Raw genomic sequence first — 57,671 nt, 5'->3', positions numbered from 1 at the left:
CAAGACACAAAAAAACTGATTTTCAAGAAAAGTCCGTTTGAAAACGTGACGATGCAAGAAATTGTAAATCAAATTATTTGTAAGAAAAAAGCAAAAACAAAAATCCCTATTTGGTTTGAAACTGAAAATATCATTTTTCCAAACAAATTGAATCTAGAACAAAGTTCTTCTGAAAAAACAGCAGAATACAAAGCAAACCTGGTTTCAGGTGATTCAATTATTGACTTAACTGGTGGTTTTGGAATTGATTGTTATTATTTTTCAAAAAAATGTAAAAATGTTTTTCATTGCGAATTGAATTCAGAACTTTCAGAAATTGTAACACATAATTTTAAAGTTTTAAAAGCAAGCAATATTCAAACAATAAATCAGGATAGTTTAGAATATTTAAAAACCGCTCTAAAATTCGATTGGATTTACATCGACCCATCTCGTAGAAATGATGCTAAAGGAAAAGTTTTCTTATTAGCCGATTGTCTTCCAAATGTTCCAGAAAATTTAGATTTACTTTTCGAACATTCGGATAAAATTTTAATCAAAACTTCTCCTATTTTAGATTTACAAAGTGCAATAAATGAACTTCAATATGTTACCGAAATTCATATTGTAGCTTTAGAAAATGAAGTAAAAGAATTACTTTTTATTTTGGAGAAAAAAGAAACTTCTTTAGAAATAAAAACAATAAACCTAACTAAAAAAGGAAATGAATATTTTGATTTTAATTGGGAAAAAGAAGCTTTTGCAATTTATGATTTACCTAAAAAATATTTATACGAACCAAATACGGCTATCCTAAAATCTGGTGGATTTAAACAAATCAGTGAGCAACTTTCTTTAGATAAATTACACCAAAACAGTCATCTTTACACATCTGATAAGCTGATTGATTTTCCTGGTAGAACTTTTGAGATTGAGCAAATTATTCCTTATCAAAAAAAGGTATTGAAAAAACTTTTACCAGAAAAAAAAGCAAACATCACGACAAGAAATTTCCCAGAAACGGTAGCACAAATACGTAAAAAAACAGGAATCAAAGATGGTGGAAATACCTATTTATTTTTCACTACAGACCTAAATGAAAAACCTTGTATTTTAGTATGTAAAAAAATAAGCTAGAGATAAATTCTCTAGCTTATCAAGTAAAACGTTATGGGGTCGTCTACTTATACCTCTCGGTATTTTTATGTATTGGACTACTAAATTATAACTTTAATAAGTAATGAACTTTCAGTTTTGGAAAAGATTAACCTAATAAACTGTTATATTTTCCGTTAACTTTTAATTATTAAAACTAGAAGTTAAAACTCCCTATAAAAACTGTTAATTATTAGCAATAGACGTAATAATTACGTATTTATTTCGTCCTTTTACAAATCATTTTTTAGTTAACATTTGATAATAAGATTTTTCTTAAATTTACGTGCTAAAATAAGTTTACATGCAAACTTCAACTTACGAAGGAATAAAGGTAACAGCAACTAGCAATAAACTTGTTCAAGACAACTTAGTCATCGAGGCTGCACTTCAAATTAATATTAACGGAGAACCTTATACTGTTGTAATGCGAACACCAGATCATGATGAAGATTTGATACGAGGATTGCTGTATGCTGAAGATATTTATAAAAAGAAAGAAAAATTGGAGATTCGTTTGGTTTCTGAAGAAGACAACGGATTTTCGGTTTATGACGTCATTGTCCCTAAAGAAAAACTTGGAAAAGGGTATTTAAATAAAAGAACTTTACTATCAGTTTCTTCTTGTGGAATTTGTGGAAAACAAAAACTTGACGATATAACTTTAAAAGGAAATTCTCTAAACATTAAACAAACTCTGAATGCGTCTAAAATCAAGGAGATGTTTGATGAAATGGGAGAAAAACAACTATTATTTAAAAACACTGGTGGAAGTCATGCTGCTTCGATTTTTAATAAAAATAAAGAACTAATCACGATTCGCGAGGATATTGGTAGACACAATGCTGTTGATAAAGCAGTTGGTTCTTTAATTGAAAATCAAAACTTGAAAGAAGCAAACTACCTTTTAGTTAGTGGTCGAGTTTCTTATGAAATTATTTCCAAAGCTTTTATAGCTAAAATTCCTGTAATTATAGCAGTTTCTGCTTGTTCTTCTCTTGCTGTTGATTATGCAAAAGAATTCGGAATTTGTCTGATTGGATTTACAAGAGACGAAAAACTAACTATTTATGCAACTCCAAACCATATAAAATTTTAACCCAAAGATGAGCGACAAAAATAAACCACATGCACAACCACCTGAGGAATATACAGGTATAGAATTCACAAAAGTTCCTAAAACTGCTGCTGGAGTAAAAGCAGTAAAATCAGCATTAACTCATATCAAAGATGAAGTTGGTGTTGTAAAAGGAATTGAACTTTTAGCAAAATTAAACCAAAAAGATGGTTTTGATTGCCCAGGATGTGCTTGGCCTGATCCAGATGAAAAGAGAGCTTTCTTAGCAGAATATTGTGAGAATGGAGCAAAAGCTGTTGCGGAAGAAGCTACAAAAGAACGTGTAACTCCAATGTTTTTCGCTACACATACTGTAGAATCTCTTTCTGAATTATCAGATTATGAATTAGGAAAAAAAGGAAGAATTACACATCCGATGTATTTAAAAGAAGGGGCTTCAAACTATGAAGAAATTTCTTGGAAGGATGCTTTCCAATTAATCGGAAAAGAATTAAACAGTTTAAATTCTCCAGATGAGGCAATTTTCTATACTTCTGGAAGAACTAGTAACGAAGCGGCTTTTCTTTATCAATTATTCGTTCGTCAATTTGGGACAAACAATCTTCCTGATTGTTCTAATATGTGTCATGAATCTAGTGGAGCTGGACTTTCTGAAACTTTAGGAATAGGGAAAGGTTCGGTTACTTTAGATGATTTTAACCATGCAGATTTAGTGATTGTTATGGGGCAAAATCCTGGAACAAATCACCCAAGAATGCTTAGTGCTTTAAAAGAAACTAAGAAAAATGGTGGAAAAATCATGTCTGTGAATCCTTTAGAGGAAGTTGGATTAATCAACTTTACAGATCCTCAAAATCCATTAAACTGGTTTGGAGATGGAACACATTTGACAGATTTATATTTACAAGTAAAAATTAATGGAGATGTTGCTTTATTGAAAGCAATCATGCTTTTACTTTTAGAGGAAGAAGAAAAAAACCCTGGAACTGTTTTCGATCATAAATTCATTGAAGAACACACAAAAGGGTATGAAGATTTCATTTCAGATTTAAAGAAATATTCTTTCGAAGAATTAGTTCCACAAACTGGAATTGAAGAAGCAAAAATCCGTGAGGCTGCACAAATGGTTTTAGAAAATAAAAACATCATCATTTGTTGGGCAATGGGATTAACACAACATAAAAACGGAGTAGATAATATTCGTGAGGTTGTGAATTTACTTTTATTAAAAGGAAGTATTGGAAAAAAAGGAGCTGGAACCTGCCCTGTTCGTGGTCACTCAAATGTTCAGGGAGACAGAACGATGGGAATTTGGGAAAAACCAAAAGAAGGTTTCTTAGCGAATTTAGATAAAGAATTTGGTTTCACTGCGCCAAGAAAGCATGGTTATGATGTTGTAGAGGCAATTGAAGCTATGCATGAAAATAAAGCAAAAGTTTTCTTCGGAATGGGTGGAAACTTTATTTCTGCAACTCCAGATACAGAGTTTACCGGAGATGCTTTAAGAAAATGTAATTTAACAGTACATGTTTCTACAAAATTAAATCGTTCGCACCTAATTCATGGAAAAGAAGCATTGATTTTACCTTGTATTGGAAGAACTGAAAAAGACATGCAAGAAAGTGGATCGCAATTTGTTTCTGTTGAAAATTCTATGGGAGTTGTACACCAATCGCATGGAGATTTAAAACCTCTTTCAGATCAATTATTAAGTGAACCTGCAATTGTTGCTGGATTGGCGGAAGCTACACTTAAAGATTCAAAAGTAGAATGGAGCAAATTAGTTTCTAATTATGATTTAATTCGTAATAAAATTGAAGCAACAATTCCTGGTTTTGAAAATTATAATGAAAGAGTTCGTATCAAAGGTGGATTCTATTTACCAAATAATGCGAGAGCAAAAGACTTCAAACCAACACATACTGGAAAAGCGAACTTCACAATCAATAAACCATCTGAAATTGTTTTAGAAAAAGATCAATTCTTGATGATGACTATCAGAACACATGATCAATACAATACGACAATTTATGGTTTAGATGATCGTTATCGTGGAGTTTTACATGAAAGACGTGTGGTTTTCATGAATATGGAAGACATGCAAGAAATGGGATTAAAGAAATTAGACGAAGTAGATTTAAAAAGTCACTTCCACGGAGAAGTTCGTGAAGCACATAAATTCTTAGTAATTCCTTGTTCGATTCCAAGAAGATGTACTGCAACATATTTCCCTGAAACGAATGTTTTAGTACCGATTAGAAGTAAAGCGGATATTAGTAATACTCCTACTTCGAAAACTATTATTATGACAATTCATAAAACTGGAAATAATAAATATGCTTAGTCTTTTAGGAATTGTAAATATCATTTTAGGTGGAATTATCCTTTTAGTTGCTTTCAAAGTAATTAATCCATTTAAAAAAAGAAACAATAAAAAGTTAGAGGAAGAATGGTATCAACAAAATGGAAAATTGATGAAAATCCTTGGATTCGTCATTATTCTTTTTGGTCTATTAAATACTTTCTAAGCTTTTAGAAACATATTTTACAAAAGGTTATTTCTTCATTGAGATAACCTTTTTTTATTATTTTTGGGTAAAATTTAATCTCGCTATGAAAAAACTTTTACTCATTATCCCTTTGTTTTTTATTTTTTCTTGTGAAAAAGAAATTCCTACTCTTCCGGATCCTTGTGAAAATAGTGTTGAAATAGTTGAAGAAAAAATCAAAGGTGGTTCTATTTTACAAACTTGGCAACTAGCAGATGCATTTTATAATTTACAACTGAAAGAAAAAACAAACGCAAATTGGATTGCACTTACTCCACTTATCAGCATAAATAAATCGGGAGAAAATACACCTTCAAAACCTTATAAATTTCCGACACATGATGAAGTTTATAAAATGCATGAAATTATCAAAAATGTTCGACTAAACGGAATTGAAAATATTATGATCAAACCATTGACAGCTTTTTGGTCTGTTGATGGAGGTCATTATTGGGTCGATTTTCATGTAAAATCAGAAGAAGAATGGGAAGAAATAGAAGCTGCATATGAAGAATTTTATTATGGTTTTGCTGAGCTTTCTGTTATTTATCCAGAATTTAAACTTTTATCTATTGGAAATGAATTAAAAGAATTTTCTAGAAGAAGACCTGCTTTTTTTTCTAGATTGGCAAAACGAATTAAAACGGATTTTCCGAATTTAAAACTTACTTATAGCTCTAACTGGGATGAGTTTTCTCACGTAGAATTTTGGGGAGATTTAGATTACATTGGAGTGAATTCTTATTTTCCGTTGATTAATAAAAAAACACCTTCTGTGGAAGATGTAGAAAAAGGTTATGCACCGGTAAAGGAAAAATTACAAGAATTTAGCTGTACGTACCAAAAACCTGTTTTGTTTACAGAATATGGTTTTCGTAGTATTGATTATGCTGCATGGAAACATTGGGAACTTCCAGAATTTTCTGACAATGTAAATTTTGAAGCACAAAATAATGGTTATATAGGCTTTTATAATACTTTTTGGGAAGAAGATTGGATGCATGGCGGTTTTTTCTGGGAATGGTATTTTGGTTCTATTCCAGATGAAAACAAAACTACTTGGATTGTTAATAATAAGCCTGTTGAAGAAATTATAAAAAACGTTTACAAAAATTAAACATATTGATAATTAAATATTTATAATTTTGATTTAAATTTAATATTTCTCTATATTTGTGTGAAAATTTAACAAAATACACAAAAAAATGGGATTATTTGACTCAATCAAAAAAGCAGCGAATTTCATCACAGGAAATAGTGCTGATGTAAGAATATATTTAAATCCGGATGTAGATACAAAAATCAACGGAAGCTTACCTTTAGTAATCAAAGTTCGTGTAAAAGATAGTGAAATCAATATGAATCACTTATATCTAAAAGTTCGTGCTAGTGAATATGTAGATGTTTCAAAAGTAGAGTACGAAATGGAAGATGGAGAATTAGAAAGAGATGTAGAAACTATCAGAAAATCTACGGAAACTTATAAAAATTCATACGAAGTAACAGGAATGCAAACTTTAGAAGCAAATACAGAATATACTTTCGAATATGATTGCCCGATTCCTCACAATGTTCCTTTAACATACCGTGGTGTACATGCAAGACACGAGTGGGAATTTTATGCTGGTGTAGACTGTGCAGGAAATGATCCAGATTCAGGATGGAATGCAATTGAAATTAGATAACATCTATTTACATTATATATTTTTAAAACAGCTTCCTATTCAGGGGGCTGTTTTTTTAAATACATATTTTTTCATTCATTTTCTCTTTATCAACAAATGTAAACGAAAATGAAGTTTTCTCATTCTAATTTTGTCTCAAATTAAAAACATATATAGAATGAAAAAAGAAACATTAATTAAACTACCATATTGGATCGGAATTGTATTAGATGCTATTATCGGATTTATAATTTTAATTCCTTCACTTTACAGTAGTACAATTGGTCAAGGAGTTGTTTTAGATTTACAAGGAAAACTAAATACTTCTGTTGGAGGTTTATTCATTTTCAGTTGGACATTTCTTTTAATTTGGGCTTTAAAAAATCCATATGAAAGAAGAATTATTGGATTATTAACTGCTGTTCCAGTTTTATTAGGTCTTGTAATTATTAATTTAATATCATTTATCAATGGAAATCCTTTAGGTATCATTTTCGTGGTAAAATTATCAATTACAATGATTTTATTTATTGTTAGCTATTATTTAGCAGGAAAAAAATTGGAAGCTGTTAATCAATTTTAAAGTATCTTAGAGATAAAGTAATTTAAAATTAGTTTCCTAAAAATTCCTTTCATTATGAAAAGCTATCCAATCAAAACATTAAATGATTCTTTACATAAAACTAATGTTTTAAAACAAAATGAATTTTTCTTAAAACAAGGAGAACCTTGTATTAAAATTGGAAAAGTGATGAAAGGAATTCTAAGAGGATTCGTTTATAACAATGATGGAGAAGAAATTACAACTCATTTTTATCAAGAAGGAGATATGATTGTAGGAAGTTATATTCCTAATGTAAATATTTCTATGTCTATCGAGGCTTTGAGTGATTGTGAAATTTCTGTTGCAAATTATTCAGAAGTCATGTCACAGGTAAATAAAAATAGAGAAATAACAAAAATAATCACTAATGAATTTCAAAAGTTAAACAATCAACTTCAGACAAGATTAGTATCTCTTTTAAATTTGAATGCACTAGACAAATACAAACATTTTTTAGATGATTATCCAGGTTTATTAAATCGAATTCCTCATTATTATATTGCACAATACTTAGGTATTACACCAACTCAGCTTAGTAGGATTCGAAAAGAATTTATCAACAAATGTAAATGAACTCTTTAATTTTCTAATTTAATTTTGTGTTTATTATTTGAAATTTAAAACATGAATTCACATTATCAATTATCAGATCAAGAGTTTGAAAATCAATTCTCAAACTGCACTATAGATCCAAAAATATTTAGTCATGAAGCTCATATTCGTTTAGCTTGGATTTATATTAAAAAATATGGTTTAGAAGAAGCTAAAAACAAATACACATTTCAACTTAAAAACTTAACTGTTTTTCTTGGAGCAACCTCAAAATATAATCATACTGTTACTATTATAGCTATGAGGATTATTCATAAACTAATTGAAAATAAAGAAAATCTTGATTTCAAAAACTTCATAAATCAAAACCCTGAATTAAATACTGATTTCAAAAACTTAATTAATAATCATTATAGTTTTGATGTTTTCAAAAATGATTTGGCGAAAACTTCTTTTATTGAACCTGATTTAATTTATTAAATATCAAAGTAACAAGAATAAGATTTAATACATTTTTTATAAAATCTTATTCTTGTTAAAGTTTGATTGTAATTAGCTACTAAATTTTAAACCTATCATCTATTCTTTATAATTTAAAAGCAACTCTCTTAATTTTATAAGATTAGGATGTTCTGGCTCTCTTTTCAAACTTTCATTAGTCTTTTTCAATAATTCTTTAATTTGAACAGCTGAAAGCTCTTTTATTCTATCTTGAAAATAATAATCACTTTCAAATTCAAACTCTCCACCAGAATAAACCATTGAATGACTCGCATCTACCTCAGCTAAATCTATAAATGAACTTATAGTTTTATAACAATGTACTTGCTCTCCTTTTCCTTCAATATCCCCAAAAACACTTATAATATGAAACTTATGTTCTTTAAAGGATTTTATCTCTGGATACTTTTTTATTAAAAAATTAAAAGCCTCAACAGCTTCTAAATAATCTTTTTTTTCGTCTGTATCCGTTTGTGGATAATCTATAATTGTCAATCCATTCGAACCTAACTCATTATATAAAGGGTTTTCATCCAAAAAAGATTTAAATATTTTCCAATCTTCTTTATCTTCTAAACTTGGCCCATATGAGAAAGGTTTTACTCCTAAAAATGTTTTAGAAATTGATAAATCATTTATTAATACATCATAATAAGAATTATAAATTAAATCAGAATATTTTTTATTTATTTTTTTTAAAGCTTTTTTATTTTTCTTAGAGATCTTCATAGAAAGAAGTCCATTCTTCAAATCTAATTTCAGTAATTTAAAATATAAAGTTTCTTCCCGATTCATTTTTTTAATTTTCAAAACCGAATCTACTTGTACTTTTACATTTTCTAAATCTTTTTTCATCGTATCGTAATTCTTAAAACCAAAAGGAACAATCTCTACGAGGTGTCTTTTTGCTCCTATTTTTATATTGAATAAAGATTCTGGATACTTGGCTAAATACTCTTTTTTATATTTACGAAAATAAAACTCATCTTTTGTTACAAGCGCAATCCAATATTTTATTTCTAAAGCTTCTTTTTGAGTAATTTTATTTTCATTTAATTTTTTAACTAAGAACTCATAAGACTTTTTCTTTCCGTTAACCATATGTTCAAACAAACTTATAGACATAACAGAAATATTATCATCTCTTTTAACTTCCTCATTTTTAAACTCTATAGCCTTATGATAATCTTTATATTTTCCACATGTTAAACCAATCATTTTATTTACTCTAAAAGAATCTTCTAAACAATTGATACTTCGTTTATAAACTAATTGTGCATAAATACTATTACTAATTAACACAAGTAAAACTAAAAAGTACTTTTTCATAATTTATTTTTTTAATGTTCTACAAAAATATAATTTATATCAAATTTTCTAACAATAATTTTCATCGTACTACACGAAAACCATTATTAGAGAAAGAAGCTTCACGATGGACTGTTCCCAAATCTATAGAATTAAAAAAACCACAAGCATAAATAGAACACCACCAAGAACCTCCTCTAGTATTTATAATTTCTTTTGAAAAAAAGAATTCATCTTTATCTAAACAAAACTCAAAAACATTTCCATAAACATCATATAATCCGATTGGATTTGGTTTATAACTTCCAACTGGTGAAGTTGTAATAGCATCTTCTTTTTCATCTACAAAAAGATGATTTTTACCACGCCAAATATTTCCATGTTCGAAAATTTCTTCTCCTTTTTCTCCAAAATATTGGAATTGAAATTTTGAACCTCCTCTCGATGCAACTTCCCATTGTTCTATCGTTGGAAGCTCTACTCCTCTCCACTGACAATACATTTTTGCATCTACATAACTTATACATGTTACAGGATGCGACATTTTATCTTCAATCCCTCCTTGAGATTTTCCATTTGGAAAACGCCAATATGCTGTAGAATCTTTCACCCATTCGAACTCGTTTAAACCAACTCTAAAAACCATCGCATCTTCTCTCTTTTCTGCTAAAGTCACATATCCTGTTTCTTCTACAAAAATTCCAAATTCGCGATTGGTAATTTCATATTTACTTATTTCAAAAGGTTCTAACTTTACTTTTCGAGCTGGATTTTGAGAATGATTTTTTTCTCCAATTTCATATTCCCCACCTTCTACTCTGACAAATTTTGATGGAGATTTTATTTTATATTGATAATAATCTTCTGCAAATTTCACAATCTGATTATAATTCTTCCAAGTAAAAGGAATTGTTCTATCTCTTAAAGTTCTATTATTGAATTCTACGGAATCATCTATAACATATAAATCTTTGTAAATCTGAGATTCTTTAAAAGGTTTATAATCATTTTTCATTAGCAAACATAAAACAGTCATTATATTAGGATCTTTCCTTTCTTTTTGATTTTCAGAAATTTTCAGTAAATCTGGTATTAACTCAAATGCATCCAAATCTACAATCAAATGTTTTAGATTTTCTGTAGATATATTTTTATTTAAAAAGCATTCTTATATCAATTCAATAGAAATCTCCTTATGTTTTTTTAACTTTTCTAATTGTCGTGTACTTGTAACAAAAGAAAAATTTATAGACTTTAAAAAAGGTACTATTTTTTGAAATCTATTCTCAGGATAAAAACTTATATAGCAGGATTGATTAAAAGATTCAGGTATAAAAAGAGCATAAACAAAATGTTCTTTTGGAGTTAAATTATGAAAAGCTTTTTCACTTAAATGTATTCCTTCTTCAATAAGGTACCATCCTATTGTATCTCGTTCAGAATTTTTGATTTTCTCTTCAATTTCAGGATAGCAACTTTTATAAGTTGATACTGATTCAGTAATAATTTTATTAGTCTCTTTATAATAATTATTTACATATTCATCTACACTTTGAGCAAACAAACCCAAAGAACAATAAAACAGTAAAAAAGCAATTTTTAATTTCATATCTTAATTTTTAATTTGAAGTTTTAAACTGATAATAATCTTCTGCAAATTTCACAATCTGATTATAATTTTTCCAAGTAAAAGGAATTGTTCTATCTCTTAAAGTTCTTTTATTGAATTCTACTGAATCGTCTATAACATACAAATCTTTGTAAATCTGAGATTCTTTAAAAGGTTTGTAGTCATCTTTCATCAAAAGACAAAAAAGCGTTAAAATATCTTGATCAACATTTGGCTTTTTTTGCTTTTTTAATATTTCTATCAGTTTTGGTATTATCTCAAAACATTCTATTTTAAGAATAAGTCTACGAAACTCATTACTAATATTTTTTTTATTTTCTAAACATTCTTTTAAATAAAAAACAGTATTATCTCTATACTTATTGAGCATTTCAGACTGTCTTTCACTTATTAAAAAAACATCATCAGAATGTTCTAAATATGGTAGAATTTTAGTTTTATTAACCTTAAATACTTTTTTATCATCACTTTTATTCACAAAACAAGACTGTCTAGAATAATGATTTTCTGGGAACTGAGTTGCAAATACAAAATATTCTTTTGGTGTTAACTTTATAAATACCGAATCTGGAAGATTTAAATTCATATTATACATCCATTCATTTATATCTTCTTTTTTAGCATAACTAATTAATCTCTGCTCAACATCTTCAAAACATCTATTTTGATCACTGAAAAAATACCAATCAAAAGCTTTTTCTGTAGTATCCTTTTTAAAATCATTTACATCAGGAATAACTGGATCAGCTAATGTAAAATATTTATCTTCTGATGAATTCACATATTCATCTTCACTTTGAGCAAACAAACTCAAAGAACAATAAAACAGTAAAAAAGCAATTTTTAATTTCATATTTTTTTATCATTAAACTTAAACACCTAATTAATACATTTCTAAACCATTATCTTCCTTTATATGAAATGAAAGCACCCTACCTATATCATCTAACATCATATGTTCTTTATGATTTTCTGGATTATATATTACATATTGATTCAAATCACTCAAATAATTTCCTGCAAAATATTTCATCATTTCTATAATATATTTTTCATCTTCAATTTTAAAACTAAAAGTCATTTCATAATATTCATATAATTTTTCATTCTCCTCTGAAGATAATATCTTTTCTTTTTTATATTTTACTAGTGTTGCCTTTGTAATATGCCATTTTTTATATTTATGATAATCTGCAATACCATCTTTTATCTGATAATAGAAAAGAAGAATAGACAAAAAAATCATGAAGATAAAACCAACAAAAACAACTTTTGAAGGAGAATTGGTCATCCCAACAATTCTAGAAATTTCAGGATAATCTGAATTATATTCAATCAAAATTTCATCTCCTTTTTTTTGTCGTCTAAACATTGTCGTAAACGAAGTCCAGACATAGTCTTTTCCATTTACATTATAATAATATTCATATTTTGTATAATCACTTTGTAGAAAAAAGATATTATCGGTTAGATAAGTTTCTAAAACTTCTGCCTTTGTTCTTTTTGAATTTTCATCTAAATAATATCCTGCTTTAAAATCTACATCTTGATAAGCTACAAACGTTTTATAAATAGAAAATAATAGTATAAAAATTGTTAGATAAATATATTTATTTCTAAAAACTATATGTCGTTTCGTGCTTTTACTAAGTTTAATCTGCATTTTTTTATTTTATTTCTTTAATAAGTCTATCTGTTCTTTGAAATAAACTTTATCATCTTCTGTGTTTGCTTTTGAAAATGCTTTTTCATAATATTTTATCGCATTTTTTTTGTCATTTATATTCTTATAGATATGTGCAATATTGTTCAAAATAACAATATCATCAGGATTGATTTTCTCTGCTTTAAACAAATAAGGCAATCCTTCATCAAATTTTCCAGCAAACATGTACGAAACTGCTATATTTGATAAACTCTCTATATGATTTGGATAATATTTTAAAATCTCTTCAGAAATTTCTCTCATATTCAGCAATAAATCATCTCTTTCTGTATTGAACAACATATTTTGATAAGACTGTATGGAAGATAAAAGCATATCTTTTCCATTTTCTACTTTTTCATTATTTGTCCAAGTCCATTCATTATTATTTTTAGATGAATATTTCACAATCTTGATAATTTCATCTGTAAAATCTCTCCAGTTTTCTACTTCACTCAAAGAGTGAATTTTACCAAAAGTCATATCCAATCTATTCGGATACAATTTAATTCCTTCATTAATTTTATGTATTGCTTTATCAAAATCTGAAGAATCATACAAAACTCTACTTCCTATAAAACCTACCTGATTTTTTAAAGAATCAACTATAGCAAGTCCTTCTTTTCCATTACCTCCTGATTCTAGCGAAAGAACTTCTTGTCTTTTTTTGAATAAATAATAATTAAAATAATGTGTGTAAAGCTCCGGATCTTTCGGATTTTCTTTTTCCCAATTTTGCAGAACTTTCAACTGATTAACAGTATCTTTTTCTTTAAAATATTTAGAAAATTCTTCTTGATAATTTTGAGCAAATAAAAATTGCGCTGACAAAATTGATACAGCAAATAATAGTAATTTTTTCATTTTGATTTTATTTTTAGTTAAATAGTTTTTTTCAAACTATATCATATTCGAAATCTAATAAGAAAATTTGTTTAATCTAAATCATATCTCTAGCTTCTCTAAAAAAAGGGATTTGATTATCAATAAATAATTATATAAAATAAATCGTGATACTATTTATTCAAACTTGTCTTGTTTAAAAAAAGACAACATAAATAAAATAAAACCAACAAAAGCAGTCACAATATATTTAATGGTAAATGATACTAAAGAAGCTTGATTTCTAAATTTATTTGTAATTTCTCTTACAACAAAATCACTTTGGTTCCTAGAAGCACTTCCAATTTCATCAATAATAAAAGCAAAAAGTGCCATAAGAATAAGGCAAATCCCTACTTTCTTAAACAAAAAAAGTATTTTCATAGGTAAAGATTTTATTTCTCCATTCAGTTTTCCAAAAAATGTTTTACTAAATAAAAATGCTTCAAAAAAGACTCCTAAACAAAAAGAAAAAAACAGTAGGATAACAAAATTCCCTAAACTCTCAAATCGATTAAAATTAACATAACTACTCAGAAAAAAGAAAATAATAAGACCTGGAATAAAATAGGTTAGAAATTTATCAAATAAAATTTCTTCTAAAAATTGTTTCATTTTCATAACGTATCTGTTTAATAATTTGGCCAAAAATATAGCTTTTTAACAAAAAAAAGACGCTTTCTGATCCAGAAAACGCCTTCAAAATTTAATTAAATTTAAAAACCTGAACTATTCAATAATCAATTCTTGAGAAAACAAACCTCTTTCAGAATTTATTTTTACGATATAAATTCCTTTAGCTAAAGAATTTAAATCGATTACTTGTCTTGTATTTTTTATTGAAAAATCTTGTGATAAAACTACTTCTCCTAACACAGAAAACAATTCAACTTTTTCAATAGTATTATTTCCTGAAATATGTAATTCCGAAGAAGCAGGATTTGGATACATTGTGATAGATTTATCCGTATTATAAGATTCTACACTTAAAGTTTTCACTTCTGTCTCGGCAGTATTTGTAACAACTGCATCGTTGAAATCAAAATAAATATCTGCCGTATTTTCAACGATATCTCCTTCTACTAATGAATCTAAAGTTTTTATCTGAAATAAAACATAACCGTTTCTTTCCTCTCCTTCAAAAGGTAGCATGATGTCTTCGAAAACAAATTCTAGCATATTCTCTTCATTTTTCATTATACATTCATGACTAGAATCAATCATTTTAACAGAAGAAATATCAAATTTTGTTATATCAATTTCATCTTCAATTCTGATATTCACTGCAGGAGAAGTTCCTTCATTTTCAAAACGAATTCTATAAGTCAAATAATCTCCAACGTTTTCCGTTTTCATAATATTTCCTTCCATACATGTTTTATCATTCGGGTCATAAGAATTTACAACTGTTTGTTCAATTTCATGTTCTTTTGTAACAACTTCGTCATTCTCATTTTCATAGATCATTTCTGTCTTAAAAGTTAATAAATCTCCTGAATTTAAAGGAGGTGAATCTTGTGGTGTGTTCATTTTTAATTCTATTTGTAATTCTTTAAACTCTAAAGGGTCTAAATCTTCAAAATTCCAAGTTAATACACCGTCTACATTTGAAGCTTGTAATGGGTTTGCAGAAATAAATTCCGCTGTTTCTGCATCAAAGTAAAATTTCAACTGACCAGACAAAGAAACATTTCCAGTATTCGCATAATAGACCTTATAAACACTATCAAAACCAGGTATAGGAGTTTCTCCCGTAATTATTAAATCTGTATCTGCAATGATGTTATTCGAATTTGCTGTAATACAAAAATCTTGAACTACTTGCATCTCATTTTCTGCTGTGGGGAAAGTAATCTGAAAATCACTTGGGCTAATTGTAAATAAATCTGGATTTTCTATTATAGGTGTAATCGTCCAATCACCATCTATAAGTGGGATTTCATAAAATTCTTCCAAATGAGAAATTATATAAAAGGAATTAGCTCCATCCGAAACTTCAAATTTTACAGAAGCTAAAATAGTATCATCAGCATCACAGCCATCATTTTCAGAATCAAATTGAAGACTTCCAGTAACAGCATACATCGAATCAAAAGCTTCATAAGAGCAAAACCAGTTTATCAAAATATTATTATCTGGATTTAAATCTATAATTCCTTGATAATAAGTCAGATTTTCAGCATCTACACACAAATAATCTATGGTAGCATTATTTACTAAAAAAGTATCTACTTGATTTCCATTATTTAAATAGATATTACTGTAGTTAGCTCCTTCTAAATTAAGTTTTTCTAAATTTATATTTGCTGAAAGGTCTAACTCTAATGTATTTTCATAGGAACCAATACTAAGCTCTTCTAGTAAAATATTATTAGATAAATCTATTTCTGACATACTTGTTTCAACAAGGTCTATTTTTTTTAATACTACTAAATTTGAGAGATCTATAAAATCTATAGAATCGATAATCAATGTCAAACTTTCTAAGTTTACATTTGCTGAAAGATCTAAATCAGACATACCTGTAAGATCAAGTTCTTCTAATAAAATATTATTTGATAAATCTATTTCTGAAATCGGACCACCTGTTATAGTCATTTTTTTTAATTGCAATAAATTAGAAACATCTATAGATTCTAAAGAATATGATATAATATTTAAAGTTTCTATATTTTCAAAATAACTAATTTCATCAAATTCAGAAAAATATCCTTGAATTTCTAAATGAATTACAGCCAAAGCTTCTGCTTCTGAAATTTCACCATCATTATCTGTATCTGCATCGGAATCAAAAACTCCATCTCCGTTTGTGTCTATACAATTTTGAGTTGTTAAAGCATCTTTTACTGCACTTTCAGCAAAAGTAATATTTTGAGAAAATAATATAGTTGTAAATAATATAAGTACAACACTAAAAAAGTATTTATTTTTCATATAAAAGCATGTTTAAAGTTAATATCTATAAGTTCTTAAGAATAAGATAAAGATATATATTAACAGTAGATTCTTTTTATTTAAATAGAAGATTATTAAATAAAGGTGTCTTATTTTATAAAAACCATGCCTTTCAAATTTTTATAAAAAGTTGACAAACACTATAAATTATACTATACTTTTTTATTATAAGTGGAAATACTAAATTTATAATTCTATAAGAGTTGTTTTATAAAACAACTATCTAGTTATTATAAAACAATTCGTATTTAAGAAGATTATAAGCAATTTTAATTAATGTAATTTATTTTTTAATAATGGGTAAATTTATAAAATCTTCTTAATCACACGAAGTTTATGTGTATGTTTTCTAAGGTCTACATTATAAATCCCACTATGATCCAATCTATCAATTCGCACTTTTCCATGTGCGTGAATGATATAATTATCTTTCATAATAATTCCCACATGCGTTATTTTTCCATCTTTATTATCAAAAAATGCTAAATCTCCTGGATCACTTTCTTCAATAAAACTCAACGCTTCTCCTTGTGTAGCTTGTTGCGAAGCATCTCTTAGTAATTTAGAGCCACAAAGCTTGTAAACCATTTGCGTAAAACCTGAACAATCAATTCCGAAAGGTGTTTTTCCTCCCCATAAATATGGACTATTCAAATATAAAAATGCAGTTTTAATGATATTTTCTCTCAAAACTTCTGAACCACTTCTCACCTTTCCTTCAAAAATATAAGTAGTATCATTAATAGATAACTGATTATTTTCAAAGTTTGGAAGAGTTGCTCCCAATGGAATTGTAGTTAAGTTTTGATCTTTATCAAAAATAAAATCGACCAATTCACCCGAAGTGTGAATTGGCGATTTTTCTAATGTATTATAAGTTTCTTTCGAAATTATTTCATATTGTTTATTATCAATCCAACCTTCATAATTATCATACGCAGTACGAACTTTACTCCATTTTTTACGTTGTTCTATAACCTTAAAATGTTCACCAAAAAGTATTTGAGACACCATTTCACTCTTATCATCAGGCTTGTCTCTCATTGGGATAATACTCAAATTACTAATAGCGTATTGCATATATATTCTTTGGATTGATTTTTTTTAATATAAATTAAATTCTTTCTAATACGATAGCACTAGCACCACCACCACCGTTACAAATTCCGGCAGCACCAATTTTCGCATCATTTTGCTCAAGTACACTTAATAAAGTAACAACGATTCTTGCTCCTGAACATCCTAGTGGGTGTCCTAAAGAAACAGCTCCTCCGTTTACATTTACTTTAGCAGCGTCTAATCCTAAAATTTTCATATTTGCTAATCCAACAACACTAAATGCTTCGTTGAACTCGAAATAATCTACATCATCTTGAGAAATTCCAGCTTTCTCTAATGCTTTTGGCATTGCCTTAGCAGGTGCAGTTGTAAACCACTCTGGCTCTTGTGCAGCATCAGCATATCCAGTTACTTTTGCAATTGGAGTTAATCCTAATTCAGCAGCTTTATCAGCACTCATTAAGATTACAGCAGCAGCACCATCATTTAATGTAGAAGCATTTGCAGCAGTTACTGTTCCTTCTTTTGAGAATGCAGGACGTAATGCAGGAATTTTTTCCATTTTCACGTTTGTATACTCCTCATCTTTAGAAACAACTACAGGCTCTCCTCTTCTTTGAGGAACCTCAACTGGCACAACTTCATTATCAAATTTCCCAGCTTCCCACGCAGCAGCAGATCTGTTATAAGACTCTACAGCGAAAGCATCTTGCTCTTCTCTTGAAATTTCATATTTAGTTGCACAAGAATCTGCACAAACTCCCATTAAGCTTTGAGAATAAACATCTGTTAATCCATCTTTGATTAATCCATCAACAGCATTGAAGTTTCCAAATTTATGTCCGTTTCTTCCATCAATATAATGAGGAACCATAGACATATTTTCCATTCCTCCAGCTACTACAACCTCAGCATCTCCAGCTTTAATAGCTTGAGCAGCTTGCATGATTGATTTCATCCCTGAAGAACATACTTTATTTACTGTTGTACAAGGTACATCTTGAGAAATTCCAGCAAAAATAGCAGCTTGACGAGCTGGTGCTTGTCCTACATTTGCTTGTAATACGTTTCCGAAAATTACTTCATCAACATGTTTTGCATCTAAATTGATTTTATCTAAAGCACCTTTAATAGCTGTTGCTCCTAACTTTGGCGCTGATACTGAAGATAATCCTCCTAAAAACTTTCCAAGTGGAGTTCTCGCAGCTGATACTATAACTACATCCTTCATTTTTTATATTATTTTGTGGTTTTATTTTTTGATACTGCGAAAATAAGACTTTTTTTGAAGATTTAATAGAAGTATAAACCTTTATAAGGTATTTTACCTTGAATCTTCAATCTCTTTTTTGGTTTAAAACTTAATATTTTGAAAAGAATCAAAATGAATTTTACAGTTTCGTGTCATTTTTCATATCGTCTTCATCTATGATTTTCTCAAATTAAAAGTCGAATTTTTAAAATCTAAATTTTAACACTTTCTAGACCTGTTATTTTTTTCTATTTTTTTAAGAATTAAACATTTAAACAAATCATTATTTCTAATTTTTTAAGATATATTTTGACATAAAAATATTAATTTCCTATTAAGATTTTTTTAACTTTTTCTCATTAATTTTTGGAACAGTTCTTTCCTTTTATGTCCTCGAAACTAAAAACTAATTTCAAAAACATTATGGTAAAAATTTCAAGTAAACTTTTAGTAACGTTAGGAATCGTTGGTTTAACCTTAGGATTCCAAGCATGTTCAGACGACGACACAACAGGAGAACCAGTAGTAGAAAATCCAGATAACCCAGATAATGGTGAAGATCCAAATAATGGAGAGGATCCAGACAACGGTGAAGATCCTGGAAATGGTGAAGACCCAGATAACGGAGAAGATCCTGATAACGGAAATCCAGATGATCCAGATACAGATCCAATTCCTGGAGATAATGGAAATTTAGTAGAGAATGGTCCAAATTCTTTCAATCAAACAGCATGGAGTGAAAATTATATCGCAGGAGGATTAAGTTCACCAGCTCAAGATTTCACTTTAAACACTCCAAATCCTATTTTATCAGAAACACCTGCAGGTGTTTATATGTCAAACGTACCTTTAACATTAGAAGTAGAAGATAGAAAACAATCAGATTGGTTTGCACATCGTGTTTTAAAATTCACAAATAGATCTAACGAAAACTTACATATTGATTCTGGGTTTTTAATTGTAAAAGCTCCTTCAGGATCTCCACTTTCTCACTCATTCTGGAATAGTAGATCTCCTTTCGGACATCCACAACAAGATTATGTTGAAGTAAAAATTGAAAACACTAATAACTCTTATTATATCGCAAGATTAGTTTTTCATGATGTAGGAGAAGATCAAAGAACTGCATATCCAAATCAACCTTTTGAGTATCGTTTAGGAATTCCTATTGATCCAAATGGAGGTTATCTTTCAGAAGAAGAAACTAAAAATTCAATCATTTTCATAGCTGATTTAAATGGTGAGAAAAACCAAGAATTGGTTGAAAAATATGGTTTAAAAAGATTCACAGATTAAAAATTTTAATTAGGTTCATATTCATTTCATTTTAGAAAAAAAGAGACTATTTCATTTCGATTTAGTCTCTTTTGATTTACTACTTATCCTAATTACAATATTTTACCTTTGATACTTTCTTACATTTGAAAAAGAAGGAACAGACTTAATTTTAGAAACACCTTTTACTTTATAGTAGATTTTTGCTGTTCCCTCTTTTAAAACACACGAAACAATATCTTTATCGATTACATTATTTTCTAATTTTCCACTTATAATCTGAAATTTACCAGAGATTAATGAATCTTGTTGTACTGTATTTCCATTTTGGACTATTTCAAAATGCATTTTCCCACACAATCCTTTTATATTAATTAACACACTATCAAGCATTATTTCACTCTTAGAATCTATATCTATCTCAATTCTCTCATAAGGTTCTACAGATTCCACTCCCGGAAAAACATTCTGATATTCAGCTAGTTCTATTTTAAAACTGCTACAACTGTAAAAAAATACAATAAAAATTAATAACCAACAATTCTTCATTTTTGTTTTTTTATTGAATCACTATTTTTTGAATTTTCTGAGCATTTTCAGATTTAATCTTCACGATATAAACTCCAGTTACAATATTTTTCAAATCAATATTTAAACTGTTTCTATCTACTTTTTGATGGTACACAACTCCACCAATTTGATTGTAAATAATCACCTCTTTATTCCCATTATACTTTTCTGGGAAATCTATTTGAAAAACCCCTTTATTTGGATTTGGATAAAGAGAAAATAAATCCTCTTGATATTCTGGAGAGCTTAAAGGTTCTTCTACTTCAATATCCCAAATTCCTCTTCCAAAAGTTGCAACACGCAATCTGTTTTGTTCTCCATAATACATTTCCATATCATTTACAATTACATTTGGCAGTCCAACTCCGAAAACTTGCCATGTTGGAGAATCATCATTTTGATTTAAATAAAAAACCTTTAAATCACTTCCAACAAAAATTTCACCCTGACTTCCAGTTTTATAAATAACTTTATTCATTGGAATATTTGGTAAATCTCCTGAAATATTCTGCCAAGTATCTCCACAGTTTAAAGATTTATACACTTTAGCTCCATCCGAATATCTACCATAAGTAATGTAAATCTCATCTGGATTTGTGTCGCTAACAGCAATACTTGTGACTGGGTTTATAGAAGGGTGACTTATCGAAGTCCATGTACTTCCTCCGTTTTTAGATTTGTATAAATTAAATCCACTACCTATATAAATTGTATTTGGATCAGAAGGAGAAATTGTTATAACCTTAATGCCAAAAGAAGGAGATGATAAATTAGACCAAGTTGTTCCACTATTTGAAGATTTATAAATATTTGAAAAACCTCCAAAAAGAATCGTAGGCATTGTAGGATGAATTTCTAATGGCCAAACAAAACTATTTCCTGGTGGTGTACTTAAAACTTGTGGAGCTGTTGCCCAAAAATTTGTTGTTCTTTCCACATATCCAAATTGGCTACAAGTCCAAGCAATATTTGAGTTGGAATAATTCCAAACTGCTTCTACTCCATCTGTACCAAAATTTCTATTAATCCAATCTGTACCATTATATTGTGTTACATCATTATCTTGCGCTCCTCCAATTATATAATTTTCATTTTGTGGCGTTACCGCGAGTTTATAATATTGTGTAATCGCCAATCCGCTTGATAAATCTACCCAAGGATCTGAAAGTGTTACATTTCCTTTATTTAACCCTCCATCATTTGCAGAAAAAACAATTGTGTTACTTCCTGGTAAAAATTTTAAATCATGATGGTCTGAATGAACATAAAAAAACGGATCCCCATTTCGCCAATAACCATCTAGATATTTTTCCCAAGTCACACCACAATTTAAAGTCCTGTGACCATTTATTCCTCCAACTAAAATTAAATCTTTATTATCTGGAGCTATCGTTAGTGTTTGATTATAATTCCCTTGAGTATTATAACTTGGAGGTGTACTTACTACAGTCCAAGTTTGTCCTCCATTTTCAGATTTGAAGAAATCATTAGAAGTAATTCCAAAGATAAAGTTTGGATCATCAGCAGTTAAAGCAATATCTAATCTTCCTGCGCCAAAGTCTTGCGTTGATTTATCCCAAGTTTCTCCTGAATCTACTGAAGTATAAAAATCTCCGATATTACTCGTTGCATACATCACAGAATTATCTCCTTCTTTATATAAAATATCATTAAACCCTCCACTCGAAGTTTGTTTTGAAGTCCATGTAACTCCAGCGTCTGTTGATTTGTAAATTGCAGTATTTGTTGTTGCAAAAAGAACATTCGAATCTGTTGGATCAATGATAACATGAGCAATAAAGAAACTTTGTGTTACATCAAAATTTAATCCTGTAAGACTCCAAGTTTCTCCTCCATCTGTAGATTTTATTACCCCAATAGATCTATTTTGTAAACCATCAAAATCTCCTGTTGCAACATAAATAATATTTGAATTATTTGGATCTACACAAATATCTGAAACACCAAGATTTGGTACCTCATCTCCTTTTGGCGCCCAAGTTGTTCCTTGGTCTTCTGACTTCCAGATTCCTCCTCCTGGAGAACCAACCCAAAGTACATTTACATCATTTGGATCAAAAGTAACTACATTCAATCTTCCTAAACCAGCATAAAAACTTGCTTGCGAATTAGGAATTTCACTTGGCCCTAGAGAATTCCAAGTTTTATCTGTATTTCTATCTGTTGTTTGATTTGAATTCTGAACGTAATTTTGCCACTCTTTGTAGTTTTTTAGTGGATTTTCAAAAGTATTTTCATCTCCTAAACGATTTTCCCAAAAATACTTCCATCTTTCATATTGTTTTAATTTTTTAAGTTCTCCTCTTTCTAGATTCTGAACATCATTCATATAATCTGAAAGCTCCGCTTCTGCTTCTTCTTTTATCTCTTGATAATTATATTCTTGAGATATCATTTTTTTTCTCCACTCTTCTTGAGCATAAAAAACTGTTGTAAACAAAAACGCCAATAAAGTAATTTTCTTCATCTCATTATATCCTTTAACATTACATTAAATATAATTATTAAAAAAATCATAACAAACTGAATATTAGTTAATTAACATTTATAAAAAGAAAACTTAATATTCTAAAAACAAAAACATTAGCACAAAAAAAAGCCTTCCATAAAGAAAGCTTTCATTTTATATTTTTAATTCTATTTGACTAAGAATACGATTTCGACTTTATAAAATCTGTGACTAAAAAGCTAATCAATTTCCCTACTTGCATTTCTTGTCCTTTTTCTCCTAAAGCAGGAGCTCCTTCACAAATATGTAAATAAGAAGCATTCGATTGTAGCCCTAAATAAGAAACAAATCTTCTTGCTTTATTCACTGAAAATCCACTTGGACTCATCGCTGAAGATGGGAAACTCTGAATTGCATCTAAATCTATTTCAATTCCAAAAGGTTTTTTCTCAATAAAAATAGTTGCTCTTCTCAACTGCTCATCAAAGAAATTATCTCGTTCTACCTCAATCGATTCAAAAGTAACGTATTTCAGCTTCTTCTTGTTCTTCTTAAAAGTTTTCAACATGGAAGCTGACGTATAGTTTTCATGAATTCCAAACATAAAATAAGTATTCAAAAATCCTTCTTCGAAAGCATAACTAAATCCATTTCCGCTATGTCTTCCTTCCAAACTTCTAAAATCTGTATGTGCATCAAAATTGATAGAATTCACCGCTCTTCCAAAAGCTAAAGCAGTTCCTTTAATACAACCATAGGCATTATTGTGCCCTCCACCAATTACAATTGGAGTTTTTCCAGCATCCGCAATGGCTTTTACAGTTTTTGTCACTTCTTCATCAATAAAAGAAACCAACTCATTTGCTCTTTCAAAATGTTCTTTTTCTGAAAAATCAACTGCATCCATTTCTTCAATTTCTTTAGAAAAATCTAAATGACCAAGAATCAATAATTTTTCAGCTTTATTAAATTTATTATCCTGCGTATTCAATAAAGCTTTCAAAGCTACTTCCCATGCTCCTGTTGCTCCTGGTCTACCATGATTGGCACGAACTCCAATATCTTCTGGAACACCTAAAAGAACAAATTCAGCTGTAGCATTCAACAACGAAGTTTCGATTTCTTCTTTATTTTCTAAAAAGTGAACTTCTTCTCCATATTTTGTTTCTCCTTTTCTTTTTGAAATATAAGAGGCAATTGATTTTTTATTATAAACAACTAATCTTTCCATATTAGATTTTTTTACCATTTATAAATACAGACTCAATACAATTACTACCAAAAGAATAAGGGATAAATCCGTAAGATGGAATTTCTTTTGTAATCATGAAATTCGCTTTCTTTCCAATACAAATACTTCCGTGTGTATCTGAAATTCCCATCGCATAAGCTCCGTTAATTGTTGCTGCATTAATCGCTTCTTCTGGAGTCATTTTCATTTTAATACAAGCGGTTGCAACCACAAAATTCATATTTCCTGAAGGTGTGGAACCTGGATTATAATCTGTTGCTAAAGCTAAAGGCAATCCTGCATCTATCATTTTTCTTGCAGGCGTATAAGGAATACTCAAGAAATAAGAACAAGACGGAAGTCCTACTGGCATTGTTTTACTTCCTTTTAAAATTTTAATATCTTCTTCTCTCATTTCTTCTAAATGATCTACAGAAAGTGCTTCATGCTTCACTCCTGATTGCACTCCACCAATTGCAGTAAATTGATTTACATGAATTTTAGGAATCATACCATATTTTTTTCCAGCTTCTAAAAGTCTATCTGTATCTTCAACTGAAAAATATCCTGTTTCACAGAAAATATCTACAAATTCTGCTAAATTTTCTTCTGCAACTTTTGGTAACATTTCATCGATTACATAATTCATGTAACCTTCTTTGTTTTCCTTATAATTTGCAGGAACCGCATGCGCTCCCAAGAAAGTTGCTTTTATTGGTAAATCGTAAGTTTCTTTTAATCTTTTTATAACTCGAAGCATTTTTAATTCTGCCTCTAAAGTCAATCCGTAACCAGATTTGATTTCTACAGCTCCAGTTCCTAAAGCCATCACTTCTTCTAATCTTTTTCTAGATTGCTCAAATAATTCTTCTTCCGAAATTTCTTGTAATTTCTTTGCAGAATTTAAAATTCCTCCTCCTCTATTTGCTATTTCTTCGTAGCTAAGCCCATTTATTCTATCTACAAATTCTTGTTCTCTATTTCCAGCATAAACAATATGTGTATGACTATCTACCCAAGTTGGTAACACAATTTTTCCTGAAACATCAATTGTTTCATCTGCATTAATTTTTGGTAAATTTTCCATAGAACCAAAATCACGAATTTCCGAATCTTCAATTAAAAGATATGCGTTCTTGATTGTTGGTAATTTTTTCATTTCGGCACCAGAAACCATCATCTTTGGTGCATCTTCCGTTTGTAATAATTCTTTTATGTTTAAAAGTAATGTTGTCATAAACCTAGAATTCTATTTTCAAAAAGTAAAAATACTCTAAAATCAATGAATTCTTCAAAAAAAGAGAAAAAGAAGCCTTTTTTTTCAAAAAAAAATCTACTGCGCAAAAAGACTGCGTTTTAGTGTTTCATATTTGTCTAAAATAAAATGGATAAAATATAAAAAAATGAAACAAAATGGATGAAAACTCTCCAGCAAAAAATAATTATTCGAAAGTTTTAGGAATTCTTATTTCTTGATTTCCGAAAGATGTCAATTATAAAATATCTCTTAGAGCCTGTTTAAATTCAGAAATAAATTTAAATAGGCTCTTATATTAAAATATTTTCTTATCGTAATTATTGAATAAATAGAAGTATTATTGTTAAAGCAATTCCTCCAAAAGCAAAATATAATCCTTTTCGAAAAATTTTAGCTTTAGGTAAATACATCCAAAAAGCAGAAAGAGAAAAGAATAAAAGTGAAAATCCGAAAAATATGTTCAACCAATACAATGGTGTATTCGTTGTTGATTTATGCAATTGATTCAACTTTTTTAATGCAGGAGCTAAATCTTTTTTTGTATAGTTTGCAACTCCTGTTTGCATATTATAAACTCCTTGTTTAAAGTAAATCAGATTCCCTTCAGTTTTCGTAACTTCAAAATCTCTTATACGTAAAGCCTTACCAATTTTTTCATTCTCCAAATCTGGTTTAATTTTTCGTTCAACAGATTGGTCATATTTTAAAAAATCTGTACTTCTGAAAATAAGCACAACTCCACTCAATGCATAGACAGACATAATCCCTGCTAGAAAAAAACCAAGATATCTATGTATTATTCGTACGTAATACGGAACTTTTTTATTCTTACTCATTTTGTTTTACCTCATTATCATATAGATCTAAAATCTATCTGAATCTTTTAAATTTATTACAAAGATTAAACTATTCTATTTAATGCAAAAAAAGAATCCTTTAAACAACCAAAATAAGGCTTCAAACGGCAAAATCAGCTCAATTTAAATTTTATAAAAGCGAGTAAAATTGATATTTTTTTCAAAAAAAATTCTACTGCGCAAAAAGACTGCATACTTAGTATGCATCTTTGTAGTGTAATTATACAAAAGCTATGAAATATAATTACAATCGCTAAAGTGGGAAAGTTGCTAGTCCCAAAAAGGAAAAGTCATGTGTACTATTGTTGAGGCTGAGAATAATAGTACACTAATTTAAAAAATTGAAATCTTATGGCACTACCAAAAAAGAAAGGAATTAGAAAAATTACAATCGATCAAATTACTTATTATTTTAAAATTGATACAGATTATTATTCTTCAAAGTTAAGAGCGAATATCGGTTTGGAAGAAAAACCTAATCGTCGTTTTAGTTTATTTACGGATAATCATCCGATAACTCCGAAAATTATTGCAGAAAGTATATTGCTTATGAATAAGAAAATAAATTGGCAGAAGGAGAATTCAAATTTTTCTTTAGTTCATGAAAATGATCAATTTGTTTTGAATTAAAAATGTGTAAAAAGAAAAAAACATTTTCAGAGTACTTAAACTGAAAATGTTTTTCATTCTAGAAGAGTATAATTATTCAAAATATTTCAAATTAATTTTTCCTTAAATATATTTGAATCATATCTTCAAAATTGTCTACAAAAGTTTCTGGATTTTTCTTTTCTAAAAATAATTTGTCTCCAGAACTGTATTTAGAATAAATTCCTTTATCTCGATCGTATTGAAGTTTTCCTTGTACGAAGATTCTTTCTTCAAACTCTCTTAAAGAATTTCTAGACAAAAAATCTAGTCTTCTTAAAGTGTTTGTGTCTTTGTCTAATTTCAGCCAAAAATCTTCAGAACCTTCATTTCTTTTTTTAACCGCCACAGATAAGTCTTTGATTTCTAGAAAAGAATGTTTTTCAGAGTCTAAAAATGATAGTACATTGTAATTGTTTTTCATAATTTTCGTTTGTTAATTCTCTCAAATTTATACAAAACTAAACACGAAAAAGGCTTTAATTTAACTTTAACATTATAAAAATAATATTAGCATTTTTTTAACATATTTGATTCATTTTCAACACGAAAAACTCTCTCAAAAGTATCTTTTTAAACTCTAAACATCGATAGATTTATCATATGGAATTGATTTCAAAATATGTTGGATTGCTTCTGCTCTAGCAGATGTTTTTTTATTTGCTTTGATGATTTTCCAAGGTAAATTCGTGTTTTTAGTATTCTCAAACATCTTCCTTTTATAATCTGTATATTCATCCCAAAGCTCTTGTGCTTTTTCATCTACAGCAGTCATTTTCCATTGTTTTAAAGGATTATTTCTAATTTCTTCAAAACGTTTTTCTTGCTCTCTTTTCGAAATAGACATATAGATTTTAACCAAACGAATTCCGGATTGTACAATCATTCGTTCAAAATCATTCACCTGAGACATGAAAATTTTATATTCTTCTTGCGTACAAAACCCATTTACAGGCTCTACAACTGCACGATTATACCAACTTCTATCAAAAAATACAATCTCTCCAGCTTTTGGAAATTTATTTACATATCGTTGAAAATACCACTGAGATCTTTCGTCTTCGGTAGGTTTTGGTAAAGCTACAATACGTAAATGTCTTGGATTCATTCGTTCTGTAGCTCTTCGAATTGCTCCTCCTTTTCCAGCTGCATCTCTTCCTTCAAAAATGATGATAATTCGCTCTTCGTTTTGAATTGCCCAAGTTTGAAGTTTAATCAACTCGACTTGCAATTTTTTCAATTGCTTTTCATAATCGTAATAACGAATCGCCTTCTGAAGATTATACGATTTTCCATTATACAAAGCCAACAAACCTCTTTTTGAGTTTAGCTTTTTTAAATCAGAATCAGATAAATGAAATTTTTCCATGATAAATTAGTCAAGTTGTTTAGATGAACGGAAATAACGCATTACAACATTCGGGTCTGGAGCAAGGTTGATGTCTGCATCTCTTTTTCCATCATAATCAAACTGCGAAAGTACATAACGAATACTTTCCAATCTGGCCGTTTGTTTGTCATTTGTTTTTACAATAATCCAAGGACTATAAGTTGTATGTGTCTTACTAAACATTTGATTTTTATAGAAAGTATAATCATTCCACAACTCCTGACCTCTTTGATCTACCGGACTAAATTTCCAACGTTTCAAAGGATTTTTAAGTCTTGATAAAAATCTTGCTTGTTGTTCTTCTTTCGAAATAGAAAACCAGAATTTAATAATCGTCACACCATCTTCGTATAACATATGCTCAAATTCAGGAACTTGAACCATAAATTTTTTATACTGATTTGATGTACAAAATCCCATTACAGGCTCTACAACTGCACGGTTATACCAACTTCTATCGAAAAAGACAATCTCTCCAGGGTTTGGAAGTTCTTTAATATATCTTCTAAAATACCATTGTCCTTGTTCCTCTTCTGTAGGTTTTGTTAAGGCTACAAGACGCATCGAACGTGGATTTAAATGCTCAGAAAATCTACGGATAGAACCTCCTTTTCCAGCAGCATCACGTCCTTCAAAAATTACGACAACTCTTTTTTTATTTTTAGAAATCCATTGTTGAAGTTTTACCAATTCTATTTGAAGTGATTGTAATTCTTGTTGGTAATCATATTTTGTTTTCACATAAGAAATATCAATACCTTTTTCACGGATAATACCATCCAATTCTTCTATAGAATTAGCTTTTTGGAAATCTTCTTCAGATAATTTATATTGTTTTTTTTCTTCAGTTTTTGGTTTGTTATCGTCCATTATTGATGCTCGTATCTTCTACAGTTACACAGGTGTTAGCATTATTAGATAAATTAAGTTGTGCATCAGATGGAGAAACATATTGTATCCCTAATCCTAGCCCCCTTAATATAAATAATAATCCAACAATAGCAACAAATATAGGGATTGATTTTTGAATTTTATTTCTTAATGAAACTTTTACAAAATTTCCGACATACACAGCAGCAGTCATCAATGGTAAAGTTCCCAATCCAAAAAGCAACATATACAAAGCTCCTTCTAATGTAGATCCCATTGAAATAGAACCAAATACAGCTCCATAAACTAATCCACAAGGTAAGAATCCGTTGAAGAATCCAATCAAAAATATTTTCTTTGCAGATCTTTTTTGAAGGTAAAAACCTAACTTTTCCTTAACCTTGGAGATTAAGAAATAAATTGGTTTTGAAAAATTATATTTATTGAAGATTTTAATTGGTGTAATAGCGATAATGATCATAATCACACCAATCAAAATAGTAAGTCTTTGCTGAAATCCTGCTAAATATAATCCTTTTCCAATTGCACCAAATAGTAATCCGATCAAGCTATATGCTATAAACCTTCCAATATGATAAGACATTGTTTGGAAAAATCCTTTCCATTTATTTTTCTTATCAATTGGTAGCATAAAAGCGATAGGGCCACACATTCCAATACAGTGAAAGCTTCCTAAAAAACCTAAAATTAAAGCAGAGTATAGCATATTAATAGGAAATTTTCTTCTTTAACAAGTATTCTTTTCCATCATAAGTCCAATCCAATTTTATGTCGTATCTTCCCTCAATAAGTTTATCTTTAGGAATAACCAAAGTATGTGACATCAATTTGACTGGTAACTCAAAGTCTAATTTCGCTTCAGCCAATCTTTGAAAAGAAACTTTTCCGTTTATTTTATTTGTATCAAATTCTTGTGGAAAAATTATTTCTACTCCTTTATCTGTAGTAGTTATTTGAATTTTCTCTTTAAGACTATTTGCATTGTTCATCTTATCAATCTCGTTTTGATAATACAATTCTTCTTTGTAATAGTCTTCTGACACTAAATGGTGTTCATATTTATCGTCAAACATTACTCGGTATACAAATGATAAAATAAAGATCATAAATGCAGCCAAAGCTAACGCTATTCCTGTTCCCCAGTTAAACTTCATAGTAGTAGTATTTAGTTTTAATTCTAAAAATAAGAATTTAGTTAGTAATATAAATATGAGATAAAATTAAAGTATCTATCATTATAAAAACATGCATTTTATCATGTTTGAAAAAATAAAAAGGATTTGGATAATTTTTGTGGAAGTATGTTTTTAGAAAATCTCGATTCGAGAGGTATGAAACCTCCCAAACCAAGAAAAAAACATCTATTAAACATATTGTAAATATAGTAATAAAAACAGTAATATAACATGAAAAAATCAAAAAATTATATTTAAAGTTTTGTTACTATTTTGATTTCTTTTTAGGACCTAAGAAAGATGTCTTTGTTGTACTTATTAATTTACCATTTGAATAAATACCCAATTTCAATTTTTCTTTGGCTTTACTAAGATCATTCTTAGCAATATTTACAAATAAAGTACCTTCTTTCAGCTCCTGTTTCGGAACGTTGTAAGTACCTCCAACCATATTTACTGAACCTTCATGATTTTCTAATCTTATAGAAATATTTTCAATATCATGCGTTGTTTTATTTATAAATTTAAATGTATAAACGTTACTTATTGTATCACCTTTTGTTTGAAATAATTGTCCTGGTAGACGTAATACATTCGCTTCTACATCTTTTCTTAAAAACAATAACACAACAAAAATACTTAATAAAACAGAAAGAACAGAAGAATAAGCAATAATTCTTGCATTAAATTTAAATTTCTCTCCTTTAACTATGTTATCTTCAGAAGCATAACGAATCAACCCCGGCTCGAATCCAACTTTAGTCATCACCTCATCACAAGCATCAATACACGCCGTACAGTTTACACATTCTAGCTGAGTACCATTACGAATATCAATACCTGTAGGACAAACGTGTACACACTGTAAACAGTCGATACAATCCCCGTTTCCTAATTCTTTTCGATCTTCTTTTTTTCTGAATTTCTTTCTACCATTCTCTCCTTCTCCTCGTTTGTAATCATAAGCTACATTGATCGATTTATTATCTAATAATACACCTTGCAACCTTCCGTATGGACAAACTACAATACAAACTTGTTCTCGGAACCATGCAAATACAAAGTAAAAAACTAACGTAAATAGAACTAGATTAATAAAAGTACTCAAATGCGCTGTTGGTCCTTCTAAAATATCATGAATCAAAATGTCACCACCAATTAGATAGGCAAGAAAAACGTTTGCGATTATAAAAGATATCAAGAAAAACACAGTCCACTTCAGTCCTTTTTTTCTAATTTTTTCTGCGTTCCATTTTTGTTTACTTAATTTGATTTGCTTGTTTCTATCTCCTTCAATCCAATATTCAATTTTACGGAAAACCATTTCCATAAAAATCGTTTGTGGACAAACCCATCCACAGAAAATCCTTCCAAATACTACAGTAAATAGTGTAATAAATACAATTCCTGCAAGTATGGAGATTACTAATAAATAAAAATCTTGTGGCCAAAATGGAAATCCAAAAATATTGAATTTTCTTTCTAAAACATTAAAAAGTAAAAATTGGTTTCCGTTTATTTTGACAAAAGGTGCAGCTACTAAAAATGCTATCAAGAACCATGATACATAGGTTCTGTAGTTATATAATTTTCCCTTTGGTTTTTTGGGGTGGATATAATTTCTTTTTCCTTCTTCAGTTATTGTTCCAATGGAATCTCTGAATGATTCTTTATCTTGTGCCATAATACTACAAAATATTATGTTTATAAAAAGTACTTCTTTGTAAAGTTAAATTTTAAGTAACACGCAAAATCCTAAAATTTCTACAAATTTTCCTCGCTAATTCCTTTGACTTTGATTTCTCAACTAATTTTCAATTTATTTTCCCTTCCTTAAACCCTTCAACTTTTAAAGATTAAAAAATAAACAGTAACATTCGATAGTTTGTAAGGATAAAAAAAGGCTGCTTTTTGAAAAGAATTTTCATTCCCGTACTTCAAAAACAGCCTCTTTACTACTACTAACTAATTTTTCTATTCATCTCCTCCTGTCCAAACATCACCTTCGGCTTCTTTTGGATTAGCAGGTTTCGTACCTTTTAATGTCAACACGTAACTTGCAACTTGCTGTCTTTGCTCTTGGTCTAGAGAGTTTTTCCAAGCAATCATACCTTTACCTGGTCTACCTCCATTTGTAATAGTGTTGTAAATATTATTGAACCCACCACCTAAAACCCAGTGATTATCCGTTAAGTTTGGTCCAATACCTCCACCACCATCTACAGCGTGACAAGCAGCACAATTTGCGTTAAATATTTTCTTTCCAGCCTCAATATCCTTAGCATCTGTTAGTCTTACAACTTTAAACAAATTAGGATTTGCTTCTTTATAAGCAGCAATTTCTTTCTCTGCTTTTGCCATTTCTTCTTCGAACTCTTTATCTTGATTATAAGCTCCGAAGAAAATAATATTTCCTACATAAAATACACAAATGATTATTGTGATATAGAATCCGTATAGCCACCATGGTGGAAGAACGTTATCTAATTCTTTGATTCCATCATAATCATGATCCAATAGGATCTCATCCTCACGATCTAAATCGTTTGCTTTAGTCATGGCTTTCAAAAACCTTTTCCAAGCAGATGTATTATTAGAGTTACTCATATATTTCGTTAATTTTTTAATTGTCGTCTTCTAAAGGTAAATTACTTAATTCTTGTGTTCTTGTTTTAGGCATTTTATACACCCAAATGAACATTCCTACAAATACAGTAAAGAAAATTACTAATGAAATTATTGGATAAATTTCGATACCGTCAATTGATGTCAAGTTATGTTTGATAAATTTTAACATACTATTCTTCGTTTGCTTTAATATCTGTTCCTAATCTCTGTAAGTATGCAATAAGAGCAACAATCTCTTTATCTTGAATGTTTGCATCCCCATAATTTTCTACGAACTGTGGATCTTGTCTTAAGTTTTCTTCAATCTTCTTAGCCTGATCTTTTAGTAAGTAAATAGCGTTCTCTACTTCAAACTCTGTATAAGGTACTCCTAAATTAACCATTGTTTGCATTTTGTTGTCTGTAGAATAGATATCCATATCATTCTCAGCTAACCATGGGTAACGTGGCATAATTGAACCTGGAGAAGTTGAAGTTGGATCCATCATATGATTGAAGTGCCAGTTATCATTATACTTTCCTCCTAATCTGTGTACATCTGGTCCAGTTCTCTTAGATCCCCATAAGAATGGATAATCATAGATAAACTCTCCTGCTTTAGAATACTCTCCATATCTTTCCACCTCCGAACGGAATGGACGAATCATTTGAGAGTGACAATTGTTACATCCTTCTCTAATATATATATCTCTACCTTGTAATTCTAATGCTGTATAAGGTTTAACATTTTCAATTGTTTGAATATTAGTTTTCACTAATAACATTGGTACAATTTCTACTAAACCTCCAATTAAAATTGCTACAGTAGTTAATATTGTAAATAATACTGTTTTTCTTTCTAACCAAGAGTGTACTTTTTCTCCTTTTGCTCTTCTTCCACTTACTGGTTCTAAAGCTGGAGCTTCTGCTAACTCGTCTTGAACTGCTGATCCTTTTCTTACTGTAGCTACAACGTTCACTACTAACAAAATGAATCCTAACAAGTATAATGTACCTCCGATTGCACGCATTGCATACATTGGGATAATTTGTGTTACAGTTTCTAAGAAGTTACCATAAACTAAAGTTCCATCAGGGTTAAATTGTTTCCACATTGAAGCCTGTGTGAATCCTGCAATATATAATGGAATTGCATAGAATAAGATTCCTAAAGTTCCAATCCAGAAGTGTGTATTTGCTAATTTTTTAGAATATAATTCTGTTTTAAATAATTTCTCTACTAAGAAGTAAACAATCGCTGAAACCATGAAACCATTCCAAGCTAAAGCTCCTACGTGTACGTGACCAACAATCCAGTCTGTATAGTGACCAATTGCATTTAAGTTTTTGAAAGATAACATTGGTCCTTCAAATGTTGCCATACCATATCCAGTAATCGCAACTACGAAGAATTTCAACATTGGGCTATCTTTTACTTTGTCCCAAGCACCTCTCAACGTTAATAATCCGTTGATCATACCTCCCCAAGATGGGAAAATCAACATAATTGAGAATACTGTTCCTAAGTTTTGTGACCACTCAGGTAAAGCTGTATATAATAAGTGGTGAGGTCCAGCCCAGATATAAATGAAAATCAATGACCAGAAGTGAACAATTGATAATTTATAAGAATAAACTGGTCTGTTCGCTGCTTTAGGTACAAAGTAATACATTAATCCTAAGAAAGGTGTTGTTAAGAAGAATGCTACGGCATTATGTCCATACCACCACTGTACTAATGCATCTTGTACTCCTGCATAAACAGAATAACTTTTGAAAGCTGAAGCTGGTATTGCTAAGTTGTTGAAAATATAAAGAACGGCTACTGTAACTAATGTTGCAATGTAGAACCAAATAGCAACATAAATGTGTCTTTGTCTTCTCTTTAAGATAGTACCGATCATGTTGATTCCCATTATTACCCAAATTAAAACAACAGCAACATCAATTGGCCATTCTAACTCTGCATACTCTTTAGAAGAAGTTAATCCTAAAGGAAGTGTAATCGCAGCTGCTACAATAATTAATTGCCATCCCCAGAAATGAATTTTACTCAGAGCATCACTAAACATTCTCGTTTTCAGCAGTCTCTGCATTGAATAATACATTCCTAGAAAGAAACCATTACCAACAAAGGCGAAAATCACGGCATTTGTATGTAAAGGTCTTAATCTTCCAAAACTTAACCACGAAATTCCTCCCGTGATATCTGGAAAGATAAACATAAGAGCTACAATCAGCCCTACCAACATTCCTACTACTCCCCACAATACGGTAGCATATAGAAACATCTTAACAATTTTGTTGTCATAATAAAATTGTTCTTTTTCCATATATAAAATAATTATTAGTTAGTTTTCGTTTTTGAATCTTTTATTTGCTTTTCATCTTTTTCAAGGACAAGTTCGTCATCGAACAGCATTCTCACGGCAGGAGTGTAAGTATCATCATATTGTCCAGATTTTACGGTTTTTATAAAGACTATAAAAAATCCTACTGCGACGACTATACTAACACCGATTGTAATGTATACTACTTCCATAATTTCACTTTTTTCCTTTATTGATACAAATGTAGGTTATCACTGTGGGGTAAAACATGACTTAAATCATGAAATTTATTATTTCAAAAAAAACATTATAATCTTTTTAACATATAAATAAAATTCATAAATCATTCTATTAATTTCTCAATCTTTCAATAAAATCGAAGAATTAATAGAATATTACAAGGTCTTTTATTTTTAGACAGATTATAAATAGTAGATTTTCAATAAAATAGTTTTATCCCTTAAATAAATATATTTTATAAACCATTAAAAAACAAACACTTACTAATTTAAGAATTTTTTGCGAAAAAATTTGTCAAAACGGTAACAAATACCACAATCGTGATAGAACTTAACGGCATCAGTATGGCAGCTACTACTGGAATTAAATTTCCAGTTAGTGCGAAGTACATTCCAACAAAATTATATAAGAATGAAACGATAAAACTCGCTACAATAATCGACATTGTTTTTTTCGATAATTTAAAAAACTGAGGTAATTTTTGGAATAAAGAAGCATCCAAAATCGCATCACAAGCTGGAGAGAATACATTGATATTTTCAGAAATAGAAATTCCAACATTACTCTGTGCCAAAGCTCCTGCATCATTCAATCCATCACCAATCATCATTACTTTCTTTCCTTCTTTTTGTAAACTCTTGATGTATTCTAATTTATTTTCTGGTTTTTGGTTGAAAATTAATTTTGTGTTTTCTGGTAAAATCGATTTTAAATAATTTTTCTCTCCTTCATTATCTCCAGATAAAATCACTAAATCGTATTCTTTATTTAAAGAGCTAAATACTTTTTCTACATCTTCTCGGTAAGAATTCTTGAAAACAAATTTCCCTTTTACCTTATTATTTATTGAAATATAAATCGAAGTATTAAACGAATTATCTTTTTCGGCATCCACAAAACTTGCCGATCCTATTTTATAAAAATCTCCATCAACTTCTCCTTGAATACCTTTCCCTACTATTTCTTCAAAAGCTACAATAGATTTCTCTGTTGTATTTTCTTCAATAAAATCATATAAAGCTCTACTCAATGGATGGTTTGAAGAACGAACTAATCTTTTGATATTTGACTTTTCATCCGAAGAAAGTTCTGCTCCTTGATATTCCAATTTTGACTCATCATTAGAAGTAATAGTTCCTGTTTTATCAAAAACTAAAGTATCAATTTTCGCAATTTTTTCGATTACTTCTGCATTTTTAAGGTAAAACTTTTTCTTACCAAAAATTCGCAACATATTCCCTAAAGCAAACGGAGCCGAAAGCGCCAAAGCACAAGGACATGCAATAATTAAAATAGAAGTTACTACATTAATAGCTATCATCGGGTCTTTTAAATACCAAAAAACTCCAGCCAAAGTTGAAATAATCAAAATTGCCATCGTAAAATATTTACTGATAGAATCCGTGATATTTTTTATATTTTTTCCTTCGTTTTTATTAAAAACATCATTACTCCAAAGTTGCGTCAAATAGCTTTGAGAAACTGTTTCTAAAACTTCCATTTCTATAGCTCCAGATGTTTGCTTTCCTCCTGCAAATACTTTATCTCCAGAATTTTTACCAACAGGAAGCGATTCTCCAGTAACAAAACTATAATCCAACATTGCTTCTCCATTAATCAAAATTCCATCTACTGGAATTAATTCTTCATTTCGAATCAAAAGTCGATCTCCAATCTGAATATCTTGTACTAAAATATTCTCTTCTTTTTCTTTGTTTAATTTCGTAACCGCAATAGGGAAATAGGATTTATAATCTCTTTCAAACGAAAGGAAAGAATAGGTTTTTTGTTGAAAAAATTTACCTAAAAGTAAAAAGAAAACTAAACCTGTAAGACTATCAAAAAATCCGGTTCCGATATCAAAAACAATTTCTACAGTACTTCTTACAAAAAGTACAAAAACTCCTAATGCAATAGGAATATCGATATTTAAAATCTTATGAGAAAGTCCTTTGTATGCGGAGATAAAATAATCTTTAGCTGAGAAAAACACTACAGGAACGGACATTGTAAACATAATCCAACGGAAAAGAACTTTGTATTTATCTAACCAAAACTCTTCTACTTCAAAATATTCTGGAAACGATAGTAACATCACATTTCCGAAAGCAAAAGCCGCAACAGCAATCTGATAAATTAAAGTTTTATCTACTTTTCGTTTATTATTATCCGCATCTTCTAAACTAATATATGGCTCATAACCTATAGACGTTATTAACTCAACAATTTCTTTTAAAGAAACTTCGACATTTTTAAACGTAATACGAACGGTCTTTTTCGGGAAATTTACAATAGAAGTTTTTACTCCTTCATTTAATTTATTCAGATTTTCTAGAACCCAAATACAAGAACTACAATGAATCACCGGTACATATAAAGTAACCACTGTAGTATCTCCGTCATCAAATTCTACAAGCTTTGAAATAATCTCTGGTTCTTCTAGATAATTATACTTCCCTTTGATTTCTGTAGGAATTGTTCCTGGAGCAGATTCTAAATCGTAATAACAATTTAGGTTGTTAATATTTAAAATTTCATATACAGTTTTACACCCATTACAACAGAATTTTTTCTCGTCGAATGGTATTATTTCCGTAGTAAATTCAATACCACAGTGATAACAATTCCCCTTACTCATAATTTATTCACTTAATTCATGACAAATTTCCTGTAATATTTCTATCTAAAATATGATATTTATCATTATAATTAGTAATTTTGCAATATGAAATATATCTTTTAAATACCCCCAAAAGAAATGAGTGAATGCGAATTATGTGTAATCAAATCTAAGAATGCACTTAAAACTTTAACACCGGATCAATTAAAACAGTTTTCTAATCAAAAAACTTCTATTAAATTAAAAAAGGGTGAAAATTTAATGAAGGAAGGAAACTCGGTTAATGGGTTATACTGTGTTAAAGATGGAAAATGCAAAATGACAAAATTAAACTCTAATGGTAAAGATCAGATTATCAAATATACCAAAGGAGGAGATATTTTGGGACATCGATCACTTTTAAGTGAAGAACCTGCAGGCTTAACTATTACTGCTTTAGAAGATTTACGTGCTTGTTTTATACCAAAAGAAGAAATTCTTAATACTATTAGAGATAATAACAATTTCTCCTTACACTTGATGAAAAACATTTCTCATCAGTTAAACGAAGCAAATGGTTCTATTGCGGAAATGGCCCAAAAACCTGTTAAAGAAAGACTAGCTATTACTTTATTACGTTTGGAAGAAATATTTGGAGTAGATAAAGAGGGATATATTGATGTTCTTCTGACGAGAGAGGAAATAGCAAATACTATTGGAACAGCAACTGAGTCGGCAATCAGACTTATTTCAAACTTCAAGAAAGATAATCTTATCGAACTGAAAGGTAAATACATTAGAATTATTGCCAAAAATAAATTAAGAAATATTTCTGAAGGATTTTAAAATCCAGTTATCAGACGCATTCTAAAATAAAAAAGCTACATTTTTAAATTAAAATGTAGCTTTTTTATCTTTTTAATCATTGTATTTCGGATGCACCATCCATTTTGGGTCATACGTAAAACTGATAGAAATCCAGAGTTTTTCTTCAAAATCCTCAAGAGAATCTTGAATTTCATCACGAATAAGATCATAATCTTTATGTCTTATTTTCTTAGTGTCTTCATTTATCAAAACATGAATTTCTACAAAACAAACTCTTCCTGATTTTGCGATATAACTTGTAAATTTTTCAAATTCGTATTTCTCAACAATTCCTTTCATTCGACTTTTCACCACTTTATCCATTTTTGCAGGAGCGATGTAAAAAATTTCTTTCAAAGAAGTCACAATTATTTTTAAAGGAGTCCAAACCAAAACAGTAGAAAGTACTGTAACAATCACTGGATCTACATAAGGAATAATCACCTCTCCCTTTGTACCCTTAACCATCAAAGCAACCATAAATCCAATAAATATTGCAATTGTAAGAAGTGTAGCAATCAACCATTCTTTGGTTTCAACTTTTATAATTTCTGATTTTAAAATTTTACTTTCTCTTTTTACATAAAAATACATTCCAAGCGAAGCTATAGAAGTAATAATTGTATAATAAATCGCCACATCGATATTTATAATATTTCCACCATCTAAAATACTTTTGATTCCGTTTGTAAAAGCATAAATACAGATTATAAGCATCATAAAACCATTAGTTGCATTTACTACTGGCTCAAAATGCGAAAATCCGTATTGGTATTTATTATTTCCTCTTTTAGCTAAAAGTTTCGTTACATAAAGTGAAAGCCCTGTCATCACAGCTGTTAAAAAAGAAAAGAAACTATCAAAGACAATAGATTCCGAATTGACGTATACTCCATAAGTAATTCCAAAAATAGCAATGATGAATATTGCGACTAATGAAACTTTTAATACCTTTTGTTCTCTTTTAATATTCATTTTTATTCAAAAATCAGATTTAAAGAATTATTTCTAACCAAAACAATATGGTACTTTTAAATTTACAACATTTTACACGGAAAGAAAATAATTCTATTTTTAAAGCTTGATTTTTAACAAAATAGAAAGAAAAACTTCGATTTAAACTTAAAAAAAACAGCTATTTAACGCAGCTAAAAAAAACATCTTACAGCTTTAAAATAACATTAGATGTATTCTTAAAATATTGCATAAAATAAATTTATAGTAACAATTAAATAAAGTCATTTAATTAAAAAAAACTAATTTTTTTTAATATAGAAAAATTGTATTTTTGAGCATCAAAACAGAATACGTGAAAAGAGTTAAGATAATAGAATGTCCGAGAGATGCCATGCAAGGGATAAAACCTTTCATTCCTACAGAAGCAAAAGCACAATACATAAATGCATTATTGAAAGTTGGATTTGACACTATAGATTTTGGGAGCTTTGTTTCTCCAAAAGCAATTCCACAAATGAAAGATACTGCAGAAGTCTTATCCAAATTAGATTTATCTGAAACAGAAAGTAAATTATTAGCAATTGTTGCAAATACTCGTGGAGCACAAGATGCTTCTCAGTTTGAAGAAATTGATTATTTAGGTTACCCTTTTTCAATTTCAGAAAATTTCCAGATGCGAAATACACACAAAACAATCGAGCAATCTATCGAAGTTTTGGATGAAATTTTAAATATTTCTGTAAAATCTAATAAAGAAGTTGTTGCTTACCTTTCTATGGGATTCGGAAATCCTTACGGAGATCCATGGAATGTGGAAATTGTAGGAAACTGGACGGAAAGATTGGCTAAAATGGGAGTAAAAATCCTTTCTCTTTCAGATACTGTTGGAAGTTCTACTCCAGATATTATCACTTATTTATTTTCGAATTTAATTAAAGAGTATCCAGAAATTGAATTTGGAGCTCATTTGCATACTACACAAGCTGCTTGGTTTGAAAAAGTAGATGCTGCATATAAAGCTGGTTGTTTACGATTTGATGGAGCAATCAAAGGTTATGGAGGATGTCCGATGGCGAAAGATGAACTAACTGGTAATATGCCAACTGAAAAAATGGTTTCATATTTTAACCAACAAAAAGCGGATACAAATTTAAAAGCTATGAGCTTTGAGAGTGCTTATAACGAGGCTCTTAAAATATTTCTATAACTAAAAAAACTTTATTAATGAAAAAATTACTTTACAAAGCATTCATCCTTGCAGCAGGATTAACAACTATGGTTTCTTGTTCTGATGATGATGAAAATGATGTAACTTCAAACCAATCATTCTTTCCATCTTCTGATAATTCAAATTATTGGAAATACAATTCTGTAATGGAAGATGTAGAACCTTCTACAGATTCACTTTATATCGCATCAGTAAATAATAATTACTATGATTTTGAAGTGAAAGATGTTTCTACAAATCTTTTCATGGGAATGCTTACACAAAATGATGTGAAAGTAGAAAATGGAAATTATTATTTAAAAGGAAATGTAAATGCTGGAGATGTTATTGGAAACATTCTTGATTTAGAAATTTCTTTAGACGATGCAAGATTTTTAAGTGAGACTGCTTCTGTAGAAGAAACTCTTTATGAGCAATCAGGACAAACAGAGCAAGAATTCTCTGGAATGACTCTTAAATCAGATTACGGAATTAAGTTTAAAAACGAAGAATTCCTTTCTTCTAAAAATATTAATGGAGTTACTTATAACAACATTATTAGAGTTAAAATGACTTTGAATTTAAAAATCTCTACACAATTATTAATTGAAATTGATCTTTTACCAGAACAAGATGTAATTACAGTAGATGCATATTATGCTGAGGGAATCGGACTTGTTGAATCTCAAACTACATTAAAATATGAGCTTGCAGATTTATCAGCTTTAGGTCTTAATTTAGATTTCCCAACTTCAATGGAACAATCTCAAAGCGAGACAATCATTGAATATCAAGTTTCGAACTAATCCAAATTAATATAACCATTAATTTAAAGCTATTTCTTTGATTAGAAATAGCTTTTTTGTTTTATATTTTTTCTACAATCTGATCTGCAATTGCTAAACATGAAGTTGCTGCAGGAGATGGTGCATTTAGTACATGAACATGATTCTTTTTAGTTTCTATTAAAAAATCATCTACCAATCCTCCCTCAGAATCTAAAGCTTGCGCTCTTACTCCTGCTCTACAATATCGAACATCATCCATGGTAAGTGTTGGCATCATTTTTTGCAATTCTTTCACGAAAAGTTTTTTAGAAAAAGCTCGTTTATATTCATCCAATCCTTTCCTCCAATGTGTTAAGAATATTTTCCAAGTTCCTTTATAAGTCAAAGCTTGCCAAGAATCTTTTAAATTAAAACTAGTCCTTTTATAACCTTCTCTCTTAAAAGTAAAAACAGCATTTGGTCCACATTCGATTGCTCCAGTTGTCATTTTTGTAAAATGCACTCCTAAAAAAGGAAACTGCGGATCAGGAACTGGATATACTAAACCTTTAATTTTATATCGAGCTTCAGGAACTAATTCGTAATAATCTCCTCTAAAACCAACAATTTGCATATTGATTTTCAAATCATCTTTTACAGCATTTCTATCTGAAAATAAGCCCGTACAAAAAATAACTTTGGAGGCTTCAAAATCTCCATTTGATGTTTGAATTAAAGAAGTATTTTCTTTTTCTAAAACGTTTTCAACTTTTGTTTCTAGATAAATTTTACTTTTTGATTGCATATTTTGAAGAAGAGCAACCATTTTTTCACACATTCCTACATAATCCACAATTCCAGCAGTTGGTACCCAAATTCCCTTGATAGCATCAATTAAAGGTTCTTTTTCTTTAATTTCTTCATTATTTACAAAACGAATTCCTGGTGTTCCATTTTCAACTCCTCTCTTGTAAATATTATCTAAAATTGGAATTTCTGATTCTTTTGTAGCAACAATAACTTTTCCACATATTTCATGTTTCACATTATATTTTTCTACAAAATCAACTAACTGATCTCTCCCATTTTTACAATTTAAAGCTTTATAGGAACCTGGTTTATAATAAATCCCTGAATGAATTACTCCTGAATTTCGACCTGTCTGATGCGCTCCAATTGTTTTTTCTTTTTCAAAAATAACAATGGATTTATTTGGGTATTTTTGTTGAAGTTTATACGCAGTTGCGACACCAACAATTCCTCCACCAATTATTGCAAAATCGTATGTATGATTACTCATATTCTAAATATTTGAGCAAACTTAATCAATTTTAAACAAAATAATATTCGCTTAATAATCAAAAATCATCCCTTCTTTATTCAACTCATATTGATACTTTTGAGCTCCACCAAAATCTTCAAAATATTTTTGTTGCTCCTTTTCAATTTCTAAAAAAGCTTGATACATCTGACTTGCAGCAATATCTTTATCCATTCTTCCAGTTCCTGTACAAAAACTTGTCATCGATATCTTATTTATTTTCGGATGTTTTTTTGCAGCAATCAAAGTTGCTTTCATCGCTAAATAAGCATTTACAGATGTTGCAATATTAAAACTCATCGGAACTCTCATAGAAGGCGCAGAAATCACATAAGGAATTTTTTCAAAATCTGTTTCAATAATCATTGTTTGACCAATTAATAATTCTCCTAAATCAGATTCTTTAATTCTTTTTCGCAATCTTTCTTCAACATGCCATCCAATATATTTTGAAATAGCCAAATCGACTCCTCCATCCATAAAACCAAAAGAATTTGCCGGGCTAACAATGGCATCTACGTCATATTTTGTAATGTCATCTTCAATAATTTGAACATTTGCTTCCTCAGAAAAATACCTTTTCCAAGCCTCTACCATTTCGGTATCGATACTTATTAATAAATATTCCATAAAATTTTTATTTAAAAAAAATCTCAAAGAAATACGATGACTTCTTTGAGATTTATAAAGATTAATTTTGTTTATATCTTAACTTCCAGATCCTCCACCATCAGATCCTCCAGAAGAACCTCCGTCACCGCTTCCACTTCCATCGCTTCCACTTCCGCTATCACTTCCTCCGTCTGTTGGTTGATCAGCTGGTTCAGAACTAGTACTTCCTTCTTCTGTTTGTTGCTCTGTTTGTCCTTCTCTTTCTTGTTTACTCTTCTCGCTTTCTCTGTCTTTTTCTGGCTTACCATACTTTCCTTTTTCATCTTTTCCATTGGAAACTTTATTCCAAATTTTAATTTTATCATCTGGAGTTAAACCTGAAAGAATTTCTACATTAATACCATCAGAAAGACCAAGTTTCACATCTTTTCTAGTAAATTCTTGATTTCCTGTTTCAACTTCTACATATGGTTGATCAGTTTTATTATCAAAAAGTAAGACAGCTTCTTTTATAGCCAATACACTATCTCTTTTTGCAAGAATAATATCTGCATTTGCACTATATCCTGCACGAATAAAGTTTTTATTATCCAAAGTCATGTTTGCTTTGATAATAAACTGTACTGCTCCACCTTCTTTACTTCCTTGTGGCGCGATAAAGTTTAGCTCAGCAGGAAACTTTTTGTTTGGAATTGCTCCAATAGAAACTTCTAATTTCGTTCCGTCTTTTAAAGCTCCAACTTCAGATTCATCTACTTTCCCTTCGAAAATCATTTTGTTCAAATCAGCAATGGTTGCAATCGTAGTACCTGCATTAAATGAGTTACTCTCAATTACCTGATTCCCTACTTTTACCGGAATTGTAAGAATTGTTCCTGAAATTTGCGCTGTAATATTCGTATTTGCCAAACGTTTTAAATCATTAGAATAACCTCTTTTGATTACTTCCAAATTAGATTCAGCATTTACTAAAGCTTGCTTAGCTGTATTATAAGATAACTCAGCACTTTCAAAATCTTGTTTAGAAATCACTCCTTTTTCATAAAGGTTTTTGTTTCTGTTATAAAGAATTTGTTGGTTTTGGAATTCAATTCTTGCATTTTTCACACTTCCATTTGCACTGTTCAAATTGGAAATATTTGGCACCACTCGAACAGTTGCAATCAAGTCTCCTCGTTTTACAATTTGTCCTTCTTCCGCATGAATTTTTTCAATAATTCCTGGAATTTGTGGTTTAATTTCAATTTTTTCTAAAGGAATAATACTACCTGTAGCCACTGTTTTCTTTACAATGTTTGTATAAAATGGCTTTTCCGTACTATATACTGTAGGCGATTTACTATTATTTCTTGCGAACATTACAAGCACTGCAATAAAAGCAATTAAAATAATACCTATAATTATTTTTCTCCTCATTTATAAATTATTTTTCAATCTTAAAAACTATTCTTCTCTTAATGCGTCAATTGGTTTAATAATAATTGCACGATGTGCAGGAATCAATCCGATTAAAGATCCCATTAAAATTAAAGTACCTAAAGCTGCTAAAACTATTGGAATACTCACTGAAGCATTTACCAATATTGGTTCTGGCGAATTTTCTGAAAAAGCATTTATTAAATATAAAATAAACCCTCCGAAAATAATCCCTAAAACACCGGCGAACAATGTCAAGGTGACGGATTCTAGAATTATCTGCATTTTAATTTCTAGAGGTTTCGCACCCAATGCTCTTCGAACTCCAATTTCTTTCGTTCTTTCTTTTACTGTAATTAATAATATATTTCCAATTGCAAAAACTCCTGCTATTAAAGTAGAAATTCCTACAAATATTGTCAAAAACTGCATCCCAGATAAAAAACCTGTCAACTTCTTGAATAACTCTCCAAAGTTAAAACTCCCTAGAGCTCTTGTATCTTCTGGATTAATATTATGAGCTATTTTTAATAAAGTTTTCGCCTGATTTTCAACATCATTAATATTGTAGCCGGAATTAGCTGTAATCATCATCCAACTAATATCTTCTCCTTTATTATAAATTTCTTGAAATGTAGTAAATGGAATATTAATATCATCTGAAGGTCCATTTCTTCCATTTTTATTTAAACCTACAATCTTAAAATTAATATCATTTATACTTATATATCTTCCGATCACATATTCTCCTTCATTAAAAAGTTGGCGATATACATCTACAGAAATCACACACACTTTTCTTTTTTCTTCAACATCCAAATGATCTATAAATCTACCAAAAACTAAATTTTGCTTCTGTACTTCAGCTAAGAAAGGATAATCTCCACTGATACCAAAACTTACTTTTCTAGTTTTGTACTTCACTGTACTTGTTGTTTGGTTTCTTGGAACTACATATTCAACTCCTTCTACTCCATTTCTTATAATTTCTACATCTTTTAAATTCAATGTAATTGGTCTTCCTTTTTGAAAACCTTTAAATGGTTTACTAGTTGTTTGCGCCCAAATAAAAACACTATTTGTTGCGAAATCTCCAAGCTCTTGATCAAACTTATTTTTAAGACCACGAGCAGCTCCAAGTAGTGAAACTAATAAGAAAACTCCCCAAAAAACTCCAAGCATCGTCACAGCTGTACGAAATTTATTTTTTCGTAAAACCTCTGAAATTTCTTGCCAAGTATCTTTATCAAATATATTTTTTAACATAATTAATCGTGTCTTAATGCTACAATAGGTTTAATCTTCGCTGCTTTTCTTGCTGGTAAATATCCTGCAAAAACTCCTGCTATCACTAAAACAATCGTTGCAGCAAAAATGGTTGTATTATCTACACTTGGATTTTTAATAAAATATTCCTCTAATGGTTTTCGCATCCATCGGACGATAAACATTCCTAAAACCAAACCTATATATCCAGAAATTGCGGTAATAAAAAATGCTTCAAAAAGTACCATTCCGATAATTGATCTCGGTGTAGCTCCTAATGCTTTTCTAATACCAAATTCTTTTGTTCTTTCTTTTACAATATAAACCATGATATTACTAATACCAACAATACCAGCAATCAAAGTACCTGATCCGATAAAAATAACTACAAAAACAAGTGTTCCATAAACTTGATTACTCGCCTTTGCATCTTCCGCAAAATTTTGAACAAAAATCGCAGACTGATCATTTGGTGCTGCTTTTAATCTTTCTCTTAACTTATTTCCTAATTCTGTCCCGAAGTCAATTGCTTCGTTATACGTCATATTTAAATTATAAGTCAAGTTAATTCTATCAATATCTTGATTATTTCCATAAAGCTTTTGTGCTGTAGTAATTGGCATATAAATGATTCGCTTGTCACGATCTCCACCATCACTATCATAAACACCAACTACCTTATACATGATATTGTCTAAATTAAGATATTTTCCAACCGGATTTACACCTTTAGGAAACAAATCATCACGAACTAAATTACCTATTACAATAGATTTTGTATTGTTTTCAATATCTAATTCGTTGATATATCTTCCATTAATAATATGTACAATTTCAATAAATTGTTCTTGAGGATGCACTGCTCTTAAGCTATACGAGCTTGTTTCACGTTCATAAGTAGCTTGTACATTTTTGTTTACAACTGCAGTTGCATATTGAATTTGATTCTTATAAGATTTTGTAATAAAATTAAAATCTTTAGTTTCCATCTGAACTTCACGTCCAATTGGTAAACCTTTATAAGATCTAGAAGTAGAACCTGGAAAAATATAGATCGCATTTTCTGCATTATCTCTAAAAGCAGAAGAAAAACTGTTTTTCAGACCATTACCCATTGCAAGTAAAATAGTAAATAACAGTATGGCAAATGTAATGGTAAAACCAGACAAAAATGTTCTAAGTTTATTTTTCCTAATGGTTTGAAAAATTTCGTTCCAACGATCTATATCAAACATCTTAATTTACTTTTTGGTTTGTTTTTTCATCACTTGTAATTATTCCATCTTTCAATCGAACAATTCTATGTGTCATTTCTGCAATATCTTCCTCGTGTGTAATTACGACAATCGTCATTCCTTCCTTATTAATATCTCCAAGAATTTCCATTACCGTATCTGATGTAGCAGAATCTAAGGCTCCTGTTGGCTCATCTGCCAAAATCACTTTTGGTTCTGTCACCAGAGCTCTTGCAATTGCCACACGTTGTTTTTGCCCTCCAGACAACTCATTTGGTAAGTGGTTTGCCCATTCTTTTAATCCAACTTTCTCTAAATATTCCAAAGCTTTTTCGTGTCTTTCTTTTCTACCTAATCCTTTATAATAAAGTGGTAGAGCAACATTTTCGACTGCTGTTTTATAAGATATTAAGTTAAAGGATTGAAAAACAAATCCCAAAAATTTATTACGTAAAATTGCAGCTTTTCTTTCATCTAAATCATGAATCAACTGTCCGTTTAAATAATATTCTCCTTCATCATGAACATCTAACAAACCTAAAATATTAAGTAAAGTTGATTTTCCGGAACCTGAAGACCCCATGATTGAAACAAATTCTCCTTCCTTGACTTCTAAGTCAATCCCTTTTAAAACATGTAAAAAATCTTTCCCTATAGGATAAGATTTATGCAATTTTTTTATTGTAATCATATATTCTGTATTTTTGCATAAAAATATTAAACAATAGTAATTTGTAATTCAATCACGCCATAAGACGCACGAATTACAATTTTGTAACAGTAAATATGAAAAAAATTGACGATAAATCTGTGATTTTTTTTGATGGGGTCTGCAATCTTTGCAATAACTCTGTTATTTTCATAATCAAACGTGATCCTAAAAATCACTTTTTATTCGCTCCTTTGCAATCCGAAGAGAGCAAAAAACTGTTACAACAACATAAATATACGGTTTCTGAACTAAACACGATTCTTTTATTGGAAAAAAACAAGGTTTATACAAAATCTTCCGCAGCTCTTAGAATTGCTAAAAAACTGAAAGGTTTATGGTTTCTGATGGCTATTTTTCTGATTATTCCAAAACCAATTCGTGATATTGTTTATGATTTTATCGCAAAAAATAGATATAAATGGTTCGGAAAAAAAGAAAGTTGTATGATTCCAACTCCTGAAACAAAGGCGAAATTTTTGTTTTAATTAATCTTTTATTTTAAGTAGTTTCATTTTCTGATATTTGAGCACCGGTTCCATACAATACAAGACCTAGTTGAACCTTGATTTTTTCGCAAAAAATTTTTCCTCTAATAATTGCAGTACTTCTTAAATCTAAAACACCTTTTTTCATTTTAATATTTCCTTCTATTTTTCCAAAAATAATTGGTACAGAATCATTTTCTGCAATCAATTCACCTTTTAATTCTCCTCTATGAACAAAATAACAATTTGGTTTAACTGTAATAGTTCCTTTATGAATTCCTGTAAAAACAACATTTTCACTGATTACAACATTCTTCGTAGGAAATATTTTTATTTCTTTAAAATTCAAAGACTTTTTATTCCACTTAAATTTCACTTTTTCAAAAAAGTTAAAACCTTCTAAATCCATATCAATTCTTTTTATATTTTTCAAAATAATGTATTTTCGAGCAAAAATTAAGAACTCGTTTAAACTTTTTTGCCAAAACTAGGAGTTTCATCTGATGTTTATTGATGGTGAAGAGAAAAATTTTCAGCATAGCCTTAGCTATGGTTAAAGTTTTTCACAAGTCAACAATGAACATGCTTGAAACGAATTTTGAGTCAAAAAGTTTAAACGAGTTCTAAAATAAAAAACTATGAAAAAATTTACAAAAGCAATCTTTATTTCACTTCTAATCATACCTCTAACAGTTATAACACAAATTGGAGGAATCCTTTTTCTTATTTCTCTACTTGTTTCAAAAATGATTAAAAAGAATTTTAGGTTTAAGAAAAGTATTGTTTTTGTTGCTCTTTATTTAATTTTCACCTTTTTTATTATTCCATTTGTTGCGCCAATTTTTGGTAGAGAAAAGATAATTTCTAATAAAAAAATTGCTCCAACGAATTATATGACAATTCTTTTAAATCGAAATTATGTAAGACCAGAATTGAATAAAGTTTTAGAAAAAACTGCAAAATGTATTCAAAAAGAACCTTTTAAAATAAATTATTTGGATGCTAATTTTCCTTTCTTAAAAGGATTCCCACTTCTTCCCCATTTGAGTCATAATGATGGAAAAAAAATCGATATTAGTTTTGTTTATGAAAGTAAGGATGGAAAAATCACCAATCAGCAGAAATCAATCAGCGGATATGGAGATTTTGAAAACCCAAAAAAACATGAATTTGACCAAACGAATTATTGTAAATCAAAAGGGTTTTATCAATATGATTTCACAAAATATGCAACTTTTGGAAAAATTAATTCTGATTTAAAATTTTCAGAAAAAGGCACTAAAAAACTAATTCAATGTTTTCTAAAAAATAAAAATGTTGGAAAAATATTCTTAGAACCACATCTAAAAAATCGACTTAAACTTTCAAGTTCTAGAATTCGATTTCATGGTTGTAGAACAGTGAGGCATGATGATCATATTCATGTACAACTAAAATAATTTAAATTTTCACCTGAAAAATTACTGTTTTATTTCCACCAGTATTTGAGTCAATTACATTCAAAATAATCTCATTATTATTGTTACAAGAAATAAAACCAGAATCGTTGAAAATAAAATTATTTTCGGTTAAAAAATCTAAAATTCCCTCAGAAATATCTTTGTTTTGAAACCATACAATTGGTGTTTCTTTGTGTTCATAGTTTTTCCAATAACCAACAATCAAATCGTTATTGTTTATTTTTCTTGGATAAAAGAAATCCGTCGTACCAACATATTTTTCAATTGGTAATAAAATTAAATTTCCATTGGAATAAACCCAAGGCGAACGAATTCCATTTGGCAAGGTTACATTTCCGATAATTTCACCCAAATCATTAAAACGTGTCGGAATATAATTTGCAGGAATTTCATCCACTTTTTCATACATATCTCGATTCCAAATATAAATTCCCAGATTTGTTTCTACCAAAACATCTCCACTTTGATTGATGTCATGCGCAATTCTGTAAGTTGTATTCGGAATTTCAATTTTTTCATACTCTAAACCGTTCCAAACATAAGAATTTGGAGAATCTCCAGGATCATTTGTTGTTATCGGGATTTTATTTTGATTATTAATTCCATTTGGACTAAACAGATTAAAATTTACTTCTTCTGGAATATTTGGCAGCTCAATTCGGTCTCCATTTGACTCATATTCATACAAACCAACACCATTTCCATTGAAACCTGCACTTAAATCATTTTCATTCAAAGAAACTACATATTCCCACTCCGATTTTATATAATAATCACCTGAGTTTTTATAAATAATTCCATTCGGATTTCCTCCTCCTCCAGTCAATCCTACAGAAGTTTTATTATTATTTAAATCAAAAGGAAAGAAAAACACATCCAAAACTTCCATATTTTGCATTGAAACTGTATTTTCAACTTCCAATTCTTCTTCCTGAATATTTGTTGTATTTACATCATCATCTTTCGCACAAGTGATAAAAAACAAACTCAACATCGAAACCAAAAAAACTCTCATAACCAACTACTTAAAGTTTTATTTATATCAAATATTATACAAATTAAAGTTCTATTTTTAGTATTTAAAGCTAATTATCAACTAATTAACAAGAATTTATCAATATGGATACGAATGAATTATTTCTGTATGTTGAAAAATTTAAACAAAAAACCTTTACCAAAAAAGATTGGACACATGAAGCGCATTTGGTAATTGGTGTTTGGTATTGTTTTCATTTGCCAAAAGAAAAAGTTTTTCCTTTTCTTAAAGAAAATATTTCAGCTTTAAATGAGAAAATAGGTGTTGAAAACTCAGATTCTAGCGGATATCATGAAACGATTACTTTGTTCTGGATTTGGGTAATTCAAGAATTTATTAAACAAAATCCAAAACAGAATATTCTAAATATTTTAACGATTTTTCTGAAAAGTAATTATTCAAAACAAGGTTTTATACTCGAATTTTACAGTAAAGAATTATTAAAAGCAACTACTGCAAGAAAACACTTTATTAAACCAGATTTAAAACCAATAAAAAAACTTTAATTTTTTTGATTTTTTGTCACAAGTCTGTTTTTGAAATGTCTTTTGGTTGTAAATATTTGTAAGATAATTTTAAGATTTCTAAAATGATTTTTAACAATACTTTTAGAAAGCATTAATATTTTCTTAAATAAATTCGCCTTTGAAACCATACCACTAAAATACAGAACTAACTAAGATGACGAAAAAGAAAATTTCTTTCGTTTTTTTGTTTTTCCTTACTTTTTTAACATTTGGACAAACAAAACAACTTTTTACAAAAAAAGTAGACGAAGCCCCTAAAATTGACGGTTATATTGACGATCCTGTTTGGAGCGAAGTTGGTGCCGCAACAGATTTCGTAATGTTGAGGCCAACAAATGGAGCCAAAGAACCTGAAGATTTTAAAACCATTGTAAAAGTTGTTTATGATGATGAAGGAATTTACTTTGCTGCGGAAATGTTTGACCCAGAACCAGAGAAAATTCCGATGGAATTTACCACCAGAGATCGTTTTGGACAATCCGATTTTATAGGGATTGTGATCAATCCAATTAATGATAAACAAAACGATACACAGTTTTATATAATGAGTACTGGAACACAAGCGGATGCAAAAGCAACTGTTTCAAATGGAGAAGATTATTCTTGGAATGCTGTATGGACAAGTAAAGTTCGTATGACAGATACAGGATGGGTCTGCGAGGTTAAAATTCCTTATGATGCTCTTCGTTTTAAAAATGAAAAAGAACAAATTTGGGGAATTAATTTTCATAGAAGAATTCAAAGAAAAAAACATCAATATTCTTGGAATTTCATCGATTTATCGATTGGAAACATCCAACAATATGCTGGAGAGTTAAGAGGAATTCATGATATCAAACCTCCTACTCGATTAAGCTTATTCCCTTATGCTTCGGGAGTAATTCAGACAGAAGATAAAGAAACTACAAAAGATTTGAATATTGGAATGGATATCAAATATGGAGTTACGGAAAATTTCACTATTGACGCTACTTTGATTCCAGATTTTAGTCAAACTGCTTTTGATAATATTGTTTTAAACCTTGGTCCTTTTGAGCAAAGATTTGCAGAAAGACGTCAGTTTTTTATCGAAGGAATTGAGCTTTTTACGAAAGGTGGATTATTTTATTCTAGAAGAATTGGAGGAACACCAATTTATAAATATGATGTAAACATCAATGATGAAGTTGATGAAGAAATTACAGAAAACCCTGATAAAGCAAATTTAATCAATGCTGTAAAATTCTCAGGAAGAACTAAAAAAGGATTAGGAATTGGTGTTTTAAATGCTTTAACAAAAAGAACTTACGCCAAAGTTCACAATCCAAATACTGGGACTTCAAGAGAAGAATTAACTTCTCCATTGACAAATTATAGCATGATTGTTTTAGATCAACAATACGGAAATAATTCTTCAATAACTTTTGTAAACTCAAATACTTTAAGAGAAAACGGACACAGAAAAGCAAATGTTTCTGCATTACTTTGGGATCTTGCAAACAAGAAAAATACGTTTAAAGTTGATGGAAATTTAAAAACTAGTTTGATTTTTGAAAATGATGAAACAAAACAAGGAATTTCTTCAAACTTAGGAATTCGTAAAACTAGCGGACATTATAGATATGGAGCTTTTGTAAATTATATTGATGAAAAATTTGATAATAATGATTTAGGATTCCAAAGAATCAATAACTATATCGAATATGGATTTAATGCTTCTTATAGAATTTTTAAACCTACAAAAACTTTCAATTCTTTCTACACTGGATTTTGGGGAGGTTTTGAATATCTAAAAAAACCATACACATATACAGGAAACTATTTAGGTTGGAACTTTAATGCTTCTACTAAAAAAGAACATGCTTTTGGAGGGAATATTAATGCTAATATTGGAAAACAAAAAGATTATTATGAACCAAGAAAAGATGGAAGATATTTCTTAAGAAATCCTAGAGTAAACGGAAACATCTGGATCTCTTCTGATTATAGAAGAAGACTTGCTTTGGACTTAAATGCATTTTATGGAGGAAGAATTAATTTTGGAAACCTTCATTGGTACGGATATCGTTTAGGACCAAGATTTCGTGTAAATAATAAGATGACTCTTGTTTATAGTTTCAATTATGAAAGAGAATTTAACGATAAAGGTTGGGTAGACTCACAAGATGATGCGATTATTTTTGGAAACAGAGATAGAAAACAAATCGTGAATTCACTTTCGACAAATTATAATTTCAACACGAAATCTGCTGTTTCAATTTCATTCCGTCATTATTGGTCTCAAGTTGGATATGATTCTTTCTTTGATTTACAAAACGATGGAACTTTAGAACCAACAGATTATGATATTACAGATAATAATCCGGATGTAAATTTCAATTCATGGAACTTAGAATTAAGCTATAAATGGGAATTTGCTCCTGGAAGTTTAATCACTGCTTTTTATCGTAATACGATTAATAACAGTGATGATATGTCGAAATTAAGTTTCTCGAAAAATATTGACAACTTATTTGATAACCCATTAAACCAAACATTCTCGCTTAGAGTTGTACACTTTATTGATTATAGCACAATCAAGAGAATTATCTAAAACGAAATATTATAAAACAACAAAGCCTCCTAAAAAGGAGGCTTTTCTATTTAAAGGTTAAACCATATTTTAATTTGTAACTCTTATCATACAAGCAGATAATTCTGGCTTGTTGGATGTATATTCTTGTAACCATATTTTAAGCTCATTTACTTCATATGGTAACAATCTTATCATAGCTTTTTCTAATTCTTTGCAAAAGAGTTCCGAACTAAAACTCACTTTCTTTAGTACCGTCTTAGTATATTCAAACATTGCTCTTGCCATTTGGTATCTTTATTTAAAGGTTATTCAATTTTTACAACGCTGAAATTAACAAAATATTGTTAACTATGCAAAAATTATGTTATTATTTTTTTCTTATTTAAATAATATAAAGTTAAAAAACATTTATATCAATTTATATTCATTACAAATAACATATTTTTAACATGTTTTAGCAAATCTTTAACCTTTTCGTATTCAAAAATTAGTTATTAAAATTAACAAAATTCCATCTATTTAGATTCAATATTTTTAATCAAATAATTTCCAAAATATTAAGCTCACTTCATCTTGAGACATAATTTCTGCTTTTCGCTTTTTTCTAATTTTTATTAAAAATAACCTTTAGTTAAAATTCAAAAAAGAACTTTTCGAAAGTAAAAATAAGTTAAATCAAGATTTTTTTGAAACTAAAAATAAAAGGAATTAACAATTCTACAAGAATTCTAAATATCGATTTTTAGTAATTTAAAAGATATGAAAATCGACAAATCAATATATCCGTATATTTTAAAAGAAATTGTATGGCCAAGAAGAAGTTTAGTTTTTTTTGGAATGCTATTGATTATTATCGGAAAATTAGCTGCACTTGTAACGCCTTGGGCAAGTAAACGATTATTAGATGATGTTTTTCCTGAAAAAAATCAACATTTATTGACCGAATTAATCATTTATGTAATCATTGCTGTTTTGATTCAATCTATTACTTCATTTCTTCTAACAAGATTATTAAGCGTCGAAGCACAATGCATGATTACCAATATGCGAATTAAAGTGCAAAAACGAGTTTTATCTCAACCTTCCAAATTCTTTGATAAGCACTCTTCTGGAGAATTGGTTTCAAGAATTATGACCGATGTTGCAGGAATCAAAAATATTGTAGGAACTGGCTTGGTTCAGCTTGCTGGAGGATTTGTAACTGCAATTTTTTCTATTGCTATTTTACTGACCATAAGTGTAAAATTGACTTTATACTCTCTGATTCCTTTGGTTCTGTTTGTTTATTTGACTCTAAAAGGTTATAAAATCATTCATCCTTTCTATATTGATAAAAGTAAAATTTTGGCTAGTATTTCTTCTCGTTTGGTAGAATCTATCAATGGAATTCGTGTGATTAAAAGTTATAATACTGAAGAACATGAATTAAAAGTTTTTGAAAAGGGTGCAATGCGACTTTTTGAAAATATTAAAAAAACTTTGACAGCATCAGCTCTTGTAACAAGTTCTGGAAGTTTGTTAATGGGAATTGCAACTGTTTTCATTTTTGGTGTTGGAGGAAGTATGGTAATCAAAGGCGGAATCACGCTAGGAGATTTCGTTTCTTTTTCGCTTTATCTAAGTTTTATGATTTCTCCGATTATTCAAATGAGTACGATTGGAACTAAAATGACAGAAGCACTTGCTGGACTTATCAGAACGAGAGAATTTTTACAAAAAAAATCTGAGCAAGAAGATGAAGAAAGAACAATGAATCTTCCTGAAATTCAAGGAAATTTTGAGATTAAGAATATTAATTTTTCTTATATCAAAAACATCCCAATTCTGAAAAATATCAATTTTTCTGTTCCTCAAGGAAGCGTTACAGCTTTTGTGGGTCCTTCGGGTTCTGGAAAATCTACTTTGGTAAATTTAATTGCTACTTTCAACAAAATTCAGACTGGAGACATTATTCTAGATCATAAATATCATTTGAACAAAATTCATTTAAATAATTATCGAAAAAACCTTGGAGTGGTACTTCAAGATGATTTTTTATTCGATGGAACTATTTCAGAAAACATTCTTTATTCTAAACCAGAAGCTTCCTTTTTAGAACTTCAAAATGCTGTAAAAAGTGCTTTTGTAGACGAATTTACAGATCGTTTTAAATATGGATTGGATACTGTAATTGGACAAAATGGAATGAAATTATCGGGAGGTCAGAAACAACGAATTTCTATCGCAAGAGCTATTTTAAAAAATCCGAAAATTCTAATTCTAGACGAAGCTACTTCTAATTTAGATGTGAAAAGTGAAAATTTTATCAAGAAAAGTCTTGAAAACTTAATGAAAAATAAAACAACTTTTATCATTGCTCACCGTCTTACTACTATTGAAAAAGCAGATCAGATTTTGTTTATCGAGGATGGAGAAATTAAAGAAAGAGGTACACACGAAGAATTAATTGCTAAAAAAGGAAAGTATTATCAGATGTATAATTTTCAGAGTCGAATGTAAAATATTTATTTTAAAAAGAATTGTATTATATTCCATTTCTTAAATATCTATTTCTCTTAAATGAAAAATATAATTAAAAAATACATTGCTCACTATAATTCAGAAAACTATAATTCTGAAATTCTAAATTCTTATAATCAATATATCATTAAAACTTGTAATACTGAAGATATTTATCCAATTTTAGATTTATTTAAAAAAGAAAATAACCATTACACGGCTTTTTCATAAAAAAAGAGTGATTCCAAAAAAATGATATTTTTGTTTCGCCAAAAATCAAAATACATCATGAAATCACTCAAAAAAACGAAATTAAAAGATACTATGAAGAATTGC

At 29.3% G+C, this 57,671-nt stretch carries 56 protein-coding genes (1 of these 56 running past the window's edge); 20 read left to right on the top strand and 36 right to left on the bottom strand.

The features are described from left to right. From I0K12_RS19005 to I0K12_RS18965, 9 genes are all read left to right on the top strand, one after another. Positions 1–1,116, top strand: partial view of a class I SAM-dependent methyltransferase gene (locus tag I0K12_RS19005; protein WP_196889733.1) — the 3' portion only. It extends 57 nt beyond the left edge of the window; only the last 1,116 of its 1,173 coding nucleotides appear in the window; its start codon lies off the left edge, out of view; the stop codon is at positions 1,114–1,116. Positions 1,117–1,438: 322 nt separating this feature from the next. Beyond that, complete coding sequence (fdhD, locus tag I0K12_RS19000; RefSeq protein WP_196889732.1) at positions 1,439–2,233, top strand: formate dehydrogenase accessory sulfurtransferase FdhD; 795 nt, start codon at positions 1,439–1,441, stop codon at positions 2,231–2,233. 7 nt (positions 2,234–2,240) lie between these two features. Continuing rightward, positions 2,241–4,556, top strand: a complete 2,316-nt coding sequence (locus I0K12_RS18995; RefSeq protein WP_196889731.1) for an FdhF/YdeP family oxidoreductase — start codon at positions 2,241–2,243, stop codon at positions 4,554–4,556. Continuing rightward, on the top strand, positions 4,549–4,740 hold the full coding sequence (locus I0K12_RS18990) for a hypothetical protein (RefSeq protein WP_196889730.1): 192 nt from the start codon (positions 4,549–4,551) through the stop codon (positions 4,738–4,740). Before I0K12_RS18995 ends, I0K12_RS18990 begins: the two co-directional genes overlap by 8 nt. An 85-nt stretch (positions 4,741–4,825) precedes the next feature. Continuing rightward, the gene (locus I0K12_RS18985) at positions 4,826–5,878 is read left to right on the top strand and encodes a glycoside hydrolase family 113 (protein WP_196889729.1); all 1,053 of its coding nucleotides are present in this window, start codon (positions 4,826–4,828) and stop codon (positions 5,876–5,878) included. A gap of 88 nt (positions 5,879–5,966) precedes the next feature. After that, on the top strand, positions 5,967–6,446 hold the full coding sequence (locus tag I0K12_RS18980; protein WP_196889728.1) for a sporulation protein: 480 nt from the start codon (positions 5,967–5,969) through the stop codon (positions 6,444–6,446). 157 nt (positions 6,447–6,603) lie between these two features. Beyond that, on the top strand, positions 6,604–7,008 hold the full coding sequence (locus tag I0K12_RS18975; protein ID WP_196889727.1) for a hypothetical protein: 405 nt from the start codon (positions 6,604–6,606) through the stop codon (positions 7,006–7,008). Positions 7,009–7,062: 54 nt separating this feature from the next. Continuing rightward, on the top strand, positions 7,063–7,602 hold the full coding sequence (locus tag I0K12_RS18970; RefSeq protein WP_196889726.1) for a Crp/Fnr family transcriptional regulator: 540 nt from the start codon (positions 7,063–7,065) through the stop codon (positions 7,600–7,602). Positions 7,603–7,653: 51 nt separating this feature from the next. Further along, entirely contained in the window at positions 7,654–8,061 is a 408-nt protein-coding gene (locus tag I0K12_RS18965) for a hypothetical protein (protein ID WP_196889725.1), read from the top strand. Between the two features lie 99 nt (positions 8,062–8,160). Here I0K12_RS18965 and I0K12_RS18960 read toward each other — a convergent pair whose 3' ends face one another. The 10 genes from I0K12_RS18960 to I0K12_RS18915 form a co-directional block, all read right to left on the bottom strand. After that, complete coding sequence (locus I0K12_RS18960; RefSeq protein WP_196889724.1) at positions 8,161–9,411, bottom strand: hypothetical protein; 1,251 nt, start codon at positions 9,409–9,411, stop codon at positions 8,161–8,163. 61 nt (positions 9,412–9,472) lie between these two features. Further along, the gene (locus tag I0K12_RS18955; RefSeq protein WP_196889723.1) at positions 9,473–10,513 is read right to left on the bottom strand and encodes an SUMF1/EgtB/PvdO family nonheme iron enzyme; all 1,041 of its coding nucleotides are present in this window, start codon (positions 10,511–10,513) and stop codon (positions 9,473–9,475) included. A gap of 45 nt (positions 10,514–10,558) precedes the next feature. Further along, positions 10,559–10,999, bottom strand: coding sequence for a hypothetical protein (locus tag I0K12_RS18950; RefSeq protein WP_196889722.1), 441 nt, complete (start codon positions 10,997–10,999; stop codon positions 10,559–10,561). A 10-nt stretch (positions 11,000–11,009) separates the two neighbouring features. Continuing rightward, positions 11,010–11,873, bottom strand: coding sequence for a hypothetical protein (locus tag I0K12_RS18945; RefSeq protein WP_196889721.1), 864 nt, complete (start codon positions 11,871–11,873; stop codon positions 11,010–11,012). A gap of 30 nt (positions 11,874–11,903) precedes the next feature. Then, entirely contained in the window at positions 11,904–12,683 is a 780-nt protein-coding gene (locus I0K12_RS18940) for a hypothetical protein (RefSeq protein WP_196889720.1), read from the bottom strand. Positions 12,684–12,692: 9 nt separating this feature from the next. Beyond that, the gene (locus tag I0K12_RS18935; protein WP_196889719.1) at positions 12,693–13,589 is read right to left on the bottom strand and encodes a tetratricopeptide repeat protein; all 897 of its coding nucleotides are present in this window, start codon (positions 13,587–13,589) and stop codon (positions 12,693–12,695) included. Between the two features lie 156 nt (positions 13,590–13,745). Further along, positions 13,746–13,991, bottom strand: coding sequence for a hypothetical protein (locus I0K12_RS22040; protein WP_231372806.1), 246 nt, complete (start codon positions 13,989–13,991; stop codon positions 13,746–13,748). A gap of 345 nt (positions 13,992–14,336) precedes the next feature. Continuing rightward, positions 14,337–16,541 carry a T9SS type A sorting domain-containing protein gene (locus I0K12_RS18925; protein ID WP_196889717.1) on the bottom strand — a complete coding sequence of 735 codons (2,205 nt, stop codon included), beginning with the start codon at positions 16,539–16,541 and terminating at the stop codon, positions 14,337–14,339. Between the two features lie 327 nt (positions 16,542–16,868). Continuing rightward, positions 16,869–17,642, bottom strand: coding sequence for a C40 family peptidase (locus I0K12_RS18920; RefSeq protein WP_196889716.1), 774 nt, complete (start codon positions 17,640–17,642; stop codon positions 16,869–16,871). Positions 17,643–17,676: 34 nt separating this feature from the next. Then, a complete protein-coding gene (locus I0K12_RS18915) occupies positions 17,677–18,852 on the bottom strand; it encodes an acetyl-CoA C-acyltransferase (protein ID WP_196889715.1) in 1,176 nt (391 codons plus the stop codon). Between the two features lie 444 nt (positions 18,853–19,296). On the opposite strand from I0K12_RS18915, the gene I0K12_RS18910 reads away from it, so the two are divergent. Beyond that, positions 19,297–20,169: a hypothetical protein gene (locus tag I0K12_RS18910; protein ID WP_196889714.1), complete on the top strand. Its 873-nt coding sequence runs from the start codon at positions 19,297–19,299 to the stop codon at positions 20,167–20,169. A gap of 102 nt (positions 20,170–20,271) precedes the next feature. On the opposite strand, the gene I0K12_RS18905 is transcribed toward I0K12_RS18910, so the two are convergent. The 5 genes from I0K12_RS18905 to I0K12_RS18885 form a co-directional block, all read right to left on the bottom strand. Then, a complete protein-coding gene (locus tag I0K12_RS18905; RefSeq protein WP_196889713.1) occupies positions 20,272–20,697 on the bottom strand; it encodes a hypothetical protein in 426 nt (141 codons plus the stop codon). A 10-nt stretch (positions 20,698–20,707) separates the two neighbouring features. Continuing rightward, the gene (locus I0K12_RS18900) at positions 20,708–23,206 is read right to left on the bottom strand and encodes a VPS10 domain-containing protein (RefSeq protein WP_196889712.1); all 2,499 of its coding nucleotides are present in this window, start codon (positions 23,204–23,206) and stop codon (positions 20,708–20,710) included. Positions 23,207–23,384: 178 nt separating this feature from the next. After that, on the bottom strand, positions 23,385–24,419 hold the full coding sequence (locus I0K12_RS18895; RefSeq protein WP_196889711.1) for a formimidoylglutamase: 1,035 nt from the start codon (positions 24,417–24,419) through the stop codon (positions 23,385–23,387). 1 nt (position 24,420) lies between these two features. Next, the gene (gene hutI, locus I0K12_RS18890; protein ID WP_196889710.1) at positions 24,421–25,656 is read right to left on the bottom strand and encodes an imidazolonepropionase; all 1,236 of its coding nucleotides are present in this window, start codon (positions 25,654–25,656) and stop codon (positions 24,421–24,423) included. A gap of 338 nt (positions 25,657–25,994) precedes the next feature. Continuing rightward, a complete protein-coding gene (locus tag I0K12_RS18885; RefSeq protein ID WP_196889709.1) occupies positions 25,995–26,513 on the bottom strand; it encodes a PepSY domain-containing protein in 519 nt (172 codons plus the stop codon). A 372-nt stretch (positions 26,514–26,885) separates the two neighbouring features. Here I0K12_RS18885 and I0K12_RS18880 point away from each other — a divergent pair, with 372 nt between their 5' ends. Further along, on the top strand, positions 26,886–27,164 hold the full coding sequence (locus tag I0K12_RS18880; RefSeq protein ID WP_196889708.1) for a hypothetical protein: 279 nt from the start codon (positions 26,886–26,888) through the stop codon (positions 27,162–27,164). A gap of 91 nt (positions 27,165–27,255) precedes the next feature. Here I0K12_RS18880 and I0K12_RS18875 read toward each other — a convergent pair whose 3' ends face one another. The 11 genes from I0K12_RS18875 to I0K12_RS18825 form a co-directional block, all read right to left on the bottom strand. Beyond that, on the bottom strand, positions 27,256–27,606 hold the full coding sequence (locus tag I0K12_RS18875) for a hypothetical protein (RefSeq protein ID WP_196889707.1): 351 nt from the start codon (positions 27,604–27,606) through the stop codon (positions 27,256–27,258). A gap of 156 nt (positions 27,607–27,762) precedes the next feature. After that, positions 27,763–28,551 carry a polyphosphate kinase 2 gene (gene ppk2 / locus I0K12_RS18870; RefSeq protein WP_196889706.1) on the bottom strand — a complete coding sequence of 263 codons (789 nt, stop codon included), beginning with the start codon at positions 28,549–28,551 and terminating at the stop codon, positions 27,763–27,765. 6 nt (positions 28,552–28,557) lie between these two features. Then, positions 28,558–29,442, bottom strand: coding sequence for a polyphosphate kinase 2 (ppk2, locus tag I0K12_RS18865; RefSeq protein WP_196889705.1), 885 nt, complete (start codon positions 29,440–29,442; stop codon positions 28,558–28,560). Then, complete coding sequence (locus I0K12_RS18860; protein ID WP_196889704.1) at positions 29,432–30,169, bottom strand: sulfite exporter TauE/SafE family protein; 738 nt, start codon at positions 30,167–30,169, stop codon at positions 29,432–29,434. The genes ppk2 (I0K12_RS18865) and I0K12_RS18860 overlap by 11 nt, the downstream gene beginning before the upstream one ends. Before the next feature lies 1 nt (position 30,170). Then, positions 30,171–30,617 carry a FixH family protein gene (locus tag I0K12_RS18855; RefSeq protein WP_196889703.1) on the bottom strand — a complete coding sequence of 149 codons (447 nt, stop codon included), beginning with the start codon at positions 30,615–30,617 and terminating at the stop codon, positions 30,171–30,173. Between the two features lie 289 nt (positions 30,618–30,906). After that, positions 30,907–32,322 (bottom strand): cytochrome c oxidase accessory protein CcoG, encoded by a 1,416-nt coding sequence (gene ccoG, locus I0K12_RS18850; protein ID WP_196889702.1) that lies wholly within the window; start codon positions 32,320–32,322, stop codon positions 30,907–30,909. 290 nt (positions 32,323–32,612) lie between these two features. Next, entirely contained in the window at positions 32,613–33,245 is a 633-nt protein-coding gene (locus tag I0K12_RS18845; RefSeq protein WP_196889701.1) for a cbb3-type cytochrome c oxidase N-terminal domain-containing protein, read from the bottom strand. A 16-nt stretch (positions 33,246–33,261) separates the two neighbouring features. Beyond that, the gene (locus tag I0K12_RS18840; RefSeq protein ID WP_196889700.1) at positions 33,262–33,435 is read right to left on the bottom strand and encodes a cbb3-type cytochrome c oxidase subunit 3; all 174 of its coding nucleotides are present in this window, start codon (positions 33,433–33,435) and stop codon (positions 33,262–33,264) included. A 1-nt stretch (position 33,436) separates the two neighbouring features. Then, positions 33,437–35,578 (bottom strand): cytochrome-c oxidase, cbb3-type subunit I, encoded by a 2,142-nt coding sequence (gene ccoN / locus I0K12_RS18835; protein ID WP_196889699.1) that lies wholly within the window; start codon positions 35,576–35,578, stop codon positions 33,437–33,439. Positions 35,579–35,592: 14 nt separating this feature from the next. Beyond that, positions 35,593–35,787 (bottom strand): cbb3-type cytochrome oxidase assembly protein CcoS, encoded by a 195-nt coding sequence (ccoS, locus tag I0K12_RS18830; RefSeq protein ID WP_196889698.1) that lies wholly within the window; start codon positions 35,785–35,787, stop codon positions 35,593–35,595. 296 nt (positions 35,788–36,083) lie between these two features. Then, positions 36,084–38,453 (bottom strand): heavy metal translocating P-type ATPase, encoded by a 2,370-nt coding sequence (locus tag I0K12_RS18825; protein WP_196889697.1) that lies wholly within the window; start codon positions 38,451–38,453, stop codon positions 36,084–36,086. Between the two features lie 120 nt (positions 38,454–38,573). On the opposite strand from I0K12_RS18825, the gene I0K12_RS18820 reads away from it, so the two are divergent. Further along, positions 38,574–39,260: a Crp/Fnr family transcriptional regulator gene (locus I0K12_RS18820; RefSeq protein WP_196889696.1), complete on the top strand. Its 687-nt coding sequence runs from the start codon at positions 38,574–38,576 to the stop codon at positions 39,258–39,260. Positions 39,261–39,332: 72 nt separating this feature from the next. Here the strand turns inward: I0K12_RS18820 and I0K12_RS18815 are convergent, their stop codons facing one another. After that, positions 39,333–40,256: a cation diffusion facilitator family transporter gene (locus I0K12_RS18815; protein WP_196889695.1), complete on the bottom strand. Its 924-nt coding sequence runs from the start codon at positions 40,254–40,256 to the stop codon at positions 39,333–39,335. A 334-nt stretch (positions 40,257–40,590) separates the two neighbouring features. Here I0K12_RS18815 and I0K12_RS18810 point away from each other — a divergent pair, with 334 nt between their 5' ends. Together I0K12_RS18810 and I0K12_RS18805 are read left to right on the top strand one after the other, a co-directional pair. Then, positions 40,591–41,445 carry a hydroxymethylglutaryl-CoA lyase gene (locus I0K12_RS18810; protein ID WP_317194450.1) on the top strand — a complete coding sequence of 285 codons (855 nt, stop codon included), beginning with the start codon at positions 40,591–40,593 and terminating at the stop codon, positions 41,443–41,445. Positions 41,446–41,462: 17 nt separating this feature from the next. Further along, complete coding sequence (locus I0K12_RS18805) at positions 41,463–42,251, top strand: hypothetical protein (RefSeq protein WP_196889694.1); 789 nt, start codon at positions 41,463–41,465, stop codon at positions 42,249–42,251. Between the two features lie 61 nt (positions 42,252–42,312). Here the strand turns inward: I0K12_RS18805 and lhgO are convergent, their stop codons facing one another. The 6 genes from lhgO to I0K12_RS18775 all read right to left on the bottom strand — a co-directional run bounded on the left by lhgO (position 42,313) and on the right by I0K12_RS18775 (position 48,753). After that, positions 42,313–43,512: an L-2-hydroxyglutarate oxidase gene (gene lhgO / locus I0K12_RS18800; RefSeq protein WP_196889693.1), complete on the bottom strand. Its 1,200-nt coding sequence runs from the start codon at positions 43,510–43,512 to the stop codon at positions 42,313–42,315. Between the two features lie 51 nt (positions 43,513–43,563). Then, the gene (locus tag I0K12_RS18795; protein ID WP_196889692.1) at positions 43,564–44,163 is read right to left on the bottom strand and encodes a macro domain-containing protein; all 600 of its coding nucleotides are present in this window, start codon (positions 44,161–44,163) and stop codon (positions 43,564–43,566) included. 78 nt (positions 44,164–44,241) lie between these two features. Continuing rightward, positions 44,242–45,561 (bottom strand): efflux RND transporter periplasmic adaptor subunit, encoded by a 1,320-nt coding sequence (locus I0K12_RS18790; protein WP_196889691.1) that lies wholly within the window; start codon positions 45,559–45,561, stop codon positions 44,242–44,244. A gap of 27 nt (positions 45,562–45,588) precedes the next feature. Next, entirely contained in the window at positions 45,589–46,827 is a 1,239-nt protein-coding gene (locus I0K12_RS18785) for an ABC transporter permease (protein ID WP_196889690.1), read from the bottom strand. Positions 46,828–46,829: 2 nt separating this feature from the next. Further along, positions 46,830–48,062, bottom strand: a complete 1,233-nt coding sequence (locus I0K12_RS18780; RefSeq protein WP_196889689.1) for an ABC transporter permease — start codon at positions 48,060–48,062, stop codon at positions 46,830–46,832. 1 nt (position 48,063) lies between these two features. After that, on the bottom strand, positions 48,064–48,753 hold the full coding sequence (locus I0K12_RS18775; RefSeq protein ID WP_196889688.1) for an ABC transporter ATP-binding protein: 690 nt from the start codon (positions 48,751–48,753) through the stop codon (positions 48,064–48,066). A gap of 95 nt (positions 48,754–48,848) precedes the next feature. Here I0K12_RS18775 and I0K12_RS18770 point away from each other — a divergent pair, with 95 nt between their 5' ends. After that, positions 48,849–49,259, top strand: a complete 411-nt coding sequence (locus I0K12_RS18770; RefSeq protein ID WP_196889687.1) for a thiol-disulfide oxidoreductase DCC family protein — start codon at positions 48,849–48,851, stop codon at positions 49,257–49,259. A gap of 13 nt (positions 49,260–49,272) precedes the next feature. Here I0K12_RS18770 and I0K12_RS18765 read toward each other — a convergent pair whose 3' ends face one another. Next, positions 49,273–49,692, bottom strand: coding sequence for a polymer-forming cytoskeletal protein (locus I0K12_RS18765; RefSeq protein WP_196889686.1), 420 nt, complete (start codon positions 49,690–49,692; stop codon positions 49,273–49,275). Positions 49,693–49,897: 205 nt separating this feature from the next. On the opposite strand from I0K12_RS18765, the gene I0K12_RS18760 reads away from it, so the two are divergent. Further along, positions 49,898–50,698, top strand: a complete 801-nt coding sequence (locus I0K12_RS18760; RefSeq protein ID WP_196889685.1) for a hypothetical protein — start codon at positions 49,898–49,900, stop codon at positions 50,696–50,698. Position 50,699: 1 nt separating this feature from the next. Here the strand turns inward: I0K12_RS18760 and I0K12_RS18755 are convergent, their stop codons facing one another. Then, positions 50,700–51,734, bottom strand: a complete 1,035-nt coding sequence (locus I0K12_RS18755; RefSeq protein WP_196889684.1) for a hypothetical protein — start codon at positions 51,732–51,734, stop codon at positions 50,700–50,702. Positions 51,735–51,838: 104 nt separating this feature from the next. On the opposite strand from I0K12_RS18755, the gene I0K12_RS18750 reads away from it, so the two are divergent. Together I0K12_RS18750 and I0K12_RS18745 are read left to right on the top strand one after the other, a co-directional pair. Next, a complete protein-coding gene (locus I0K12_RS18750; protein ID WP_196889683.1) occupies positions 51,839–52,261 on the top strand; it encodes a hypothetical protein in 423 nt (140 codons plus the stop codon). A gap of 175 nt (positions 52,262–52,436) precedes the next feature. Then, positions 52,437–54,854: a DUF5916 domain-containing protein gene (locus I0K12_RS18745; protein WP_196889682.1), complete on the top strand. Its 2,418-nt coding sequence runs from the start codon at positions 52,437–52,439 to the stop codon at positions 54,852–54,854. Between the two features lie 69 nt (positions 54,855–54,923). Here the strand turns inward: I0K12_RS18745 and I0K12_RS22035 are convergent, their stop codons facing one another. Further along, positions 54,924–55,121: a hypothetical protein gene (locus tag I0K12_RS22035; protein WP_231372804.1), complete on the bottom strand. Its 198-nt coding sequence runs from the start codon at positions 55,119–55,121 to the stop codon at positions 54,924–54,926. A gap of 474 nt (positions 55,122–55,595) precedes the next feature. Here I0K12_RS22035 and I0K12_RS18740 point away from each other — a divergent pair, with 474 nt between their 5' ends. After that, positions 55,596–57,335, top strand: coding sequence for an ABC transporter ATP-binding protein (locus tag I0K12_RS18740; protein ID WP_196889681.1), 1,740 nt, complete (start codon positions 55,596–55,598; stop codon positions 57,333–57,335). A 60-nt stretch (positions 57,336–57,395) separates the two neighbouring features. Continuing rightward, positions 57,396–57,566: a hypothetical protein gene (locus tag I0K12_RS18735; RefSeq protein WP_196889680.1), complete on the top strand. Its 171-nt coding sequence runs from the start codon at positions 57,396–57,398 to the stop codon at positions 57,564–57,566. Positions 57,567–57,671: the final 105 nt, after the last annotated feature.

Origin of the sequence: Aureivirga sp. CE67 (assembly GCF_015767245.1) — a bacterium.
GTDB lineage: Bacteria > Bacteroidota > Bacteroidia > Flavobacteriales > Flavobacteriaceae > Aureivirga.
The sequence above is the reverse complement of the archived record's forward strand: the minus strand, read 5'-3'. Positions and strand labels throughout refer to the sequence as shown.

What these genes read in the sequence shown, in the direction of transcription:
- fdhD (WP_196889732.1), top strand. Translation starts at nt 1,439, where the DNA reads ATGCAAACTTCAACTTACGAAGGAATAAAGGTAACAGCAACTAGCAAT.
- I0K12_RS18995 (WP_196889731.1), top strand. Translation starts at nt 2,241, where the DNA reads ATGAGCGACAAAAATAAACCACATGCACAACCACCTGAGGAATATACA.
- I0K12_RS18990 (WP_196889730.1), top strand. Translation starts at nt 4,549, where the DNA reads ATGCTTAGTCTTTTAGGAATTGTAAATATCATTTTAGGTGGAATTATC.
- I0K12_RS18985 (WP_196889729.1), top strand. Translation starts at nt 4,826, where the DNA reads ATGAAAAAACTTTTACTCATTATCCCTTTGTTTTTTATTTTTTCTTGT.
- I0K12_RS18980 (WP_196889728.1), top strand. Translation starts at nt 5,967, where the DNA reads ATGGGATTATTTGACTCAATCAAAAAAGCAGCGAATTTCATCACAGGA.
- I0K12_RS18975 (WP_196889727.1), top strand. Translation starts at nt 6,604, where the DNA reads ATGAAAAAAGAAACATTAATTAAACTACCATATTGGATCGGAATTGTA.
- I0K12_RS18970 (WP_196889726.1), top strand. Translation starts at nt 7,063, where the DNA reads ATGAAAAGCTATCCAATCAAAACATTAAATGATTCTTTACATAAAACT.
- I0K12_RS18965 (WP_196889725.1), top strand. Translation starts at nt 7,654, where the DNA reads ATGAATTCACATTATCAATTATCAGATCAAGAGTTTGAAAATCAATTC.
- I0K12_RS18960 (WP_196889724.1), bottom strand. Translation starts at nt 9,411, where the DNA reads ATGAAAAAGTACTTTTTAGTTTTACTTGTGTTAATTAGTAATAGTATT.
- I0K12_RS18950 (WP_196889722.1), bottom strand. Translation starts at nt 10,999, where the DNA reads ATGAAATTAAAAATTGCTTTTTTACTGTTTTATTGTTCTTTGGGTTTG.
- I0K12_RS18945 (WP_196889721.1), bottom strand. Translation starts at nt 11,873, where the DNA reads ATGAAATTAAAAATTGCTTTTTTACTGTTTTATTGTTCTTTGAGTTTG.
- I0K12_RS18940 (WP_196889720.1), bottom strand. Translation starts at nt 12,683, where the DNA reads ATGCAGATTAAACTTAGTAAAAGCACGAAACGACATATAGTTTTTAGA.
- I0K12_RS18935 (WP_196889719.1), bottom strand. Translation starts at nt 13,589, where the DNA reads ATGAAAAAATTACTATTATTTGCTGTATCAATTTTGTCAGCGCAATTT.
- I0K12_RS22040 (WP_231372806.1), bottom strand. Translation starts at nt 13,991, where the DNA reads ATGAAAATACTTTTTTTGTTTAAGAAAGTAGGGATTTGCCTTATTCTT.
- I0K12_RS18925 (WP_196889717.1), bottom strand. Translation starts at nt 16,541, where the DNA reads ATGAAAAATAAATACTTTTTTAGTGTTGTACTTATATTATTTACAACT.
- I0K12_RS18920 (WP_196889716.1), bottom strand. Translation starts at nt 17,642, where the DNA reads ATGCAATACGCTATTAGTAATTTGAGTATTATCCCAATGAGAGACAAG.
- I0K12_RS18915 (WP_196889715.1), bottom strand. Translation starts at nt 18,852, where the DNA reads ATGAAGGATGTAGTTATAGTATCAGCTGCGAGAACTCCACTTGGAAAG.
- I0K12_RS18910 (WP_196889714.1), top strand. Translation starts at nt 19,297, where the DNA reads ATGGTAAAAATTTCAAGTAAACTTTTAGTAACGTTAGGAATCGTTGGT.
- I0K12_RS18905 (WP_196889713.1), bottom strand. Translation starts at nt 20,697, where the DNA reads ATGAAGAATTGTTGGTTATTAATTTTTATTGTATTTTTTTACAGTTGT.
- I0K12_RS18900 (WP_196889712.1), bottom strand. Translation starts at nt 23,206, where the DNA reads ATGAAGAAAATTACTTTATTGGCGTTTTTGTTTACAACAGTTTTTTAT.
- I0K12_RS18895 (WP_196889711.1), bottom strand. Translation starts at nt 24,419, where the DNA reads ATGGAAAGATTAGTTGTTTATAATAAAAAATCAATTGCCTCTTATATT.
- hutI (WP_196889710.1), bottom strand. Translation starts at nt 25,656, where the DNA reads ATGACAACATTACTTTTAAACATAAAAGAATTATTACAAACGGAAGAT.
- I0K12_RS18885 (WP_196889709.1), bottom strand. Translation starts at nt 26,513, where the DNA reads ATGAGTAAGAATAAAAAAGTTCCGTATTACGTACGAATAATACATAGA.
- I0K12_RS18880 (WP_196889708.1), top strand. Translation starts at nt 26,886, where the DNA reads ATGGCACTACCAAAAAAGAAAGGAATTAGAAAAATTACAATCGATCAA.
- I0K12_RS18875 (WP_196889707.1), bottom strand. Translation starts at nt 27,606, where the DNA reads ATGAAAAACAATTACAATGTACTATCATTTTTAGACTCTGAAAAACAT.
- ppk2 (WP_196889706.1), bottom strand. Translation starts at nt 28,551, where the DNA reads ATGGAAAAATTTCATTTATCTGATTCTGATTTAAAAAAGCTAAACTCA.
- ppk2 (WP_196889705.1), bottom strand. Translation starts at nt 29,442, where the DNA reads ATGGACGATAACAAACCAAAAACTGAAGAAAAAAAACAATATAAATTA.
- I0K12_RS18860 (WP_196889704.1), bottom strand. Translation starts at nt 30,169, where the DNA reads ATGCTATACTCTGCTTTAATTTTAGGTTTTTTAGGAAGCTTTCACTGT.
- I0K12_RS18855 (WP_196889703.1), bottom strand. Translation starts at nt 30,617, where the DNA reads ATGAAGTTTAACTGGGGAACAGGAATAGCGTTAGCTTTGGCTGCATTT.
- ccoG (WP_196889702.1), bottom strand. Translation starts at nt 32,322, where the DNA reads ATGGCACAAGATAAAGAATCATTCAGAGATTCCATTGGAACAATAACT.
- I0K12_RS18845 (WP_196889701.1), bottom strand. Translation starts at nt 33,245, where the DNA reads ATGAGTAACTCTAATAATACATCTGCTTGGAAAAGGTTTTTGAAAGCC.
- I0K12_RS18840 (WP_196889700.1), bottom strand. Translation starts at nt 33,435, where the DNA reads ATGTTAAAATTTATCAAACATAACTTGACATCAATTGACGGTATCGAA.
- ccoN (WP_196889699.1), bottom strand. Translation starts at nt 35,578, where the DNA reads ATGGAAAAAGAACAATTTTATTATGACAACAAAATTGTTAAGATGTTT.
- ccoS (WP_196889698.1), bottom strand. Translation starts at nt 35,787, where the DNA reads ATGGAAGTAGTATACATTACAATCGGTGTTAGTATAGTCGTCGCAGTA.
- I0K12_RS18825 (WP_196889697.1), bottom strand. Translation starts at nt 38,453, where the DNA reads ATGAGTAAGGGGAATTGTTATCACTGTGGTATTGAATTTACTACGGAA.
- I0K12_RS18820 (WP_196889696.1), top strand. Translation starts at nt 38,574, where the DNA reads ATGAGTGAATGCGAATTATGTGTAATCAAATCTAAGAATGCACTTAAA.
- I0K12_RS18815 (WP_196889695.1), bottom strand. Translation starts at nt 40,256, where the DNA reads ATGAATATTAAAAGAGAACAAAAGGTATTAAAAGTTTCATTAGTCGCA.
- I0K12_RS18805 (WP_196889694.1), top strand. Translation starts at nt 41,463, where the DNA reads ATGAAAAAATTACTTTACAAAGCATTCATCCTTGCAGCAGGATTAACA.
- lhgO (WP_196889693.1), bottom strand. Translation starts at nt 43,512, where the DNA reads ATGAGTAATCATACATACGATTTTGCAATAATTGGTGGAGGAATTGTT.
- I0K12_RS18795 (WP_196889692.1), bottom strand. Translation starts at nt 44,163, where the DNA reads ATGGAATATTTATTAATAAGTATCGATACCGAAATGGTAGAGGCTTGG.
- I0K12_RS18790 (WP_196889691.1), bottom strand. Translation starts at nt 45,561, where the DNA reads ATGAGGAGAAAAATAATTATAGGTATTATTTTAATTGCTTTTATTGCA.
- I0K12_RS18785 (WP_196889690.1), bottom strand. Translation starts at nt 46,827, where the DNA reads ATGTTAAAAAATATATTTGATAAAGATACTTGGCAAGAAATTTCAGAG.
- I0K12_RS18780 (WP_196889689.1), bottom strand. Translation starts at nt 48,062, where the DNA reads ATGTTTGATATAGATCGTTGGAACGAAATTTTTCAAACCATTAGGAAA.
- I0K12_RS18775 (WP_196889688.1), bottom strand. Translation starts at nt 48,753, where the DNA reads ATGATTACAATAAAAAAATTGCATAAATCTTATCCTATAGGGAAAGAT.
- I0K12_RS18770 (WP_196889687.1), top strand. Translation starts at nt 48,849, where the DNA reads ATGAAAAAAATTGACGATAAATCTGTGATTTTTTTTGATGGGGTCTGC.
- I0K12_RS18760 (WP_196889685.1), top strand. Translation starts at nt 49,898, where the DNA reads ATGAAAAAATTTACAAAAGCAATCTTTATTTCACTTCTAATCATACCT.
- I0K12_RS18755 (WP_196889684.1), bottom strand. Translation starts at nt 51,734, where the DNA reads ATGAGAGTTTTTTTGGTTTCGATGTTGAGTTTGTTTTTTATCACTTGT.
- I0K12_RS18750 (WP_196889683.1), top strand. Translation starts at nt 51,839, where the DNA reads ATGGATACGAATGAATTATTTCTGTATGTTGAAAAATTTAAACAAAAA.
- I0K12_RS18745 (WP_196889682.1), top strand. Translation starts at nt 52,437, where the DNA reads ATGACGAAAAAGAAAATTTCTTTCGTTTTTTTGTTTTTCCTTACTTTT.
- I0K12_RS22035 (WP_231372804.1), bottom strand. Translation starts at nt 55,121, where the DNA reads ATGGCAAGAGCAATGTTTGAATATACTAAGACGGTACTAAAGAAAGTG.
- I0K12_RS18740 (WP_196889681.1), top strand. Translation starts at nt 55,596, where the DNA reads ATGAAAATCGACAAATCAATATATCCGTATATTTTAAAAGAAATTGTA.
- I0K12_RS18735 (WP_196889680.1), top strand. Translation starts at nt 57,396, where the DNA reads ATGAAAAATATAATTAAAAAATACATTGCTCACTATAATTCAGAAAAC.